Source organism: Peptoniphilus sp., from assembly GCF_022767005.1.
Classification (GTDB): domain Bacteria; phylum Bacillota; class Clostridia; order Tissierellales; family Peptoniphilaceae; genus Peptoniphilus_A.
The window spans coordinates 1-49824 of sequence record NZ_JALEOV010000011.1; the positions used below are offsets into that span (position 1 = coordinate 1).

Annotated in this window: 51 protein-coding genes and 1 other annotated feature; of the genes, 47 read left to right on the forward strand and 4 right to left on the reverse strand. The window is 30.3% G+C overall.

Features of this window, described 5'->3' with window-relative positions; all coding sequences use genetic code 11:
• From MR285_RS00875 to MR285_RS00895, 5 genes are all read left to right on the forward strand, one after another.
• On the forward strand, positions 1-259 hold a 259-nt coding region (locus tag MR285_RS00875), incomplete at its 5' end, for an isochorismatase family protein (protein WP_293557236.1).
• A gap of 94 nt (positions 260-353) precedes the next feature.
• A complete protein-coding gene (locus MR285_RS00880; RefSeq protein WP_293557237.1) occupies positions 354-785 on the forward strand; it encodes a MarR family transcriptional regulator in 432 nt (143 codons plus the stop codon).
• Positions 766-1614 carry a pirin family protein gene (locus MR285_RS00885; protein WP_293557238.1) on the forward strand — a complete coding sequence of 283 codons (849 nt, stop codon included), beginning with the start codon at positions 766-768 and terminating at the stop codon, positions 1612-1614. The genes MR285_RS00880 and MR285_RS00885 overlap by 20 nt, the downstream gene beginning before the upstream one ends.
• Positions 1615-1704: 90 nt before the next feature.
• Positions 1705-1983 (forward strand): GNAT family N-acetyltransferase, encoded by a 279-nt coding sequence (locus tag MR285_RS00890; protein WP_293557239.1) that lies wholly within the window; start codon positions 1705-1707, stop codon positions 1981-1983.
• Between the two features lie 10 nt (positions 1984-1993).
• Positions 1994-3241: a hypothetical protein gene (locus MR285_RS00895; RefSeq protein ID WP_293557240.1), complete on the forward strand. Its 1248-nt coding sequence runs from the start codon at positions 1994-1996 to the stop codon at positions 3239-3241.
• 207 nt (positions 3242-3448) lie between these two features.
• Here MR285_RS00895 and MR285_RS00900 read toward each other — a convergent pair whose 3' ends face one another.
• Both MR285_RS00900 and MR285_RS00905 read right to left on the reverse strand, forming a co-directional pair.
• Complete coding sequence (locus MR285_RS00900; protein WP_293557241.1) at positions 3449-4306, reverse strand: NAD(P)/FAD-dependent oxidoreductase; 858 nt, start codon at positions 4304-4306, stop codon at positions 3449-3451.
• A 173-nt stretch (positions 4307-4479) separates the two neighbouring features.
• Positions 4480-5760, reverse strand: coding sequence for an O-acetylhomoserine aminocarboxypropyltransferase/cysteine synthase family protein (locus MR285_RS00905; RefSeq protein WP_293557242.1), 1281 nt, complete (start codon positions 5758-5760; stop codon positions 4480-4482).
• An 89-nt stretch (positions 5761-5849) separates the two neighbouring features.
• Positions 5850-6091, reverse strand: a binding site (T-box leader).
• 171 nt (positions 6092-6262) lie between these two features.
• Here MR285_RS00905 and MR285_RS00910 point away from each other — a divergent pair.
• From MR285_RS00910 to MR285_RS00950, 9 genes are read left to right on the forward strand one after another with little or no spacing between them, the layout of a single operon-like run.
• Positions 6263-6988, forward strand: coding sequence for a YebC/PmpR family DNA-binding transcriptional regulator (locus MR285_RS00910; protein ID WP_075658978.1), 726 nt, complete (start codon positions 6263-6265; stop codon positions 6986-6988).
• Positions 6988-7647: a deoxyribose-phosphate aldolase gene (gene deoC, locus MR285_RS00915; protein ID WP_293557243.1), complete on the forward strand. Its 660-nt coding sequence runs from the start codon at positions 6988-6990 to the stop codon at positions 7645-7647. Before MR285_RS00910 ends, deoC begins: the two co-directional genes overlap by 1 nt.
• Positions 7644-8402, forward strand: a complete 759-nt coding sequence (gene lgt, locus MR285_RS00920; RefSeq protein ID WP_293557244.1) for a prolipoprotein diacylglyceryl transferase — start codon at positions 7644-7646, stop codon at positions 8400-8402. The genes deoC and lgt overlap by 4 nt, the downstream gene beginning before the upstream one ends.
• A 38-nt stretch (positions 8403-8440) precedes the next feature.
• Positions 8441-9052 (forward strand): epoxyqueuosine reductase QueH, encoded by a 612-nt coding sequence (locus MR285_RS00925; RefSeq protein WP_293557245.1) that lies wholly within the window; start codon positions 8441-8443, stop codon positions 9050-9052.
• Positions 9049-10224 (forward strand): CapA family protein, encoded by a 1176-nt coding sequence (locus MR285_RS00930; RefSeq protein ID WP_293557246.1) that lies wholly within the window; start codon positions 9049-9051, stop codon positions 10222-10224. The genes MR285_RS00925 and MR285_RS00930 overlap by 4 nt, the downstream gene beginning before the upstream one ends.
• The gene (locus MR285_RS00935) at positions 10221-10910 is read left to right on the forward strand and encodes a methyltransferase (protein WP_293557247.1); all 690 of its coding nucleotides are present in this window, start codon (positions 10221-10223) and stop codon (positions 10908-10910) included. The genes MR285_RS00930 and MR285_RS00935 overlap by 4 nt, the downstream gene beginning before the upstream one ends.
• The gene (gene rsmI / locus MR285_RS00940) at positions 10907-11701 is read left to right on the forward strand and encodes a 16S rRNA (cytidine(1402)-2'-O)-methyltransferase (protein ID WP_293557248.1); all 795 of its coding nucleotides are present in this window, start codon (positions 10907-10909) and stop codon (positions 11699-11701) included. Before MR285_RS00935 ends, rsmI begins: the two co-directional genes overlap by 4 nt.
• Positions 11698-12642: a DNA double-strand break repair nuclease NurA gene (locus MR285_RS00945; RefSeq protein ID WP_293557249.1), complete on the forward strand. Its 945-nt coding sequence runs from the start codon at positions 11698-11700 to the stop codon at positions 12640-12642. The genes rsmI and MR285_RS00945 overlap by 4 nt, the downstream gene beginning before the upstream one ends.
• Positions 12643-12650: 8 nt before the next feature.
• A complete protein-coding gene (locus MR285_RS00950; RefSeq protein WP_293557250.1) occupies positions 12651-14483 on the forward strand; it encodes an ATP-binding protein in 1833 nt (610 codons plus the stop codon).
• 40 nt (positions 14484-14523) lie between these two features.
• Here MR285_RS00950 and MR285_RS00955 read toward each other — a convergent pair whose 3' ends face one another.
• The gene (locus tag MR285_RS00955) at positions 14524-14808 is read right to left on the reverse strand and encodes a GIY-YIG nuclease family protein (protein ID WP_293557251.1); all 285 of its coding nucleotides are present in this window, start codon (positions 14806-14808) and stop codon (positions 14524-14526) included.
• The gene (locus tag MR285_RS00960) at positions 14801-15418 is read right to left on the reverse strand and encodes a RecX family transcriptional regulator (RefSeq protein WP_293557252.1); all 618 of its coding nucleotides are present in this window, start codon (positions 15416-15418) and stop codon (positions 14801-14803) included. The genes MR285_RS00955 and MR285_RS00960 overlap by 8 nt, the downstream gene beginning before the upstream one ends.
• 124 nt (positions 15419-15542) lie before the next feature.
• Here MR285_RS00960 and MR285_RS00965 point away from each other — a divergent pair, with 124 nt between their 5' ends.
• From MR285_RS00965 to MR285_RS01125, 33 genes are all read left to right on the forward strand, one after another.
• Positions 15543-15983, forward strand: a complete 441-nt coding sequence (locus tag MR285_RS00965) for an FHA domain-containing protein (RefSeq protein WP_293557253.1) — start codon at positions 15543-15545, stop codon at positions 15981-15983.
• 4 nt (positions 15984-15987) lie between these two features.
• Positions 15988-17253, forward strand: coding sequence for an FtsW/RodA/SpoVE family cell cycle protein (locus MR285_RS00970; RefSeq protein ID WP_293557254.1), 1266 nt, complete (start codon positions 15988-15990; stop codon positions 17251-17253).
• Positions 17246-18688: a penicillin-binding protein 2 gene (locus MR285_RS00975; protein ID WP_293557255.1), complete on the forward strand. Its 1443-nt coding sequence runs from the start codon at positions 17246-17248 to the stop codon at positions 18686-18688. The genes MR285_RS00970 and MR285_RS00975 overlap by 8 nt, the downstream gene beginning before the upstream one ends.
• A 4-nt stretch (positions 18689-18692) precedes the next feature.
• The gene (gene ispD, locus MR285_RS00980) at positions 18693-19394 is read left to right on the forward strand and encodes a 2-C-methyl-D-erythritol 4-phosphate cytidylyltransferase (RefSeq protein WP_293557256.1); all 702 of its coding nucleotides are present in this window, start codon (positions 18693-18695) and stop codon (positions 19392-19394) included.
• Positions 19391-19867: a 2-C-methyl-D-erythritol 2,4-cyclodiphosphate synthase gene (gene ispF / locus MR285_RS00985; RefSeq protein WP_293557257.1), complete on the forward strand. Its 477-nt coding sequence runs from the start codon at positions 19391-19393 to the stop codon at positions 19865-19867. The genes ispD and ispF overlap by 4 nt, the downstream gene beginning before the upstream one ends.
• Positions 19868-19871: 4 nt before the next feature.
• Positions 19872-20525, forward strand: coding sequence for a fructose-6-phosphate aldolase (gene fsa, locus MR285_RS00990; RefSeq protein ID WP_293557258.1), 654 nt, complete (start codon positions 19872-19874; stop codon positions 20523-20525).
• Between the two features lies 1 nt (position 20526).
• Positions 20527-21492: a class II fructose-bisphosphatase gene (glpX, locus tag MR285_RS00995; RefSeq protein WP_293557259.1), complete on the forward strand. Its 966-nt coding sequence runs from the start codon at positions 20527-20529 to the stop codon at positions 21490-21492.
• Positions 21493-21497: 5 nt separating this feature from the next.
• The gene (gene rho, locus MR285_RS01000) at positions 21498-22928 is read left to right on the forward strand and encodes a transcription termination factor Rho (RefSeq protein WP_293557260.1); all 1431 of its coding nucleotides are present in this window, start codon (positions 21498-21500) and stop codon (positions 22926-22928) included.
• A 141-nt stretch (positions 22929-23069) separates the two neighbouring features.
• Positions 23070-23273, forward strand: a complete 204-nt coding sequence (rpmE, locus tag MR285_RS01005; protein WP_005956574.1) for a 50S ribosomal protein L31 — start codon at positions 23070-23072, stop codon at positions 23271-23273.
• 42 nt (positions 23274-23315) lie between these two features.
• Positions 23316-24152, forward strand: coding sequence for a peptide chain release factor N(5)-glutamine methyltransferase (gene prmC / locus MR285_RS01010; protein ID WP_293557261.1), 837 nt, complete (start codon positions 23316-23318; stop codon positions 24150-24152).
• 8 nt (positions 24153-24160) lie between these two features.
• On the forward strand, positions 24161-25228 hold the full coding sequence (gene prfA / locus MR285_RS01015) for a peptide chain release factor 1 (RefSeq protein WP_293557262.1): 1068 nt from the start codon (positions 24161-24163) through the stop codon (positions 25226-25228).
• A 108-nt stretch (positions 25229-25336) separates the two neighbouring features.
• Positions 25337-25879 carry a ferritin family protein gene (locus MR285_RS01020; protein WP_293557263.1) on the forward strand — a complete coding sequence of 181 codons (543 nt, stop codon included), beginning with the start codon at positions 25337-25339 and terminating at the stop codon, positions 25877-25879.
• A gap of 363 nt (positions 25880-26242) precedes the next feature.
• Positions 26243-27037 (forward strand): 30S ribosomal protein S2, encoded by a 795-nt coding sequence (gene rpsB, locus MR285_RS01025; protein ID WP_293557264.1) that lies wholly within the window; start codon positions 26243-26245, stop codon positions 27035-27037.
• Positions 27038-27108: 71 nt separating this feature from the next.
• Complete coding sequence (gene tsf, locus MR285_RS01030) at positions 27109-27753, forward strand: translation elongation factor Ts (RefSeq protein ID WP_293557265.1); 645 nt, start codon at positions 27109-27111, stop codon at positions 27751-27753.
• A gap of 16 nt (positions 27754-27769) precedes the next feature.
• Positions 27770-28474: a UMP kinase gene (gene pyrH, locus MR285_RS01035; protein ID WP_293557266.1), complete on the forward strand. Its 705-nt coding sequence runs from the start codon at positions 27770-27772 to the stop codon at positions 28472-28474.
• 9 nt (positions 28475-28483) lie between these two features.
• Positions 28484-29041 carry a ribosome recycling factor gene (frr, locus tag MR285_RS01040; protein ID WP_293557267.1) on the forward strand — a complete coding sequence of 186 codons (558 nt, stop codon included), beginning with the start codon at positions 28484-28486 and terminating at the stop codon, positions 29039-29041.
• 45 nt (positions 29042-29086) lie between these two features.
• On the forward strand, positions 29087-29812 hold the full coding sequence (locus tag MR285_RS01045) for an isoprenyl transferase (protein WP_293557268.1): 726 nt from the start codon (positions 29087-29089) through the stop codon (positions 29810-29812).
• 2 nt (positions 29813-29814) lie between these two features.
• The gene (locus MR285_RS01050) at positions 29815-30597 is read left to right on the forward strand and encodes a phosphatidate cytidylyltransferase (RefSeq protein WP_293557269.1); all 783 of its coding nucleotides are present in this window, start codon (positions 29815-29817) and stop codon (positions 30595-30597) included.
• 9 nt (positions 30598-30606) lie between these two features.
• Complete coding sequence (gene rseP / locus MR285_RS01055; RefSeq protein WP_293557270.1) at positions 30607-31617, forward strand: RIP metalloprotease RseP; 1011 nt, start codon at positions 30607-30609, stop codon at positions 31615-31617.
• Positions 31614-32669, forward strand: coding sequence for a flavodoxin-dependent (E)-4-hydroxy-3-methylbut-2-enyl-diphosphate synthase (gene ispG / locus MR285_RS01060; RefSeq protein ID WP_293557271.1), 1056 nt, complete (start codon positions 31614-31616; stop codon positions 32667-32669). Before rseP ends, ispG begins: the two co-directional genes overlap by 4 nt.
• A gap of 4 nt (positions 32670-32673) precedes the next feature.
• The gene (locus tag MR285_RS01065) at positions 32674-36915 is read left to right on the forward strand and encodes a PolC-type DNA polymerase III (RefSeq protein WP_293557272.1); all 4242 of its coding nucleotides are present in this window, start codon (positions 32674-32676) and stop codon (positions 36913-36915) included.
• 102 nt (positions 36916-37017) lie between these two features.
• Positions 37018-37479, forward strand: coding sequence for a ribosome maturation factor RimP (rimP, locus tag MR285_RS01070; protein WP_293557273.1), 462 nt, complete (start codon positions 37018-37020; stop codon positions 37477-37479).
• Positions 37480-37490: 11 nt separating this feature from the next.
• Positions 37491-38768 carry a transcription termination factor NusA gene (gene nusA, locus MR285_RS01075; protein WP_293557274.1) on the forward strand — a complete coding sequence of 426 codons (1278 nt, stop codon included), beginning with the start codon at positions 37491-37493 and terminating at the stop codon, positions 38766-38768.
• 26 nt (positions 38769-38794) lie between these two features.
• Positions 38795-39058 carry a YlxR family protein gene (locus tag MR285_RS01080; RefSeq protein ID WP_293557275.1) on the forward strand — a complete coding sequence of 88 codons (264 nt, stop codon included), beginning with the start codon at positions 38795-38797 and terminating at the stop codon, positions 39056-39058.
• Between the two features lie 24 nt (positions 39059-39082).
• Entirely contained in the window at positions 39083-41389 is a 2307-nt protein-coding gene (gene infB, locus MR285_RS01085) for a translation initiation factor IF-2 (protein ID WP_293557276.1), read from the forward strand.
• The gene (gene rbfA, locus MR285_RS01090; RefSeq protein WP_293557277.1) at positions 41389-41742 is read left to right on the forward strand and encodes a 30S ribosome-binding factor RbfA; all 354 of its coding nucleotides are present in this window, start codon (positions 41389-41391) and stop codon (positions 41740-41742) included. The genes infB and rbfA overlap by 1 nt, the downstream gene beginning before the upstream one ends.
• Positions 41735-42709 (forward strand): bifunctional oligoribonuclease/PAP phosphatase NrnA, encoded by a 975-nt coding sequence (locus tag MR285_RS01095; protein ID WP_293557278.1) that lies wholly within the window; start codon positions 41735-41737, stop codon positions 42707-42709. Before rbfA ends, MR285_RS01095 begins: the two co-directional genes overlap by 8 nt.
• Positions 42706-43605, forward strand: coding sequence for a tRNA pseudouridine(55) synthase TruB (gene truB, locus MR285_RS01100; protein WP_293557279.1), 900 nt, complete (start codon positions 42706-42708; stop codon positions 43603-43605). The genes MR285_RS01095 and truB overlap by 4 nt, the downstream gene beginning before the upstream one ends.
• Entirely contained in the window at positions 43592-44500 is a 909-nt protein-coding gene (locus MR285_RS01105; RefSeq protein ID WP_293557280.1) for a bifunctional riboflavin kinase/FAD synthetase, read from the forward strand. The genes truB and MR285_RS01105 overlap by 14 nt, the downstream gene beginning before the upstream one ends.
• 112 nt (positions 44501-44612) lie before the next feature.
• The gene (rpsO, locus tag MR285_RS01110; RefSeq protein ID WP_075658746.1) at positions 44613-44879 is read left to right on the forward strand and encodes a 30S ribosomal protein S15; all 267 of its coding nucleotides are present in this window, start codon (positions 44613-44615) and stop codon (positions 44877-44879) included.
• 43 nt (positions 44880-44922) lie between these two features.
• Positions 44923-47028 (forward strand): polyribonucleotide nucleotidyltransferase, encoded by a 2106-nt coding sequence (locus tag MR285_RS01115; protein WP_293557281.1) that lies wholly within the window; start codon positions 44923-44925, stop codon positions 47026-47028.
• 56 nt (positions 47029-47084) lie between these two features.
• Positions 47085-47516 carry a dUTP diphosphatase gene (gene dut / locus MR285_RS01120; RefSeq protein WP_293557282.1) on the forward strand — a complete coding sequence of 144 codons (432 nt, stop codon included), beginning with the start codon at positions 47085-47087 and terminating at the stop codon, positions 47514-47516.
• 38 nt (positions 47517-47554) lie between these two features.
• Positions 47555-49824 (forward strand): DNA translocase FtsK (locus tag MR285_RS01125; RefSeq protein ID WP_293557283.1); only part of this gene is annotated, 2270 nt, incomplete at its 3' end.

A 49824-nucleotide genomic window follows, 5' to 3' on the forward strand; every position in this document is an offset into this window, starting at 1 on the left:
GCTTATTATAACAGCACTTTGGACAGAGGCATGTCTTAGCTTTCCAGCACTTGATGCTCTAAAAGAAGGATATGAGGTTTATGTTGTTGTAGATGCTGTTGGAGGTACAAGTAAAACTGCACACATAGCTGCGCTTAGACGTATGGAACAAGCTGGAGCAAAACTTATTAGCTTTACACAACTTGCTTGTGAACTTCAAAGAGATTGGAACAGGGAAGACACAAAAGAAGAATTTGCAAAAATTTTGTTTAGTAAATAAAGGCTAATTTAATGAGGCTCATTTTGTAAAAAAGGATATTTGTTTTAAAGTATTTTGGATGGCAATATATCCAGTTAGATTTTTGAGGGAATATATGGATATTTCATTAAAATTAATAATAGCACTCCATAGGAGCATTGATAAAATTGATAAGAAAACAATGAAGCTTGCTCAAGAGGAAGGTTTAACCTTTGGTCAGTTTGAAGTTTTGGAAGTTCTTTATAGTAAGGGAGATATGAGCATTGGAAATGTAATGAATAAGATTTTGAGCAGCGTTGGAACTATTTCTGTTATTGTAAATAATTTGGTAAAACTTGATTATATTGAAAAAATTCCTTGCGAAAGCGACAAGAGAGTTTGCATTTTACATCTAAAGGACAAGGGAAGAGATGTTATTGAAAGGGTTGTTATTAAAAACACAGAAATGTTATACGAATCTTTTTCTATGCTAACAGAAGAAGAAAAAGAAAATTTGCTTATAATTTTAAAGAAAATTGGAGGTATATATGGACAGAAAAGTAGTTAAAAAAGTACAAGGTTTTAGAACAAAAGATGGTGCAGGAGTAAGTTTAGTAAGAGTTTTGGGACATGAAACGGTGGAGGACTTCGATCCAATCTTGATGCTTGACTCATTTGACAGTACAAATCCAGACGAATATACTGCTGGTTTCCCAATGCATCCACACAGAGGAATTGAAACAGTTAGCTATCTTTACAAAGGGAAAATGGTTCATAAAGACACTCTTGGAAATGAAGATGGAATTGGCGATGGAGAGGTTCAATGGATGAATTCAGGGTCTGGAATTGAACATGAGGAAATGGTTCCAGCGGCCGATAGACTTCTTGGTGTTCAACTTTGGTTAAATCTTCCAAAAAAGGAAAAGATGAGTAAGCCAACTTATAATAAGATTCATAAAGACGATATTGAAGAAATTGATATTGATGGTGGCATGCTTCGATTGCTTTCTGGAAGTTACAAAGATCATAGTGGATTTACTGGAGAACACTTACCCCTTGATTATTATGATATTCATTTGGAACCAAATAAAGAATTTACAATTGAAACAGATCACGATAAATCTGTTATGATTTTCACACTTATTGGAAATATTTATGTTGGAGATGAACATATTGAAGAAAAAACAGCTGTAAAACTATCAGAAGGTGACAAATTAACAATTAAAAATGGGGACGATAATGCACAAGTATTATTTATGAGTTCCGAAAAACTTAATGAAGAGGTTGCATGGGCAGGTCCTATTGTTATGAACACTTCAGAAGAAATCAGACAAGCTTATGAAGATCTTAGAAATGGAACATTTATAAAGGACAAAATTGAATTTAATGCTGATTAAATTAAAAAAGTGAGTTTTTAAGCTCACTTTTAAATTGTTAAAATTTTAAAATTAAAGATAATTTTATTTTATTGGAATAAAGGAGAAATAATGAGAGTAGAATTTGAAAAAAATAGGAATAGAGCGGCACTTTACGATGATAAAGATATACTTGTTGGAGAGTCTACGTTTTCAGTTTCCGATACGAAATGGATTATAGATCACACATATGTGGATGAAAGTTTAAGAGGCAAGGGATATGCTTCAAAACTTGTAGAAAAGATAGTTGAAAATGCAAGAAAAGAAAATGTGAAAATTATTCCGCTATGTCCATATGCAAAAAAAGAATTTGAAAAAAAATTTGAGTATAATGACGTGCTTTTTAGATAGGAGGTAGCTTATGAAGGTAAAAAACTATGTAGAACTACAAAAGGCTTTGAATTCAAATGACGACTTAATTGAAATTTATAATTCATTTACAATTCCAAATTCAATCACATTGAAAAAAGGAAAGAAACTTATTGGTAAAAATAAAAATGTGCTTATAAGTTTTATGAATGGTGGAGGAATTGGACTTGAAGGCGATAATGAGATTAAGAATCTTGCAATTCAAACATCACATAAAGAAAGGGCTATCTTTATAAATTCAGAACTAGAAGATTTAAAAGATATATACCTAAAAGATCTTACAGTTACAGGTGTAGTTCAAATTCTTACAAGAGGAAATAATAAATTTTTAAATTTAGACATTGAAAATCTTGATATTGTTTCTGCAGATGCAAGAGGATTTACGGAAAGGCCTATGAAATACGGCGTAATTGTATACCAAGGAGCGTTTACAGTTTATAACTTTAATCCATCTAAGGATAGCGAAATAATAGCAAATATTAAGGGATTAAAAATAGGAAGAGAACTTGCGCCTGTCCTTGGAAGTGGAGTATTTATATCAGGCTTTAATGACGAAGGAGGAAAAGTTACAGTAAATGAACTTGAAACAAAAGACATCTACTCTAACGGAATGATTCCAACAGGTCAACCTAATTTAATTACAGGTGCTATATTTATTGTATATGGTGCTCATGCAAAGAAAATTGTTTCAAATGGAGTTGTTAAAACATATGGAAACAACGATATGGTTCTTGATGTATGGGGAGTTGTCGATGATTGGACAACAAATGAAAAAGTAATTAGCTACGGCTCAAGTGGTATCGGATTTGTAAATTTTGGAACAGTTAAAAAATTCCTTGCAAACAGTCCAATTGAAACTTATGGTAAAGGTGCCAGAGGATTCAACCAATACGACGGTACTATAAATGATGCCACATTTTATTCAATAAAAACTCTTGGTGATGGATCTATTGGTATGCAATTTTCAAAACCAGTAGGGAAGATCACTATCACTAAATCAATTGAAACCTTTGGTGGAGAAGGGGAAACACTTGTAAAAGGTGTTATAAAAACTTTAAAAGCAGACGGCATAAGTGTGCTTGAAGGCGCAGTAATAGAAAATTTAGTTGTTGGAGAAAACATTGAAACAAATGGCGATGGGGTTATAAGTTTTAATATTGATGGCGGCGAAGTTAAAGAATTTGAAATAAAGGGAGAAATTATTGCAAAAGGAAAGGGATCAAAAGAAAGAAATATATAGGTAAATGGAATGTAAATTATTTTATTTATAGGTTCTATGAAAAATTTTTTTCAGCTTTTCCTGATAGGTTACAAGCTTATAATTTTTTAAACATCAAAAAATCGGCAAACTCATCATATGAGTAAGTCGATTTTTTCTTTAAAAATAGAATTAATTTTTATTAAAAAGTTTTTAATCTTTGAATTTAAAGTATAAGTACATTTTTTATTACAAGCTTTGACTTGCCTTAATGCCTGCTATTGTTCCATCACATACAGCTGTAGATACTTGTCTTACAGACTTTACTCTGACATCTCCAGCAAAGAAAAGACCATCAACATCACTTTCTATATCAGTCTTTACGAAACCATTTTCTAAATCAAAGTTTTCTAAAATATCTGAATTTCCGCTTTGACCAATTTGCACAAAGACTAAGATTTCATCTTTATCTTTAATTGTTTTTCCTGAAGATAATTTTATTTCAGAATTTGAAACTTTACCTACAATCTTTTCACCAGTATGAACTATAATATTTGAACTATCTTCAATTTTCTTTTTAAATTCGTCAATACAAAGTAGCTTATCTTTATCTTGGACTATATGAACTTCTCTTGCAAATTTTGAAATATATAGACCCTCCTTAGCTGCTCCATCTGAGCCGCCATTAATAATTACAAGCTTATCTTTTAGCAAATCTTCTTTACCAAAAGGCCAGTGATAAGTTTTAATTTCATCTACCTCAAGTTCTTTAAGTTTAGAGCCTGCTGCATAAATAACTTTTTTAGCTTCATAAGTATCTTTGTCAGTGGCAATAATGAATTTATCACTTTCCTTTTTTATAGATATAGCCTCTTCATAAACCACTTCTATATTAGAATATTTAAGTTGAGCTTCCAATTTTTTTCTAAAGCTTTCGCCTGTTTCATTTTCATCAACAGATGCGTAATGACTTACTTTAGACACATGACCAATTAATCCTCCAACTTGCTCTTTTTCTAAAATTAAGATGTCCTTTCCTCTTGCTTTTGCATAAAGGGCAGCACTTACACCACTAGGGCCAGCTCCTATAATAATTATATCTTTCATATTACCTCCTATATCCTAGCGAATCACTAGGTTTAATAAAATTATAAATCATCAAAAATTTAATTGCAAGTAATTAAAAGTATAAATTTGTCTTATTATATTGACAAAGTAGGCATATTAAAAAAGATAATATGCCTACTTTATCAGAATTAAATATGAAATAATTAATAAAATTAAATTGATTCTAGTGCTTGTTTAACATCATCTATTATATCTTCAACATCTTCGATGCCAACACTCATTCTTATTAAGTCAGAACTAATACCTGCTTGTGTAAGTTCTTCCTCATTCATTTGCCTATGAGTTGTACTTGCAGGGTGTAGGACACAAGTTCTTGAATCGGCAACGTGTGTTACAACTGCTGCAAGTTTTAGGCTATCCATAAATTTTGTTGCGGCTTCTCTGCCACCTTTAACTCCAAAGGAGATTACGCCACAAGATCCATCAGGAAGATATTTTTTTGCAAGTTCGTGTTGTGAGTCCTTTTCTAATGCAGAAAAACTTACCCAAGAGATTTTCTCATTACTTTCTAAAAATTTTGCAACGGCAAGTGCATTTTCATAATGTCTTGGCATTCTAAGATGCAACGTTTCAAGACCAATTCCCAAATAAAAAGAATTTTGAGGAGAAGGAATACTTCCTAGATCTCTCATTAATGTCGTTGTCATTTTTGTTATATAAGCACCTTTGCCAAAGGTTTCAGTATAAATTACTCCGTGATAAGTTTCATCAGGTTCAGTAAGTCCTGGAAATTTGTCCTTGTACTTTGACCAATCAAAGTTTCCAGAATCAACAACTGCACCGCCAACAGAATTTGCGAATCCATTCATATATTTTGTAGTGGAGTGAGTAACAATGTCTGCACCCCATTCAATTGGTCTTAAAAAAATCGGCGTAGGGAAGGTGTTATCAACTATTAGTGGAACACCATGGTCATGTGCAGCCTTTGCGAAAGTTTCTATATCTAAAACTTTTAGGGATGGGTTGGAAAGAGTTTCGCCAAAGATTGCCTTTGTGTTTTTCTTAAATTCTTTGTTTAAATCTTCAAGTGAAATTGCAGGGTCAACAAAAGTTGATTCAATGCCTAAATCTTTCATTGTGTGAGCAATTAAATTGTATGTTCCGCCATAAATTGCTGATGAAGCAATTATGTGGTCACCTGCTTTTAGTATATTTAAAAGTGCATAAAAGTTTGCGGCTTGTCCTGATGAAGTTAAAATTCCAGCAACTCCACCTTCAAGGGCTACAATTTTTTTTGCAACAGCATCATTAGTTGGGTTTGCAAGTCTTGTATAAAAATAGCCTGCTTCCTTTAAGTCGAAAAGATTGCCCATTTGTTCTGATGAATCGTATTTAAAAGTAGTTGATTGAATTATTGGCACAACTCTTGGTTCGCCATTTTTTGGTTCATAACCTGCTTGTACACATAATGTTCCTAAATTTTTCTTTGTCATTTTATCCTCCTAAAATTTTTTGTCGGCAGCTCAAAAGGATTTTAATTTTTATTTTAAAACTTTATAACAATAAAAAAAAGCTCCCGTCCATAAAGGACGAAAGCTATGCTTCGTGTTACCACCTTTTTTTATTATTTTATCGCTAAAATAACCTCATAGAGTACCAACATACTCCGAACGCTATAACAGGCGTACCTGTCGCAGTCTAAACAATTGTCTCGGTGCGATGACTCCAAGGCCATGTTCCAAAGTATCCATTTTGATTTCTTTCACCATATGAAATCTCTCTGTAAAAACTTTTACAATGTACTCTCCTCTTCAAAGTCTATACATTGAATTGTAAATAGAAAAAAATATTTTGTCAAGTGAATTTTTAAAATTTTTACAATAAATTAAGTATTGACTCATACAAAAGAAAAGTCTAACTATTGACGATATTAGAAGCTTTGTAATATAATAATAAAAAAGCTAAAAATAGCGATTTATATAGAAAGGTGATTAAATGTCAGGACATTCTAAATGGAATAATATTAAAAATAAAAAGGGTAAAGAAGATGCAAAAAAGGGTAAAATTTTTACCAAACTTGCAAGACAAATAACTGTTGCTGCTAAGGAAGGTGGACTTGATCCAGATTACAATCCATCTCTTAAGGTAGCAATCGATAAAGCTAAGGCAGAAAATATGCCTAATGATAACATAGATAGAGCAATTGCTAAAGCTGGTGGTGGAGATAACGACGCTAACTTTGAAGAAATTGTATATGAAGGTTATGGTCCAGGTGGAGTTGCTGTAATGGTAAATTGTTTAACAGACAATAGAAATAGAACTGCACCAGATGTTAGACATTTATTTGATAAATATAGTGGAAATCTTGGTCAACCTGGTTGTGTATCTTTTATGTTTGATAAAAAGGGATCTCTTGGAGTCCTTAAAGAAGGACTTGATGAAGATGAATTTACTCTTACTGCAATTGATGCAGGGGCAGAAGATGTAATTGACAGAGGAGAAGCCTTTGAAATTATAACTGCACCTGAAGATTATATTGATGTTAGAAAAGCATTAGAAGATGCAGGACATTCTTTTATTGAATCAGAAATAACTTATATTCCACAAACTACTACTGAGTTAACTGATGAAGAAGATATTAAAAATATGGATAAATTAATTGATGCACTGGAAGATAATGATGATGTAACTGATGTGTATACATCTTGGGAGAGAGATTAATGGAAATTAACAGAATTATTGACCACACATTGTTAAAACCAGAATCAGCAGAAGCGCAAATTGAAGAAATTGTAAGGGAAGCTATAGAATACAATTTCTTTTCAGTATGTGTAAATCCAATTTGGGTAAAAAAATGTGCAGAAATGTTAAAAAATAGCAGTGTAAAAGTTTGTACTGTAATCGGTTTTCCTTTGGGGGCAAATACTTTAGAAACTAAATTGTTTGAAACAAAAAACGCAATTGAAAATGGTGCAGACGAAATCGACATGGTTATTAATATTGGCTATATCAAATCCAAAAAATTTACGGAAGTTGAAGATGAAATAAGAGAAATCGCAAAAATTTGTCATGATAATGGTAAAATTTTAAAGGTAATTTTAGAAAACTGCCTTCTTACAAAAGATGAAATAAAAAAAGCTTGTGAATTATCAGATAGAGCTGGTGCAGATTTTGTAAAAACTTCAACTGGTTTTTCGACTTCTGGTGCAAATTCAGAAGATGTTAAATTAATGAAGGATTCTGTATCAGATAGAGTAAAAGTTAAAGCAAGTGGTGGAATAAGAGATTATAAAAAGGCAATAGAAATGATAAATAATGGAGCTGACAGACTTGGAGTTTCTGCGGGAGTTGCGATTTATAAGGAGAGCAAATTATTATGAGAATAAATCCCGTTGCCTTTACAATTTTTGGGCTTGAAGTAAAATGGTACGGAATTTTAATAGCTATTGGTGTTTTTTTTGCAATTTTTATTACAGAAAAGATGGCTGAGAAGAAAAACTATAAATATGGTCTTTATAAGGATATTTCAACTGATGTTTCTATTTTTGCTGTATTAATTGGAGTCCTTGGTGCAAGACTTTATTATGTGCTTTTTGAGTGGGAATATTACAGCAAACACTTAGACGAAATTTTTGCCATCCGAAATGGAGGACTTGCAATTTACGGTGGAATAATTGCAGGTGGACTTACTATATATTTTTTCTGTAAGCATAAAAAAGTAAAAGTACTAACTTTACTTGACTGTGTTGCTCCTGGTCTAGCACTTGCACATTCCATTGGAAGATGGGGAAATTACATCAATGGCGAAGCTCATGGTGGTGTTACAGATGTACCTTGGGCAATTTTAGTCGATGGTCAATGGGTTCATCCAACATTTTTTTATGAATCAATTGTTAATTTTTCAATATTTTTGTTTTTATATTTTTATCTTTCTAAAAAGCAAAAATTTGAAGGAGAACTCATTTCTTTTTATATGATAGTTTATGGAATTGCGAGATTTTTCATTGAAGGAATAAGAACTGATTCACTTTATATTGGAATTTTTAGAGTTTCTCAACTTGTGAGTATTGCTATAATAATTTTAGGTATATCTATTAGAATTATAGCTAAGAGTAGACAAAAGAATGTAAATTAATTGGACTAGGCAACTAGTCTAATTTTTTAGGTGATATTTTGAATAAAATTAATTACAATTTAGAAATGGAAAAAATAATAAAAAAAATTGAAAGAGAAAAAAAGCCTAGCCTTCTTTTACACTCTTGTTGTGGCCCTTGTTCCTCTGCAGTTTTAGAGAGAATTTGCGATTACTTTGACATTGACGTTTTTTGTTACAATCCTAATATTGACAGTGAAGATGAATTTTACAGAAGGTCTAATGAACAAATTAAACTTGTTGAGGATTTAGGACTCAACGAGGAAATTGATGTTAAAGTCGTAAAGTACAATCACAATGAATTTTTAAATTATATAAAAGGATTTGAAAATTATAAAGAAGGTGGAGCAAGATGTTTTAGATGTTATAGACAAAGACTTGAAAAGACAGCAGAGTACGCAGCAAAAAACAATTACGATTACTTTACAACAACTCTTTCTATTTCTCCTCATAAAGATTCTCAAATTTTAAATCGACTTGGAAAATTTGTTTCTGAGGAATATAAAGTAAAATATTTATATTCAGATTTTAAAAAGAAAAATGGTTTTAAAAGATCAGTAGAGCTAACTGATAAATTTAATATGTACAGACAAGATTACTGTGGTTGCGAATTTAGCAGAGGTGAAGATTGAAAAATTTAAAAAATATTTTCTTTATAGTCATTGTATTTACTTTGGGACTTGTACTCTATATTTCTCATAACAATAATTTTAACTTTGTAAGTAATGGAAATAAAACTTTTAAATTAAAAAATGCAAATGAAGAACAAATAAAAAAAGAGGACAAGTCTGAAGTGAAAATTCTTGCAATGGGCGACATGATTTTTCATCAACCAATTGTAAAGAACTATAAAACTAATGAATCTTACGACTTCACACCAATTTTTACAAATATTTCAACAGACATTAATGAGGCAGATATTGCAATTGCAAATTTTGAAGGCTCAGTAAATTCAAATAGAAAATTATCAGGATTTCCTCTTTTTAATTATCCTAAAGAAACCATTTATTCTTTAAAAAATGCAGGATTTGATGCAATATCAACTGCAAATAACCATGCACTAGATACTGGAACTGAGGGTGTTTTAGAAACAATCTCTCACATAAAAGAAAGTGGAATGAATTCTTTTGGAACACTTTCAGAAGATGAAGACAAGGGAATAATTATTGAAAAAAATGGAATAAAAATAGGACTAATTTCTTTTACAGAAACATTAAATGGCATGGACTCATTAATACGTGGTAGAGAATATTATGTTAATACTTTTGCACAAAATGTGGAGGCAGATATTAAAAATTTAAAAAATAATTCTGATATTGTGATAGTTTATGCTCACTGGGGGAATGAATACCAATTAATTCCAAATGAGAGGCAAGTTAATTTAAAAAATAGACTTCAAGAATATGGTGCAGATATTATTCTAGGGTCCCATCCACATGTTTTGCAAAAATATGAAGTAGAAGAAAAAAATAATAAAAAATATTTTACGATTTATTCAATGGGAAATGCTCTTTCAAATCAAAGAGTGGAAAATTTAAACAAACCCGGTGTTGACACAGGAGCATTAATAAAACTTATAATTGAAAAGGATAATATAAATGGAGAAACAAAACTAAAGTCTTATGGTGTTTATCCGACTTTTGTCAATAGATATAGAGCAAATGGCAAATTAAATTACGATATAGTAAAGTTAGAAGACATTGTAACTGGAGGAAAACTAAGTGATGTTACTAACTCCGAATTAAAAAACAAAGCAGAATTAAAATACAATGAGGCTATGAAAGTTTTAAAGGGTGAAATATGAAAAAAGATGAAGTTTCAGGAACAAATTATATTATTTTTCAAGATGATGAAGAATTTAAGTACACTACTGACGCCTTGATTTTGTCTTCTTTTGTAAAAAGTGGAAAGAGAGCCATAGATCTTGGATGCGGCACTGGAATTTTGTCTTTGAGGGTATGTGATAGATTTCATGAAATTCATGCTATTGACAAAAACAAAAATGCTTTGGAATTATTTAAGAATTCTATTTCTTTTAACAGATTAGAGGAGAAAATAAATTTATTAAAGGAAGATATTTTTAATTTAAAAAAATTTTATAACACAAATTTTTTTGATGCAGTAATTTTCAACCCACCATATTATGATTTCAAAAATATTAAGTTTGAAACTATTGATGCAAAGCATTTTTTTGATATAGAAGGAAGCCTTTACATAGTAAATTATCTTTTAAAAAATTCTGGAACTCTCTATATGATTTACCCAACTTATAGACTTGCAGAAGTGATATATAATATAAATAGTGCGGGACTTAGAGTTAAAAACATAATAAACATCCACGGAAATAAAAATAAAAAAGCAAAATCAACAATAATTATTGCTAAAAAGCAAGCAAATTTTGGAAATGATTTTAGAGATTTTTATATAAGAAGTGGATTGGATTATTCTGAAGAGATGAAAAAAGTTTATAGAAATGAGGTATTGTTGTGATTTATTTTTGTCCAACGCCAATTGGAAACTTAGGGGATATTACAATTAGGACAATTGAAATTTTAAAATCTGTTGATATGATTTTTGCTGAGGACAAGAGAGTTACAGTAAAACTTTTAAATCATTATGACATAAAGGCAGAGTTGCGAACTTATCATAAGTTTAACGAATCTGAAATGTCTGCTAAAATAATTGAAAGCATTGCTGATAGGGACATCGCCCTTGTAACAGATGCAGGTATGCCTGGAATAAGTGATCCTGGGGCAATACTTGTGAAAAAATTAATTGAAGAAAAAATTGATTTTAGAGTTTTGCCAGGTGCCAACGCTGCACTTACTGCCTTAGTTTTATCAGGACTTGATACAGACCATTTTACATTTTATGGATTTACTTCAAATAAGTCTTCTGCAAGAAAAAAAGAATTTGAATCTTTAAAGGATTTAAAATTTACACTTATTTTTTATGAAGCACCCCATAGAATTAAAGATTTTTTACAAGATGTCTACGAAGTTTTTGGCGAGAGAAAAATTTCTATTTCACGTGAAATAACAAAAGTCTTTGAAGAAACTATTAGATCCACAACTTCAAAAGTTATTGATGAAGATATTACTGAAAAGGGAGAATTTGTAATTTGCCTAGAAGGTAATAACGAAGAAAAAAATTATAATATAAGAAAACTCTTAGAGGAAGAATTAAAAAAAGGCGTAAAAAAATCTCAAGCTGTGAAAGAAATTTCAAAAAAATATAATATTCCAAAAAATGACGTTTACAAGGAGAGTTTGGATTTATGATAGATTTAAAGGAACTTGAGGGACAAATAAAGAATGTAAATATTAATTTGAGAGATAAGTACGACTTCGTATTTAAAATAAACAATAGTGAATTTAGAGAAAAAATAAATGAAGACGTTGGAAAAATCATAAAAATGGAAAAGTTTAAAAAAGACGAAATTTCCAAATACAAAAAAACTGTTGGAGTTGACGGTTCAAACAATAGGTCTGGAGGTGCTTTTCCGCATTTTATCGAAATTTTCCAAGGACTTGCAAAGTCAACTGATGGCAACGAAGTTTATAAGACAAAGGTCTATACGCCTACTTTAAATTCAATTTACGACGATAAAAATCTTTCACAAAAATTTTTGGCGACCATTGAAATTGAAACTGCTCTTGAATACATAGACAAATATGATTTTGATTATTTAATGATGGACGGAGGATTTATTAGGTATAAAATCAATTGCTTGGATTTGTTTAAGGAGCTTCGAGAATGTTGCGAAAGAAAAAATATAATTCTCTTTGGTGTGATAAAGGATATAAAGACCAATGTTATTGCAAGAAGTCTTGAACTTGACGAAAGTATTTACGATAGAGAAATTTTATTCAATAGACTTAACACTGGCGAAGCAATTTTAATAAAAAATGAAATAAATAAAAAATTTATTAAAGATGGAATGGGAGAAGGATTTTCATCTGCATTTATGAGAACTTCAAGATTTCCTGGAGCAATTGGCGTTGATATTTTAGATACGCAAGAAGATTATTTAGTGGAAATTTGCAATTTAATTTATACTTTAACTCCAATGTCATCGAGAGGAGTACCGCTTTGGCTTGACATTGTAGATAAGGATGTAAAAATTACTGATGAAATATTAGAAATGCTTTTAGAAGAATATTTGGATAGGGATGTTTACGAACGATTTTTTATTTCTGAAAGAGATAAGAGATCTTTATAGGAGGAAAAATGAAAGTACTTGGTGTTACTACAACAAGGGAAGTATATATTGGTTCAAAGGAAAAAAACTTTCGAAACAACGAGTTTTTAATAGTTGAAGATCCAGTTCAAGGCGATATTATTGGAGAAGTTGTTGACTCAAAAACTTTTAACAGATTTATTCCTCTTGATATTGGAGGAGATTTTGTAGATAACGATGTATTGTCATCTCTTGATTCCATGGGCTACGATGTTGGAGAAGAAACAGTTTATATAGCAAAACTAAGATTTTTTGAAGAGTTACTTTATCCACCCCTTACTGGAAGTGATTTGAGAGCACCAGAATTTTATGAAATCAAAAATTTATTAATTGATACAATGCCAAATAATTCTTTAGTTCTCGGCTCAATAAAAAATACTGACAATATTGCTAAAGGAATGGATGATGTTTATAAAAATCTTTTTAGCACCTTTGAAAACAACGAATATTTAAAACAAAGAGAACTTCCTTATTTATTTGATTATAAATCTATGCATCAATATCCTCACATAGGAGTTTTTGGTGGATCTGGAAGTGGTAAATCCTTTGGACTTAGAGTTATCTTAGAGGAATTAATGGAAATGGGTGTCCCTGCAATTGTAATGGATCCTCATTACGAAATGGATTTTTCAAATAATTCTGAAATTTCAAATAAAAACTACAGCGACAAATTTAGATGTCTTGAAATAGGATTGCAAACGGGAATAAAATTTCAAGAATTGCAAAAGCGAGATTTAAAAAATCTTTTGAACGCAGCATCACCGCTCACAGATTCCATGAAAAATGTAATTGACATAATGCTAGCAAAGGGCTCAAGTTTCGAATCTTTTAAAAACAAATTGGATATGCTTTTGGAAGGTCAAGAGATTGGTTCAAGAGATAAAATATTATCTGAAATTGCAGCCGAGCCAGACATAACTAGAATGAATCGACTTGAAGAAGTATTAGATATATATGAAAGATATGACAAAACTTGTAATTCAATGAGTGTGCGTGGAGTTTTGTGGAGACTTATAAATCTTCAAAACGAGGGGATTTTCTCTCACAATATTGATGAGCTTTTAGATTTATTAAAGAGAAGAAAATTAGTTGTACTTCAAGGATCAACGAGAATGATAAATGTGTTTTCAACTTATCTTTTAGCTAAATTATATTATTTAAGGAAGGAATATAGAGATGAACTTTACAGAAGAAATGTTAAAGTAGATTATTTTCCACCCTTTGTAATTATTACTGACGAGGCACATAATTTTGCTCCAAAGGGTTTTGACACTCCATCAAAGAATATTTTGCGTGAAATTTCTCAAGAGGGGAGAAAGTACGGAGTCTTTTTAATTCTTGCAACTCAAAGACCCACATTATTAGATGAAACAATTACTGCTCAATTAAACACAAAATTGATTTTTAGAACTGTAAGAGCTTCAGATATTGATACAATTAAAGAGGAAACAGATCTTTCCGTTGACGAGACAAAAAGACTTCCTTATTTAAGTTCAGGAGATGTGTTTATTTCTTCTGCAAAAAAAGGACGTACATCTTTTGTTAGAATTAGAGCTGCAAATACAGTTTCACCTCACACGGAAAATCCTTTTGATGAGTTAGTAGACCACGAAAAGGAAAACTTTGAAAAGTTTTTTATTGACATAAAGGATTTACTTCCAATTGATGCGACAAGTTTAAATATAGCTTTAGTTAATTACAATAAAAAGTCTGGAGAGAATTTATCCTATGATGAATTTAAAAATAAGCTAGATGAATTGTGCGAAAGAGATTTTATTGAAAAAGAAGATAATTTCTTAACAGAAATGTATAAGATTAAATAGAAGAACTGACCTTAAATTTAGGGTCGGTTCTTAATTTTTATTATTTATTTAAATAATTATCATATAAGTTTTGAAGTGATAATTTGTTTTGAATTAATTTTAATTTATTTTTACGAGTAAGAGTTTTTATAAAATGTTCTTTTTTTAAAGCGTCGGATTTATCGATACATTCTTCACTAAAAACCATTTCAACTGGAAGATGTGATGCGGTATATTTTGATGCAATTCCATCATTGTGTGCCTTTAATCTTTTTTCTAAGTTATTAGTGTATCCAGTATATAAACTCCCGTCGCCACACTTTAAAATATAAACGTAGCTAGACATAAGATTCTCCACTAAGATATTCGTCAACTATGAAATTTACAATCTCAAATTCAAATCCACGACTTTGCAAATACTTTTTTGCAGAATTTATTTTTTTTAAATCTTTTTCATTAGCATCTAATTTTTTGCTTATAAGTTTTTCGGCATTTAAGTATTCCAATTCATAATCATAGTCTTTCATAATTTTTTCGATAATCCTATTGTCAACTCCCTTAGACCTTAACATGTAAATAATTTTTATCTTGCCATACTTTTTTATATTCATGGCATCATATAAGTATCTCCTTGCATAATCCTCGTCATTTAAATACTTTTTTTCATTTAAGATTGGAATAATTATATCTATTATATTTTTACTTACTTTATTTTTATACAAATGGTCTATTAGCTGTTTTTCAGTCTTATTTCTTTGTAAAAATTTATAGGCTATAAGAAGAGCATTTGATTTTTCATCTTCAAATTTTAATTTTTCGATAATTTCATCTTCTACTTCTTGACCTTTGTAGAGACCAAATTCAATTAAAGTTTCTTCTGAAATATCTATTTCTTCGCCATTATCAAAAAGAATATGAAATTTTTTATTTTTAAAACTTATATTTGATATAATCATTTTATCACCAAGTTAATTTTAACATAAAAAAAGAAAATTCAAAATTCATCTAATTTAACAAACTGTGGAAAAATAAAAGTAAAGAGTATATAATTATAGAGAGTTTAAGACGAAGAGGTGTAATATGTTTGAATTAATCTCACAAGTGCTGAGATATGTTTTTATAATCTTAATTTATCTTTTTATTTTTAGTATTTTAAGACTTATGTATCTCGATGTAAAAAGCATGACAAGTGGAGGAGAGTCCCTTGACGATGCTTATTTAAAAGTGGTAAATAGACTTGATTCATTGAACTTTAAGATGCAGGAGTATTATGTAATAGATGGCGATATAACTCTTGGCAGAAGTTCAAGGAACGATGTGGTTATAAAGGATAAATTTGTAAGTAAAAATCATTTAAAAATTCTTGACAAAAATCAAGCATATTATATTGAAGACCTTGGTTCTGCCAATGGAACTTTTTTAAATGGTGCGAAAATTGAACCCAATGAGTTAATTGAACTTCAAAATAATGACAAAATTGGTGTTGGTTTTATTCAATTTATTTTTGTAGATAAAAGGTGAAATTGTGTTAGATAATATTTTAAAACAGCGAAAGCCTAGAAATCTCCTTTTGATTTTTGAAATTCTAAGTATTTTATTGTTGTTTTCTTTTAACAATAACAATGTTGATAAATATATAGTTATTTTATTTTTAGGTTTGATTTTAATTGTATACATTTCAAATTTAGTTTTGGGAAAAGTATCTTCAGGAGATAATTATATATTTTTAATAGTTTCAATGCTTTTGAGTCTTGGAATTATAACTATATATAGGTTGTCTCCAAAACTTGGGTTAAGACAACTTATTTGGGTATTGGCAGGTATATTAGTTTTTTATTTAACATATTTTGTAATTAGAGCTATGAGAAGACTTGAATATATGACAGGTCTTTACTTAGGGCTTTCAATTTTATTTTTTCTTCTCACAATTATTTTTGCTCCAGATAAATATGGTGCAAAAAACTGGATAGAAATTTCAGAAGGGATAACAATTCAGCTTTCAGAATTTACTAAAATCTTAGTAATATTTTTAATAGCTTCTTTTTATACAACTTTCCAAACAAGACTTAAAAAATTAAATTACAAGCATACTTCGTATTACTTAATGGCGGTAATATACATTTTTGTTGGGTTTTTATTTATTCAAAGAGACCTTGGAACAGCTGCTATATTTATTATCGTGTATACTCTTCTTCAATACATTTATGATGAAGACAGGAAATCAATTATAGTGAATATTGGACTTATGTTGTTTGGCTCAGTAGCTGGATATTTTTTATTTTCTCACGTCAGAAATAGAGTTGATATTTGGCTAAACCCATGGACAGCTGATAAAGTAGTAAATAGCGCTAGACAAATTGTTCAGTCACTTTTTGGAATAAGCGAAGGTGGATTTTTCGGTCAAGGAATTGGGCTTGGTTATCCAAAACAAATTGCCTTTTCTTACTCAGATGTTATATTTTCATCAATTTGTGAAGAAATGGGCATATTAGTAGGCATTGGAATTATTATGCTCTATATGCTTTTAGTTTATCGAGCCATAAAGATTGCACTAAATCAAGAATATTTGTTTTACAGGATTCTTGCTCTCGCTATTGCAATTTTATTTACAGTACAAGCTTTTCTTAATATTGGTGGTGTTATAAAATTAATACCAATGACAGGACTTACACTTCCTTTCATTTCTTATGGTGGAAGTTCTATGATTTCAAGTTTTGTTGCACTTGGAATACTTCAAGTTACTAGTGAAGATTTATCTTACAAATATGATAGGGGAATTGACAATGAATAGTAAAGACAATAAGAGAATTTTGGTTTTACTTGTTTTTTTAATGATGCTATTAGTTGCTCCAATAATTTATCTCACTTATTTCACAGTCTTTAAAGCAGGAGACATTATTAATCATCCTGCAAACAGAAGAAGTGAGTTGAGAGAAAATTCTGTTAAACGTGGAACTTTTTACGACAGAAATCACGAAGTTCTTGCTTATTCAAATGGAGAAAAATATAATTATCACAGAATTTACAATCAACCTGTTATTTATTCTCACATAATAGGTTATTCTGACAAAATAGTAGACAAATACGGTCTTGAAAAAGAACTAAATAGCTATCTCGTTGGTAAAGAGGGCTCAAAGATTTTAAAAACCTTCAAATCAATAATAAATAAAAATTATGATCTATATAGTGGAGATGATGTTACATTAACAACTGATACTAATCTTCAAGAAAAAACTAGATCAGTTTTATCAGGGAAAACTGAAAAAGGTTCAGTAGTAATGATGAATCCCAAAACTGGAGAAGTTCTTTCCATGATTTCACTTCCAGACTTTAATTCGCAAAATATAGCCAAGGATATGCAAAAAATTAATGAGGAAAATAATGGGGCCCTTTTTAATAGTTCCACAAAAGGAAAATTTGCACCTGGTTCAATTTATAAGATAATTACAACTACTGCCATACTAGAATCTGGAATTTCACAAAATTATACAGATGAGGGAGTGGAAAAAATTGATAATGGTCGTGAATTTAGAAATGCAGGCAACAAAACTTATGGAAGAGTTGACCTTAAAAAAGCATTTACAAATTCATTAAATACTTATTTCGTAAGAAAATCTGTTGATATGGGAATAGATGAAATGGCACAAGTTTCTGAGAAATACATGTTAAATAAAAAAGTTGATTTTGAACTACCTCTAGAAACTTCAACATGGGATTACAAGAGGAGTGGATTTGATAGAACTGCACTTGGAGCTGCAGGTATTGGACACGACACAGTTTTAGTTACGCCTCTTGAAATGTGTATGGTGGCGTCTACCATTGCTAATGATGGTGTAATGATGCAACCTCATATTGTAAAAAGAATTGATTCCTCAGATGGAAAGAATATATTGAGAAATTCTCCAACTGTTTTAAGCGAAGTAACCTCTAAAGAAAATGCGAATCAAATTACTAAATACATGGTCAATGTTGTTAACAATGGTACTGGAACAGAAGCTTATGTTCATGGCTTGAAAGTTGCAGGAAAGACTGGTACTGCTCAACTTGATTTAAAAGAAGGAACTAATAATGCCTGGTTTATAGGATTTGCTCCTGCAGATGATCCAAAAGTTGCAATTGCAGTTGTAATTCCAAACGTAAAAGATTATGGGTCAGAGGCAGCTGCCCCTATTGCAGGTGAACTTTTAAAATATGCTGTAAACAATTTACAACTTGAAGAAGAGTGATGTCATGTTTAATAATAATTTTGTAACGGCCTTTGTTGCTGCAGCGGGAATGGGAAAGAGAATGAATATGGGAATAAATAAACAATTTCTTTCCATTAATGACAAGCCAATACTTGCTCATACTATTAAGAAGATTGAAAAATCAAAGTACATTGACTTTTTAATTTTGATAGTAAAAAAAAGTGATATGCGATATGTATATGATATCATTGAAAAACATAAAATTAACATAAATTACAAAATAGTCTACGGTGGCAAAGAGAGACAGGATTCAATTTATAATGGACTTTTAAAAATGCCAGAAAAAACTGATATTATCCTTACACATGATGGAGCAAGGCCCTTTGTATCAGTAGATAAAATTGACGAAGCAATTGAGAATGTATTGGATACTGGAGCAGCTGTCTTGGCAAATCCAGTTAAAGACACTATAAAAGTTTCTACGGATGGAAAACTTGTAGATTACACTCCAAATAGAGATAGACTGTGGCAAGTTCAAACGCCTCAAGTTTTTAAAAAAGATATTCTTATGAAGGCTTACGATCAAGCTTATTCTGAAGGATATTATGGTACAGACGATTGCTCCTTAGTTGAGAAGACGGGAATTAAAGTGAAATTAATTTATAACTCATATGACAATATAAAAATTACTACAAGGGAAGACTTGTCCATTGCAAACATCCTAGTAAAGAAGGTGAATACATGAGAATAGGAATTGGTTATGATGTTCATAAATTAGTAGAAGATAGAAAATTATTTATTGGCGGAATTGAAATTCCTTATGAAAAGGGACTTTTAGGCCATTCTGATGCAGATGTACTTATTCATGCGATTATGGATTCAATTTTAGGTGCCCTTGCTCTTCGAGATATTGGCTACCATTTTCCTGATAATGACAATAATTACAAAGACGTTGATTCAAAAATTCTTTTAAAAAAAGTTTTTGAAATTATGAAATCTAAAAACTATAAAATTGGAAACATTGATGTTGTCGTCGCTTGCGAAAAGCCAAAATTAGCACCCTATATTGACAAAATGAGAAAGGTAATTGCTGATATTTTAAATACGGATATAGAAAATATTTCTATAAAGGCAACGACAACTGAAAAACTTGGCTTTATTGGAAGGGAAGAGGGAATTTCCTCAGAATCAGTATGTTTACTTGAAAGGGATGATTAATTAGATGAAGTTTTTTATTGATACGGCAAATATTGAAGAAATTAAGGAAATTAATTCTTGGGGTGTTCTATCAGGAGTAACAACTAACCCAACACTTATCTCAAAAAGTGGCGGAGTTTTTGAAGATGTGATCAAAGAAATATCTGAAATTGTTGATGGAGATATTTCTGCGGAAGTTATTTCTACAGATTTGAATGGAATGCTTAAAGAAGCAAGAGCTCTTGCAAAAATTTCTAAGAATATTGTAATAAAAATTCCAATGATTGAAGAGGGATTAAAGGCTGTAAATATACTTAATAAAGAGGGTATAAGGACCAATGTAACTTTGGTATTTTCAGTTTCTCAAGCTTTATTAGCAGCAAATGCTGGTGCTACCTATGTGAGTCCTTTCATGGGAAGACTTGATGATATTGGTGAATCAGGAATTAATCTTGTTGAGGATATAGCATATATATTTAAACAATATGGATATAATACTCAAATTATTGCAGCGAGCATAAGACATATAAATCATGTAGAAGATGTTGCGAAAACTGGTGCAGATATAGCAACTATTCCTTATAAAATATTTAAAGAAATGATTAAGCATGAATTAACAGATAGTGGTTTAAAAAAATTTTTAGAAGATTTTAAAAATGTAAAGACAAAGGAGAAATAAGATGGACAGAAATTTAGCACTAAACTTAGCAAGAGTAACAGAAGCGGCAGCACTTTCAGCAGGTAAATGGCTTGGAAGGGGAGACAAAAATGCAGCAGATGGTGCCGCAGTTGATGCGATGAGAAGAATGTTTGACACAGTTGATATTGATGGAACTGTAGTTATTGGCGAAGGAGAAATTGATGAAGCTCCTATGCTTTATATTGGAGAAAAAATTGGTACAAAAAAAGGCGAAGAAGAAGTAGATATTGCAGTTGACCCTATTGATGGAACAAATTCTATTGCAAATGGTACTGATAATTCTATCGCTGTACTTGCAGTAGCTCCTAAAGGATGTCTTTTAAATGCACCTGATATATACATGGATAAAATTGCCTGTGGACCAAAAGCTAAGGGACTTATTAAACTTGACGATACACCAACTGAAAATATTAAAAGAGTAGCAAAAGCTCTTAACAAAAATATTAATGATATAGTCGTAGCTGTTTTAGATAGACCTAGACATGAAAATCTAATTAATGAGATAATTTCTATTGGAGCGAGAGTTAAAAAAGTTTCTGACGGCGATGTTGTTACAGCTATTGAAACTTGTTATGAAGATTCTGGAATTGATCTTGTAATTGGTCGTGGAGGTGCACCTGAAGGGGTAATTGCAGCTGCAGCCTTAAAATGTTTAGGTGGAGATTTCCAAGGAAGACTTCATCCAACAGATGAAAAGCAAGAGCAAAGATGTAGGGATTTAGATTCAGATTTAAAAAAGGTTTATACAATTGAAGATTTAGTAAAGGGAAATGAAGTTATTTTCTCAGTAACTGGTATTACTTCTGGAGAAATTCTTGAAGGAGTAAAATACTACGGAGACAATAAAGCAAAGACTGAAACTTTAGTCCTAAGACTTCCTAGTGGAACGCAAAGATTTATAAAATCAATTCACTCTCTTGATTTAAAACCTGATTACGCAAAATAATTATTATGAACAATGACAATGAATTAAAAAATAAATCCATAGATGATTTGAGAAAAATTTCTAAATCATTAGGATTAAAAGATGTTGAAAAATATGATATTGAAGATTTAAAACATTATATTATTAAGGGTGAGATCCAAAATAAAAATTTGAAAGATGAACCTTTGGAGAGGTTAAAAGTTTCTGAACTTAGAGATATTGCTAAAGATTATGGAATTGAAAAATCCTATAGTTTAAAAAAAGAAGCACTAATTAAAGAAATAAATTTAATAAGAGAAAATGAAAAAATTGAAAATTCAGATCTTTCAGAAAATGCACAAAAAACTTTAAAAAATTTAGAAGAAAAAGACTATGTTAAAGGGATTTTAGAACTTCATCAAGATGGTTATGGATTTTTAAGAAGAGTTAATTATCTTCCAAGTGAAGAGGATATCTATGTGTCCCCATCACAAATAAGAAAGTTTAGACTTAGAAATGGCGATGAAATTCTTGGAATTAAATCTCCTCCAAAGGATGGAGAAAGTTTTAATGCTCTGTTATATATTAAATTAGTAAATGGAATGCATCCTTCAAAAGTATTGAATAGACCTTATTTTGACAATCTAACTCCAATCTATCCTAAAAAGAAAATTAATTTAGAGACAAAAGAGGAAGATATAGCAATGAGGGTAATAGATTTGCTTTCACCAGTAGGACTTGGTCAAAGGGGACTAATAGTATCTCAACCAAAATCTGGAAAGACAACTCTTTTGAAAAAAATATCTAAATCAATTAATATAAATTATCCAAATTTGCATTTGATAGTATTGTTAGTTGATGAAAGGCCCGAAGAGGTTACGGACATGAAAAGATTTGTTAAAGGTGAAGTAGTGTATTCAACCTTTGATGAAAACCCTAAAAATCACGCTCGTGTTGCTGAAATGGTAATCGATAGGGCTAAGAGATTAGTTGAAAATAAAGAAGATGTTGTAATACTTTTAGATTCTTTAACTAGATTATCTCGTGCCTATAATTTAATCACGCCCACAAGTGGCAAAACTCTTTCTGGAGGACTTGATCCTCTATCACTTCACAAACCAAAGAGATTTTTTGGTGCTGCAAGAAATATTGAAGAGGGCGGTAGTTTAACCATACTTGCCACTGCTCTTGTAGATACAGGTTCAAGAATGGATGATGTAATCTTTGAAGAGTTTAAGGGAACGGGCAACATGGAACTTCACTTAAACAGAACTCTTTCAGAAAAGAGAATTTTTCCTGCTATTGATATTTTAAAATCTGGCACAAGAAAAGAAGAACTATTATTGAATAAAGACGAGCTAGCATTTAATTACGAGTTTAGAAAAAATTTAAACGAAGAGAATATTGAGGATGTGACTGAAAAATTTTTAGATAAACTTTCAAATACAAAGAATAATTCAGAGTTTTTAAATAAATAGTTTATCTTTGTTTCTTAAAATGTTGATTTATAGCCTAGTTTATTGTATAATAATTGAGGTAATAAATATAATTTGTATAATAATGAAAATTATGTTATAATATAAAAATTGAGTTATAAAATACTTTAAGGGGGCTAAACAATGAAAAAAGGAATTCATCCAGATTATAAAGAAGCTACAGTAACTTGTGCTTGTGGCAATACTTTTAAAACAGGATCTGTTAAAGAAGATTTAAAAGTTGAAATTTGTTCAGCTTGTCATCCTTTCTTTACAGGAAAGCAAAAACTCTCTGATCATGGCGGCAGAATTGAAAAATTCAATAGCAGATACAAGAGAAATAAATGACAATAAGGTTAGCCTAGCTAACCTTTTTTATTACTTAAATTTATGAAAATAAAAGATGCACTTATTGAGGGAAGAAAATTTTTAAAAAATTTAGAATATACAGATCCTGCTTTTGAAACGCGAAAAATTTTAACAGAACTTTTAAATAAAGACTTATATTATTTAATTGCACATGACGATGAAGAACTTGAAAAATCAATAGAAGAAAAATATTTCAATGTTTTAACAAAAAGACAAGAAGGAATACCACTACAATATATTTTTGGAAAAGAAGATTTTTATGGTAGGACTTTTACAGTTTTAGAAAATGTATTAATACCTAGACAGGATACAGAAATTTCTGTTGAAATAATATTAAAATTAGTTAAAGAAAATAATATTAAAAATATGCTTGAAATTGGATGTGGAACAGGCATTGTGAGTATTACTGTTGATTTAGAAAGTGAAGGGAAAATTAATATTACTTCAGTTGATATAAGTCCCTACGCAATTAAAAATTCAAATATAAATAAAAAAATTTTAAAATCAAATATTAAAATTTTAAAGAGCAATTTATTTGAGAAAGTTGACGAAAAATTTGATTTAATTTACTCAAATCCTCCTTATATTAAAACTAGTGAAATAGAAAACTTGCAAGTTGAGGTGAGAAATCACGAACCAAGACTTGCCCTAGATGGTGGAAGTGATGGACTTTGTTTTTATAGAAAAATAATAAAAAAGTCACAAGATTACTTAAATAAAAATGGATTTTTAGTATTTGAGATAGGTTATGATGAAGCAGAAGATGTTTCATTGCTCATGAGAAAAAATTTTAATGTTGAAATTTTTAAGGATCTAAACAATTTAGATAGAGTAGTAGTTGGACAATTAAAAGTATAGGAGCAAATATGTACGAAAAACTTTCTGTTTTTGAAGATAAATTAATTGAACTTGAAAAAGATTTAAGCAATATAGAAGTTATTAATGATTCTAAGTTATATCAACAAAAGGCAATTGAGCATGCTGAAATTGAACCTATTGTTGAAAAATATAGAGAATATAAAAATACTTTAAACTCTTTAAATGAAAATAAAGAATTGATTAAAGAAAAATTAGATGATGAATTTAAAAATTTAGTAAGAGAAGAAATAAATGAAGAAACAAAAAAAATTGAATCGTTAGAAAATGATTTAAAGATTTTGTTAATTCCAAAAGATAAAAATGACAGTAAAAATGTAATGGTAGAAATTCGTGCTGGAGCTGGTGGAGATGAAGCAGCTCTTTTTGCAGGAGTTTTATATAGACAATATGTTAGATATGCAGAAAGATCTGGATTTAAAGTTGAAACAATCTCTTCAAATGAAATTGGAATTGGGGGATTCAAAGAAATTGTATTCATGATTATAGGAAATGGGGCTTACTCAAGATTAAAATATGAATCAGGAGTGCACAGAGTTCAAAGAGTTCCCGAAACAGAAAGTGGTGGAAGGATTCATACTTCCACAGCTACTGTCGCAGTTTTGCCAGAAGCCGAAGATGTAGATGTTGAAATTGATCCTACAGAAATTAAATTCGACGTATTTCGAGCATCTGGAAATGGTGGACAATGTGTAAATACAACTGACTCTGCAGTAAGACTTACTCACATTCCAACTGGAATAGTTATTTCTTGTCAAGACGAAAAATCACAACTTAGAAATAAGGAAAAAGCAATTAAATTACTTAGGTCTAAATTATATGATTTAAAACTTCAAGAGCAAAATGAGAAAGAATCAATGGAAAGATCTTCACAAATTGGAACTGGGGATAGATCTGAAAGAATCAGAACTTATAATTATCCTCAAGGAAGAGTGACTGATCACAGAATTAATTTTACATCTCACAAAATTGATGCTATAAATGACGGAGATTTAGATGAAATAATAGACGCCTTGATAACATATGATCAAACAAAGAAAATTGAAAATTTAGATTAATGATTTAGACGAATATTAGATTTATTTAGTAGATTTATTTGATTTTTCATAAATATTAGTCTATAATAATAAGAGTAATTTATTATTAAATTTTATGGGGGTAATATTATGAATCAAATGACAAGTGACAATTTAAGATCAGCATTCGGAGGAGAATCTCAAGCTCGTACTAGATATAATATCTGGGGTGATGTAGCTGAAAAAGATGGATTTAAAAATGTAAAAAGACTTTTTGATGCAACTTCTGATGCAGAAAAAATTCATGCAACACTTCATTTCAAAGCTCTTAAAGATGTATCAGGTGATTTTGCTGTAACATCAATGGCTGGTTTTGGAATTAATAGCACTTCTGAAAACCTTGAAGCTGCAAGAAATGGAGAAATATTTGAGTCAACTCAAATGTATCCTGCCTTTATCGCAGTTGCAGAAATGCAAGGAGAAGAAGAAGCTGTTAAAGCTATGAAATTTGCAACAGCTGCTGAAAAAGTTCACGCTGAAAGATATTTAACTGCAAAAGAAGCTGTAGATTCAGGTAAAGACCTTGATGTTGAAAATATTTATCTATGTCCTGTATGCGGATATATAGCTTTTGAAGAAGAAGAAAAATGCCCTATTTGCGGATGCCCAGGAAGCAAGTTTATCGCTTACTAATTAAAAAGTCTCTCTTTATAGAGAGGCTAATACATAAAAGAGTCGGTAGTATGATATCGACTCTTTTTTATATATTTTTACTATTTCTTGAAAAAATTAAAATTTTTTGGCAGGCTAACTTAGTCTTTTTATGTATTAATATAATATTAAAGTTTTTTCTAAATCTTTAGAGAATTTTATTTTTTTAATTTTAAATACTGGCAAAGGTCAATATAAAATAAACAAAATATTGCTAATTTTAACACATTATGTTATACTTTTATCCGGTAACTAATACACACATTTTTTGATATCTAAGGAGTTGCCAATTTGGTCCCTTTGATAAGTGATAAAAATGGAGGAAAAAACACGGAGGTGGCTTAAATGTCAGTAATTTCAATGAAAAATTTATTAGAAGCCGGTGTTCACTTCGGACACCAAACTAGAAGATGGAATCCTAAGATGAAGAGATTTATATTTACTGAAAGAAACGGTATTTATATAATTGACCTTCAAAAGACTGTTAAAAAAGTTGAAGAAGCTTATGATTTCGTAAGAGAGATTGCAGCAAATGGTGGAGAAGTTCTTTTTGTTGGTACAAAAAAACAAGCTCAAGACGCAATCGAAAAAGAAGCAACTAAATGTGGTATGCCTTACATTAATGAAAGATGGTTAGGTGGTCTTTTAACTAACTATAAGACTATTAACAAGAGAATTGAAAGGCTATACAAATTATTTGAAATGGAAGAAAATGGAACTTTTGACGTTCTTCCAAAGAAAGAAGTTGCTCAATTACTACATGAAAGAGAAAAACTTGAAAAATTCCTTGGCGGAATTAAAGAAATGAAGGGAATGCCTCAAGCACTATTTGTAGTTGACCCTAAAAAAGAAAGAATTGCAGTTAAAGAAGCACATATTTTAGGAATTCCTGTTATCGGTATCGTTGATACAAATTGCGACCCTGAAGAATTAGATATTCCAATTCCAGGAAATGACGATGCAATTAGAGCAGTAAAACTTATTACTGAAACTATTGCTAATGCAGTTATCGAAGGAAAACAAGGAAGCCAAATTGAAGATAACGATGATGATTATGATGAATCCACTCAAGATGTTTCTGTAAAATCTATTGAAAGCGAAGAAACTGTTGAGGATGAAAAGTCAACTATAGAAGAGTAAAGATATTTCGAGAGTTCTAAAGTAATCCTTTAAAACTCTCTTTTTTTAAAATAAATAAGGAGTGAATTAAAATGGCTATTACAGCAGCGTTAGTTAAAGAATTAAGAGAAAAAACTGGAGCAGGCATGATGGACTGCAAGAAAGCTTTGTCAGAAACAAATGGAGATATGGACAAGGCAGTTGATTTTCTAAGAGAAAAAGGTTTGGCATCTGTTGCTAAAAAATCTTCAAGAATTGCATCTGAAGGTCTTGTTGACTCTTACATTCATGGTGGAAGAATTGGGGTTTTAGTTGAAGTAAACTCTGAAACAGACTTCGTTGCTAAAAACGAAGAATTTAAAAATTTTGTTAGAGATATTGCTATGCAAGTTGCTGCAGTTGCTCCAAAATATGTTAGTCGTGAAGAAGTTCCTGCTGAAGAAGTTGAGCATGAAAAAAATATTCTTACTGAACAAGCAAGAGGAGAAAATAAACCAGAACATATTATTGAAAAAATGGTAGAAGGTAGACTTGAAAAATTCTATGAAGAAATTTGTCTTCTTGACCAAGATTTCATTAAAGATCCAGACAAAAAAATCAAGGATATTTTAAATGATTTAATAGCAAAAATTGGTGAAAATATAAAGATCAGAAGATTTGTTAGATTTGAAGTTGGCGAAGGTCTTGAAAAAAGAGAAGAAAACTTTGCTGAAGAAGTAGCTAAACAAATAGGTTAACAAATTGGAGGAGTAAATGCCAAAATATAAGAGAATTGTTTTAAAACTCAGCGGCGAAGCACTAGCAGGTTCAAATTCCGTTGGAATTGATATTGATTATGTCAATTTAATTGCAAGGCAAGTAAAGAAAATTTATGAATTAGGTGTTGAGACGGGAATTGTTGTAGGTGGCGGAAACTTTTGGAGAGGACGCGACGAAAATAATATTGATCGTGCCACATCTGATTATATTGGTATGTTAGGTACTGTTATGAACGCTTTAGCATTACAGGACTCTTTAGAAAAATTAGGCGTTATTACTCGTGTGCAAACTGCTATAGAGATGAAGCAAGTTGCAGAACCATATATAAGAAGACGTGCTATAAGACATTTAGAAAAGGGTCGTGTTGTTATATTTTCAGCTGGAGTTGGAAATCCATATTTCTCAACTGATACTGCCGCTGCTCTTAGGGCAGCAGAAATTGATGCCGATGTTATACTTTTGGCTAAAAAAGGTACAGATGCAATTTACGACTCTGATCCAAATATAAATGCTAATGCAAAAAAATATGACAATTTAAGTTATAGAGAAATTTTAAATAAAAATTTAAAAATAATGGATGGCACTGCAACCACACTTTGCATGGATAACAATATACCTCTAAGGGTTTTTGGAATTGATGAGGAAGATGCAATGTATAAAGTTGTGTGTGGCGAAGAAATTGGTACAAGTGTTAAATAGGAGGATATTATGATATCTGATCTAAAAAATAATTCTGAATCCAGAATGAAAAAAACTGTAGGATCATTAGTTGAATCACTTCAATCTATAAGAGCAGGTCGTGCTAATACTACTTTACTAGACAAAATTCATGTTGAATATTATGGACAACAAACTCCAATTAATCAAGTTTCTAGTCTTTCTGCTCCAGAACCAAGACTACTTACAATTCAACCTTGGGATTCTACTTTAATTCCTGAAATTGAAAAAGCGATATTAAAATCAGATTTAGGAATAACACCTTCAAATGATGGAAAAATTATTAGACTTGTTATTCCTCAACTTACAGAAGAAAGAAGAAAAGATCTTACAAAATTAGTTGGCAAATATGCTGAAGAAGCAAAAATTTCTATTAGAAATATTAGAAGAGATGCTATGGAAGATATTAAAAAAGCTGAAAAAGCTAAGGAAATTTCTGAGGATGATAAGGTTTCATATGAAGAAGATATTCAAAAGTTGACAGATAAATATATTAAAGAAGTTGACAAAGTAGCAGAAAATAAAGAAAAAGAACTTATGGAAATTTAATTTTTAGCCTTAGATTATTCTAAGGCTCTTTTTTTAAGGAGTTTTATGAATTATTACGAAGAATTAGACTTAAATAACATTCCGAAACATGTCGGGATAATTATGGACGGGAATGGAAGATGGGCAAAAAATAGGAATATGCCAAGAACTTTTGGGCACAAAGAGGGAACTAAAAGAGTAATAGAAATAGTTGAGGCAGCTTATAAAATAAATATAAAATCCTTAACTTTATATGCCTTTTCTACAGAAAATTGGAAGAGGCCCGATAATGAAATCTCAAAACTTATGGACTTATTAGCTTTTTACATAAAAACTCAATTAGAAAAAATAAAAAAAAATAATGTTAAAATTAATGTATTAGGCGACTATAATGTTTTTCCGCCCACAATAGTGAAACTAATTGAATATGCATTGCAGGAAACAAAATCAAATGATAGAATGATATTAAATATTGGGCTAAATTATGGTGGTCAAAGTGAAATTGTTAGAGCGACAAAAATGATTTGCAAAGAAGTTATTGCTAATAAAATTAACATTGATGATATCAACACAGAAAACTTTAAAAACTATTTATACACAAAAGAACAAGATGATCTTGATTTTTTAATTAGACCTAGTGGAGAATACAGAGTTTCTAACTTTTTACTTTATCAATTAGCTTATAGCGAATTTTATTTTTCAAATGTATTGTGGCCTGATTTTCATGAAAATGAATTTTACAAGGCAATTTATGATTTTCAAAAGCGAAACAGAAGGTACGGAGGACTATAATTTTGAAAGATTTACAAAAAAGAGTTATCACGGGAATATTGGGTATTTTATTAATAATTTTAATTTTTTATTTGGGAATAAACGCTATTAAGATCTCAATTTTTCTTTTGACTCTTGAAAGTGTTAGAGAAATTTACAATGCTCTTCACATTAAAGGCATTAAGTTATGTTTGCCAGTTTTATTTTTTGGTGCAATTATAACTTTTTTGTGTTCTTTTTTTGATAAAAACTTAATTTATTCTCTTGTTCTTTTTTTTGTTGTTAACTCATGCCTTTTAGTATTTTTAGAAAATTATGATATAAGCAATTACACTTACACTTTTTTTACTTATTTTTATGCTATATTTTTATTGAATTTACTTGGCAGTATTGACGATATCTATTTAATTATTTCTGCCTTTATAATATCTTTTTCAACAGATACTTTCGCATATTTTGTTGGATCAACTTTTGGAAAGCATAAATTAATAGAAAGAGTAAGTCCTAACAAGTCTGTAGAAGGTGCAATAGGCGGTACATTTTTTGCGCTTGTTATTACAACGACATATTTTATTATGTTAAATAAATACAATTCCATTTATAATATAAATGCTCTTGTAGTTTTAATTGTTTTTTTAGCTTCCGTAGCTGGTCAATTTGGGGACTTATTTGCTTCTAAGATAAAAAGATATACAGGAATAAAAGATTACGCTCAAGTTCTTCCTGGACATGGCGGTATACTTGATAGATTTGACAGTTTAATTTTTATTAGTCCCTTTGTATTCATTTTGTATAATTTTATTTAAGGAGGATAAATGATTACTTTAATAAGCTCTGTTGCAGTTTTTCTATTAGTTGTAATGCTTCATGAGTTTGGACACTTCACTGTTGCAAAACTTTCAGGAATAAAGGTTAATGAATTTTCCATTGGTATGGGTCCAAAACTTATCCAAAAACAAAAGGGAGATACTTTTTATAGCCTTAGAGCACTTCCGATTGGTGGTTATGTTGCTATGGAAGGTGAAGAAGAAAACTCACATGATCCAAGGGCCTTTAATAATGTTTTTATTTTAAAGAGAATGGCAGTTGTTTTGGCTGGAGCTTTCATGAATTTTGTGTTAGGATTTCTTGCATTTACAATTATTTTTTCCATAGTTGGCTATGGATCAAATGAAATAGAAAATGTAATAAAAAATTCTCCCGCTGAAATTTCTGGTTTAAAATCTGGAGATAAAATTGTAGAAATTAACCAAATAAAAACTAAAGATATATACAAAATTAATTCATTGATTAGAGACAAAAAAGATGAAAATTTAAATTTAAAAGTAGATAGAGAAGGCGAAATATTAAGCTTTAATTTAAAGCCAAAATATTCTGAAGAAAATAAAATGTATTTAATAGGTATTACATCTAAGTTGAAGCATTCCTTTTTTAAATCAATAGAAATTGGCGCAAAAAGAACTCTGGATATGTCCATTATAATTTTAAAAAGTTTAAAAATGATATTAGACGGCTCTTTTAAAATGGAATACCTTTCTGGACCAGTTGGAGTTGTACAAATGATAGGATCTGAATCCTCTAAGGGATTTTTAAATTTCTTACAAATTTTAGCTTTAATTTCAGTGAATTTAGGTGTATTTAACTTATTACCAATTCCTGCACTTGATGGTGGGAAGTTTTTCTTTTTATTAATTGAAGCAATAAGAGGAAAGCCAATTGATGAAAAAATTGAACAAAAACTTTCTTTAATTGGAATGAGTCTTTTATTTAGCTTAATGATATATGTAACTATATTTAATGATATTGGAAGGTTGTTTAATAAATGATAAACAGAAAAGAAACAAAAAAGATTTATGTTGGCGATGTTCCAATTGGGGGAGATGCTTTTATCTCTATCCAATCAATGACAAACACCAATACAAAAGATGTAAAATCAACTGTTTCACAAATAAAAATATTAGAAGATGCAGGTTGCGACATTATTAGAATGGCGGTAAATGATTTAGAAGATGCAGCCGCTCTTAAAAAAATAAAAAAAGAAATTAAAATTCCAATAATATCTGATATTCAATTTGATTATAAACTTGCAATTGCTGCAGCGGAAAATGAAAGTGATGCAATAAGACTAAATCCTGGAAATATTGGATCCTCATGGAAGATAAAAGAAGTAACAGAAGCTTGTAAATTTCATAATATTCCAATAAGAGTGGGGGTGAACTCCGGTTCTATTAAGCAAGAATTTTTAGACAAATTTAAGGGAGTTAATGCATCTTCAATATGTTTAAGTGCAATGGAAGAAGTTGAAATTCTCGAAAAAAATAATTTTTTTGATATTGCAGTATCTTTAAAGGCTTCAAATGTAAATTTAACAATTGATAGTTATAGAAAATTTTCTCAAATGTCAAAATATCCACTTCATCTTGGAGTTACTGAAGCAGGAACGCCAAAAAAAGGAATAGTTAAATCTGCTATTGGAATAGGAACTCTTTTAGCCGAAGGAATTGGTGATACAATAAGAGTTTCATTGACATCTGATCCATTAGATGAAGTTATAGCTGCAAAGGATATTTTAAAAGCATTAGATCTTCGCAGAGAAGGAATAGATTTAATTTCATGTCCAACTTGTGCAAGAACTAAAGTTAATTTAATTGAAATTGTTAATACTGTGGAAGATAAGCTTTATTCAATGAATAAGAATTTAAAAATTGCAATTATGGGCTGTGCAGTAAATGGACCTGGTGAAGCAAGAGAAGCTGACATTGGAATTGCCTGTGGAAATGGAGAAGGACTTATTTTTAGTAAAGGTGAAATAATTAGAAAAGTTCCAGAAGACAAACTTTTAAGTGAATTATTACAAGAGATCGAAAAAATTAGGTGATGATTTGATTTTATTAAAGGATATTTTTAAAAAGTTAGAAGTTACTTCTATTGATATTTCTGAAGATATTTATATTGAATCCATTAAAAGAAATAAAAATACTGGAGAAGTTTTTTTTATAGTGTCAGCTAAAGATGAACTAGAAAATAGTTTAAAGAAAAATATAAAAGAAATATTTTCAAGAAATTTAAAAGAATATAAAATTTATATTGAGTTTAAATCATCTTCTCTCTATGAAAGTGAAGATGATTTAATTTGTGCAGAAATTTTAAAATACAATCCTTCATCAAAAATTTGGATTGATGAAATTGATATTAAAAAAGAGAATTCTAAAATCGAAATAAAAGTACCAACAGAAGAAGCCTATTACACATTAACAAAAAATGGTTTTGGAGCTTATTTGGAAAAAGAACTTAAAGTTTTTGGATCTTACATAATAAATTTTGATTTTGTAAAAGAAATAGTTGAAGAAGAACATCTTGAATCTTTTATCTCACAAATTGATGAAGCGGAAGAAGTCATTTCTGCAAAACAAGAATTGGAAACAAAGACAAAAACAGTTAATAATGAAGGGGAAAGCAAAACAAAAATAATTAATAGTTACGGTAAAAAAGAAGTTGAAAACATTCAAAGACTTATAGACGTAAACTTAAATTCCCAAAAAGTAACCGTAGAAGTTGATATATTTAATGTTGAAAGCAGAGAACTAAAAAATGGAAACTTTTTAATTTCTCTATCTATAACTGACTATACAACGTCAACTCTTGCAAAAATATTTTTAAAGCCAGAAAAGGCTCGAGATTTTTTAGAAAGCTTTAAAAATGGCGAACATGTTTTAATAACTGGAAATGTAAGCTATGATAATTTTTCAAAATGTGAAACTATTATGATTAGATACATTGAAAAAAAAGATAAAGTTATTCGCATGGATTATTCTAAGGAAAAAAGGACTGAATTTAGAATTCATTCAAAAATGTCTCAAATGTCAGGAGTAACTTCCTTTACTGATTTTGCAAAAAGGGCAAAGCTATGGGGTCATGATGCCTTAGCAATATCTGATACCAACGATGTTCAAGGCTTTCCTGAAGCAATGGAAGCAGGAGAAGCAACTGGACTTAAAATTTTATATGGAGCAGATATAAATTTTGTAGATGATGAAGAAAAAATCGTAACAAATTATGATTCAAATAAAAATTATAATTCTTATGTTGTATTTGACATAGAAACTACTGGATTATCATCAAGAAAGGATAAAATTACAGAAATTGGTGCCGTAAAAATTGTTGACGGAGTAATAGTAGATAGATTTTCACAATTAATTAATCCAGAAATGGAAATTCCACAAGTTGTTGTTGAACTAACAGGAATTAGCAATTCAAAAGTAGAAAATGAACCTACCATCGAAGAAATAATTCCTAAATTTTTCGATTTTGCCAAAGGCTCAGTTCTCGTAGCGCACAATGCTAAATTCGATATTTCTTTTATTAGGAGAGAATATGCCAACAATAATTTAGAATTTAATCACCCTATTCTCGACACATTAATCCTTGCAAGGGCAATTATGACTGATATGAAGAGATTTAATTTAGGAACTCTTTGTAAAAATTTAGGCGTATCTCTTATTGGTGCACATAGAGCTGTTAATGACGCCGAAGCTACTTCAGCTATGTTTATAAAATTAATTGAAAAATTTAAAAAAGATAAAGAATTTAATTTTGATAATTTAAACAAAGAAATTGTAAACATAGATTCTAAACGTTTATTCGAAAGTTCCTTGCTTTTATTAGTTAAGAATGAAGTCGGGCTTAAAAATTTATATAAACTAATTTCAGCTTCTCATATGCAGTTTTATAATTTCTCTCCAAAAGTTCCTAGAACTTTATTAGACAAATATAGGGAAGGCATACTAGTTGGCTCTGGTCTTGCAAGCTCAGAACTTTTTGATGCAGTTTATAGGAGGTGCCCTGATCATCAACTATTAGAAATTGCAAAATATTATGATTTTTTAGAAATTCAACCAGCAAGTGACAATATAATTGAAATTCAAGATGGAAAATTTAGCGTAGATGACATAAGAGAAATTAATGAAAAAATTGTTTGGCTTGGAGAAAAATTAGGAATTCCTGTAATTGCAGACTCAAATACTTATTATCTTGAAGAATCAGAAGATATTTTAAGAAGAATTGTTTTAAACGGAAAGCCAGGAAGACCTGACCCGAGAGCAAATCGCGAGCAAAAATTTTATTTTAAAACTACAGAAGAGATGCTTGATGAGTTTTCTTATTTGGGAAATCAAAAAGCTTATGAAGTTGTAATAACTAATACTAATAAAATTAAAAATGAAATAGAATCAATAAAACCAATACCCGATGGAAAATATCCTCCAGTTATTGAAGGTTCAGATGAAAGTTTAAGAGAAATGACCTATAAAAGAGCTCACGAAATTTATGGAGATATTCTTCCACAAATTGTAGAAGAAAGGCTTGAAAAAGAGTTAAAATCTATTATTTCAAATGGATATTCTGTGCTTTATATTATTGCGCAAAAACTTGTAAAAAAATCTAATGATGATGGATTTTTAGTAGGTTCTAGAGGTTCTGTTGGATCATCTTTTGTAGCTACAATGTCAGGTATAACAGAAGTAAATCCACTTCCGCCACATTATATTTGTCCTAATTGTAAACATTCTGAATTTACAAAAAATTTGGAATTTGGCAGCGGAGTTGATATGCCAGATAAACTTTGCCCAGAATGTGGAACTCCAATGAAAAAAGACGGACATAATATTCCTTTCGAAGTATTTTTAGGATTTTATGGTGACAAGGAACCTGATATTGATTTGAATTTTGCGGGAGAATACCAACCCCAAGCTCATAAATATACTGAAGAGTTATTTGGCAAAGGATATGTATTTAGAGCTGGTACAATTGGAAAGATTGCAGAAAAAACCGCCTATGGTTATGTTAAAAAATATTTTGAAAATAAAAATATTTCCCCAATAGAAGTAGATAGATTGGCAAAGGAAATAACTGATGGCAAAAGAACAAGTGGACAACATCCTGGCGGAGTTATGATTGTTCCAAAGAATAAAAGTATTTTTGATTTCACGCCAATACAATATCCTGCAGATGACCCAGCGTCAGGAGTAATAACAACACATTTTGATTATAACTTTATTCATGGAAAGATTTTAAAACTTGATATACTTGGTCACGACGGTCCAACTATTATAAAGATGCTTGAAGATTTTACAGGAATTGATTCAAGTAAAATTAGACTTGACGATGAAAAGGTACTATCAATATTTAATAGTGCAGAAATTTTTAATATGGATGAAGAAATTTTCTCGTGTGATACGGGAACACTTGGTATTCCAGAATTTGGTACATCCTTTGTAATAGCTATGCTTGTGGAAACAAAACCAAAGAGTTTTGCAGACCTTGTAAGAATTTCTGGGTTATCTCATGGTACTGATGTTTGGATTTCAAATGCTCAGGAACTTGTGAACTCAGGAAGAGCAGAGTTAAAAGATGTAATAGCAACTAGAGAAGATATTATGGTTTATTTAATAAATGCTGGTGCAGAAAATAAAATGGCATTTGACACTATGGAAAAGGTAAGAAAAGGAAAGGGACTTACTGAAGAGCAAGAAAAAATAATGAAGGGGTTAGATTTACCTGAATGGTATATTGATTCTTGTAAAAAAATTAAGTATATGTTTCCAAAGGCTCATGCAGTAGCATATGTAATGTTATCATTTAGAATTGCATACTATAAATTAAATTATCCTTTAGCTTTTTACGCAACATTTTTTACTATTAAGCTAAATGATTTTAATGGAGAAAATATTATTGAGGGACCAAATTTTTTAAAAAACAGAATTAAGACTTTAAAAGAAATTCAAAATCCAACAGCCAAGGATAAGGGAGAGATAAGAGTTTCTGAAGTTGCACTTGAAATGTACGCCAGAGGCTTCGAATTTTTGCCAGCAGATTTATATAAATCAAAGGCTTCAAAGTTCACAATCGAAAATGATAAGATAAGAATGCCACTTAGAGCCATACCTGGAATAGGAGAAAACTGTGCAAATAGTATTGAAGAAGAAGCTCAGAAGTCTATTTTTCTGTCAGTGGAAGATTTTTCTAAGAGAACAAAGGCAGGAAATTCTGTAATAACAATTTTACAAAAAAACGGAATGCTAAATGATCTAGATGAGACCAATCAAATTTCATTATTTAATTTTTGAAAGTTGTAATTTTAGCAATATGTGTTATAATTTAATAAGAAAGATATTTTAGTGTAAAGAGTGGGTTAACCCACTCTTTGTTTTTTAGTAGTGAGGTGTTAAGTGAATAAAAAAGAATTAAAAAAAGAGATTTACCCACTAGCTGAAGAGGTAGCAGAAGAACTAGGTTACGAAATTGTGGACATAGAATTTCAAAATGGATCAAAACACGACCTTCTATCAATTTTTATTTACAAAAAAGAAGGAATTGATCTTGATGACTGCACAGAAATGAGTAGAAATTTAGAGAAAAAATTGGATAATCTTGAAATTTTAAAAAATCCTTATTATCTTGAAATTTCTTCACCGGGACTTGATAGACCTTTAAAAACAAAAGATGACTATAGAAGAAATATTGGAAATGAAGTTGATGTAAAACTTTATGCACCAATTGACGGAAAAAAAGAATTTAGTTTTGTTTTAGACAAATACGACGATGAAAATTTTTATTGTAAAATTGATGATGAAGATATTGTTATACCTATTAAATCAATTTCATCTATGAAACAAACTATTAAATTTTAATGGAGGATTAAATGAACCAAGAGTTTATAGACGCTTTGAATGAAATTGAAAAGGAAAAAGGGATTTCTAAAGAAATTGTCTTCGAAGCATTGGAATCAGCTTTAGTTTCTAGTTATAGAAAAAATTATGGCACATCTCAAAATGTAATTGTTAATATGAATAGAGAAACTGGAGAAATTAAGTTATTTGCATCAAAAGATGTTGTCGAAAATGTTGAAGATGATCAACTTCAAATATCTTTAGAAGATGCAAAAAAAATAGACCCAAAATACGAAGTTGGAGATGTCTATAATTTAGAAATACATCCAAAAAACTTTGGCAGAATTGCAGCTCAAACGGCTAAACAAGTTGTTATTCAAAGAATAAAAGATGCAGAAAGAGATATTGTTTTCGAAGAATTTGTTGAAAGAGAAAAAGAAATTATCACTGGAGTGGTTCAAAGAAAAGCGTACAACAATGTATATGTAGATTTAGGAACAACTGAAGCTGTTCTACCATATAGCGAACAAATTAGCAATGAAAAATATGATCACGGCGATAGATATAAAATGTTAATTTTATCAGTTGAAAAATCTACTAAAGGTCCGCAAATTATTCTTTCAAGGTCACATCCAGATTTAATTAAAAGACTTTTCGAATTAGAAGTTCCTGAGGTTAGTGAAGGAATAGTAGAAATTTATTCTATATCAAGGGAAGCTGGTTCAAGAACAAAAATAGCAGTATTTTCAAGAGATCCTGAGGTAGACCCTCTAGGAGCTTGTGTTGGATACAAGGGTCAAAGAGTTAATGCGATTGTAGATGAAATTCATAATGAAAAAATTGATATAGTTATTTATGAAAAAGAAATTGACAAATTTATTGCAAATTCTTTAAGTCCATCAAAAGTAGAAAAAGTTTTTGTAAATGAAGCTGAAAAATCTGCACTTGCAATAGTTCCAGATTACCAATTATCTCTTGCCATAGGTAAGGAAGGACAAAATGTTAGACTTGCTGCCAAGCTTACTGGATGGAAAATTGACATTAAATCTAATGAACAATTTGAAGCTTATCTAGAAGATAGAGGAATTACTGAAGAAGAGTTAGCTGACGAATTTGCAAATGCAAAGAAAGAAATGCATGAAGAAATGGAAAGTTCTGATGAAATTCATAGTTCTGAAGACTTCTCTAAAAATACTGAAATAAAAGAAATTCAAGAAGATGACAATTTGGAATTAGATTTTTCCAAAAAAGAAAATGAAGACGCTGATAAGTTTGAAGAAATAAAAGAAAATGAAGAAAATGATGATTAAAAATTCTTAATTTAACGGAGTAAAAAATGACTAAAATTAGGAAAATACCCATGCGTACTTGCATAGGTTGTCGTGAACAAAAACCAAAAAAAGATTTAATTAGAGTGGTTAAAAACAAAGATGATGAAATCTTTATAGATAAAACTGGAAAGGCAAATGGAAGAGGAGCTTATTTATGTAATGACAAAAATTGTTTGGAAAAAGCGATAAAGTCAAAATCCCTAAATAGGGCATTTAAAACAGAAATTAGTGAGGAAATATATGAAAAACTAATTAATTCTGTGGATTAAGCTTCTTTTGAGGAGGTGTTCAATTTGTCAAAAATTAGAGTGCACGCATTGGCAAAGGAAATTGGTATTACTAGCAAAGAATTAATTTTAAAATTAAATGAAATGCAAATACCTGTAAAAAACCATATGTCAACTTTAGAAAGTGCTGATGAAGAAAAAATAAGAAAATTATATACAAAAAATTCTTCTAAGAATGAATCTCCTGTAAAGAATAATAATTCTAAAAATAATAGAGATACAAAAGATAAAAGAAAAGTTACAGATTCTAATAAGAAAAAACAAGAAAATCATATTAGACATAATGAAGTTAAAAATCAAAAGAAACATGATCAATTAAATAAAGATTCCTTTGATGAAAACAAAAAGGAAATTCATAAAAATAAAATTCACAAGATAAAAAAAGAAGATTCTTTTGATGATGAAAATTTTAGTAAAAATCAAAAGAAAAAATTTAAAAATAATAAAGAAAATAAAAAGGAAATTAACAACTCCTATAATAGAGATTTAACTAAGAAAAAGCCAAAGAAAAAAGTTAAATCAAGACACAAAACGGAAGAAGATAGCAAAGGAGATGATCCTATAATAGTGATTGCACCAATTACAGTAAAAGATTTTGCAGATCAACTTGGAGTATCTGTATCTACAGTAATTACTAAATTAATAAGCCTCGGAGTTATGGCTAATCAAAATCAAAGTATTGATGAAGATACTTGTGTTCTTTTAGCAGATGAACTTGGCATTGAAATTGAAATAGAAGAACAAAAACTCGATGATTCAATTGAAGAAGAATATGGACTGTTAAAAAAAGATAAAGAAACAGATTTAAAAACTAGACCGCCTGTTGTTACAGTAATGGGACACGTTGACCACGGTAAGACATCTCTACTTGATTCCATTAAAAAAACTCATGTAACTCAATCAGAAGCTGGTGGAATTACTCAACATATTGGAGCTTACACAGTTAATTTAGCTGGAAAGAAAATTACTTTTTTAGACACACCTGGACACGAAGCTTTCACTTCTATGAGACTTAGAGGAGCGCAAACGACAGACATTGCTGTACTTGTTGTCGCTGCAGACGATGGTGTAATGCCACAAACTATTGAAGCTATTTCACATGCTAGATCTGCTGAAGTTCCTATTATTGTTGCAATTACAAAAATTGACAAGCCTGAAGCCAATCCCGAAAAGGTAAAACAAGAACTTATGAATGAAAATTTAGTTGCTGAAGAATGGGGAGGAGATACAATAGTTGTTGGTGTTTCTTCAAAAACTGGTGAAGGTATTGACGAACTTCTTGAAATGATTCTTCTAGTTGCTGAAATGAGGGAATTAAAGGCTAACCCTAACAGACGAGCTATTGGTACAATTATTGAAGCAAACTTAGATAAGGCTAAAGGTCCTATGGCTACTGTTCTTATAAAAAACGGTACCTTAAGATTTGGAGATTCAATTGTATCTGGGGTATGTTCAGGAAGAATTAGAGCAATGGAAGATGATAAGGGCAAGAAAGTTAAAAAAGCTGGTCCGTCTATGCCAGTGGTAGTTCTTGGACTTAACGACGTTCCTAACGCAGGTGATACAATTTATGCAGTAAAAGACGATAAGACAGCAAAGGCTATTGCAGATAAAAACGCCGAAATTACTAGAGAAAAAAGACTTAGCCAAACTACAAAAATTAGCTTAGATAATTTATTCGAAAAAATTTCTGAAGAAGATGTAAAAGAATTAAATATAGTTGTAAAAGCTGACGTAAAGGGTTCCGTAGAAGCATTGAATCAATCACTTCTAAAACTATCAACAGAAGAAGTAAAAATCTCAATTATTCACTCTGGAGTTGGTGGAATTAACGAATCTGATGTAACACTCGCTTCTGCATCAAATGCAATTGTAATTGGATTTAATGTAAGGCCAAACATCAATGCCATTGAACTTGCTAAGAGTGAAGACGTTGAAATTAGAACTTATAGAGTAATATATGAAATCATAAACGATATCGAACAAGCAGCAAAGGGTATGCTTGACCCCGATATTGTAGAAGAAATTCTTGGAAGATGTGAAATTAGACAAACATTTAAACTTCCTAACAATCAGATGGTTGCAGGGGTATATGTTTTAAATGGTAAAATTTTAAGAAATTCTAAAGTGAAAGTTCTTAGAGATGACGTAGTTATTCATGAAGGCGATATTTCTTCTCTAAAGAGATTTAAAGACGATACAAAGGAACTTGCAACTGGATTTGAAGGTGGTCTTGTAATCGATGGTTTTAACGACATTAAAGAGGGAGACCTTCTTGAATCCTATATAATAAAGGAAGTTAAGAGATCATAATGAACAATAAGAGAATTAATAGAATATCTGAAGAAGTAAAAAGAATAATTTCAAATATTGTCCAAAATGAACTAAAAGATCCTAGAATTCCTTCTATTACAAGTATTTCTCATGTAGATGTAACTAATGATTTATCTTTTGCAAAAGTTTATGTTTCCGTACTAGGAAATGATTCTGATAGAGATGAAGCAGTAGAAGGGTTAAATTCTGCAAAGGGATTTATAAAAAAAGAATTGGCAAAAAAAATCAAATTGAGAGCAATGCCTGAACTTATTTTTATTAAGGATGATTCAATAGAAAAGGCTCTTGAGCTTGACAAATTAATTGACGAGGTAAATCGTGGAAATGATTAATTTAAAAGAACTTTCTTCTGAATTAAAAAATTTAATTAATGAAAGTGAAAATATTGCAGTTGCTTCTCATCTAAATCCAGATGGAGATAATTTAGGATCTGTTACAGCCATGGTTGGGATGTTAAAAAAACTTGGTAAAAATGCTGTTTATGTGTTAGATGACACTATTCCAAATTCCTTTAAATTCTTGCCAAATTTATCATACGCAAAAAGTCCTGACAAAATAAATAATGCTTTTGATTTATTTATTGCATTAGACTCATCTGACGAAAATAGAATGGGCGACAATATTAAAAAAATTTTTGAAACATCAAAAAAAACTGTAAATATTGACCATCATTTTAGTAATACAAAATTTGCCGATTTAAATATTGTTGACGACAAATCTCCTGCAACTTGTGAAGTCCTTGCAAGAATTTTTGAAACTCTTGATTTAGAACTAAATAAAGATATTGCAACTTCACTTTTTACTGGACTTTCAACAGATACCGGTTCATTTAAATATAGCTCTGTAAATTCAAATACATTTTTAATTGCATCGAACTTATTTAAATACGATATTGATATAAATGAAGTGACAGTAAATGTTTATCAAAGTAGATCTAGACAAAAAACGGATTTATTGATACGAGCAATGAACTCTATTGAATATTTTGACAATGACAAAATTGCAGTTGTCTTTGTTACAAAGGATGACATGATAAAATCAAAGGCTGAAAAGGCTGATGCAGACGGAATAGTTGAATTTGTAAGAGATATTGATAGTGTTGAACTTGCAGTTTTATTAAAAGAAAAAGACGACTGTATTAGACTATCGCTAAGATCAAAGTCCTATCTTGATTGCACAAAAGTTGCTTCAAAATTTAATGGTGGCGGTCATGTCAGAGCTTCTGGAGGTACAATTAATCATACAGATTTAAACAAAGCAAAAGAAGATGTAGTAAAAGTAGCTGAAGAACAATTATGATAGATGGGCTTTTAATTTTTGACAAAGAAAAGGGAATAACTTCTCACGATTTAGTTTATAAAGTTAGAAAAAAATTAGGCATAAAAAAAGTAGGCCACACTGGAACTCTTGATCCAATGGCGACAGGAGTTCTCGTTATTTCCATTGGCAAGGCAACAAAGATTAGTGATTATATTCTATCTAGTGATAAGGTATATAAAGCAAAAATTAAACTTGGAATTTTAACTGATACCTACGACATAACTGGAAATATTTTAGATGAAAAAGAAGTTAATTTTACTGAAGAAGAAATTAAGGAAACTTTAGTTAAATTCACTGGCAAAATTTCTCAAAAACCTCCAATTTATTCTGCCTTAAAAGTTAATGGAAAAAAACTTTATGAATATGCAAGAGAAGGTAAAGATGTTGAGATCAAAAAAAGAGATATAGAAATTTATAAAAATGAACTTATAGATTTTAATGGTAGTGATGAATTTACTGTTTTAGTTGACGTTTCTAAGGGCACATATATAAGGTCCCTTGCAAATGATATTGGAAAATATCTTGGAACTTTTGGAACTTTAACTGAACTTAGACGTATAAGAACAGGAAATTTTAAAATTGAAGACTCCATAACAGTTTCTGACTTTGAAAAATTAAGCATCAATGAAATAAAAGAAAAAATTCTACCTATGGATTTAGCTCTTAGCAATTTAAAAAGACTTGATATTCCAAGTTTTTTTTGCAAAAAATTTTTGATGGGACAATTTTATAAACTAGACAAAAATCTTATTAATGAAGATTATAGAATTTATTCAAATGATAGATTTTTAGGCATTGGAGAAATTAGAAAAAAAGATGGAGAAATTTTTCTCAAGATGAAAAAGAATTTAATGGTGACTTATGAAAATAATTGAAATAGACTTAAATTATATTGCAAATGAAGAATCAGTTATAGCACTTGGAAATTTTGATGGAGTTCACAGAGGACATATTGCACTGATAAATAAGGCAATAGAAAATGCTAAAAAATTAAATATTAAGTCAAGTCTTTTACTTTTTAACGAGCACACAGATAACCTTGTAAAGGTAGGAAAGAAAGAGATTATTACAACTAACAAGACAAAGTTTGAAATTCTAGAAAATTTAGGCATAGATTTGATTTATCTCATTAATTTTACAAAGGAGTTTATGTCTTATAGCCCAATTAAATTTTTAGATTGCTTTTTAGCAAAAAATTTAAAAATTAAAGGCGTCGTCGTTGGTTATGATTATACTTATGGATATAAAAAATCTGGAAATGTAGAATTTTTAAAAAAGAATAAGTATTTATTTGAATCTGTTGAAGTAATAGATCAAATTTCTTACAATGGAGAAAAAATTTCATCATCTTTAATTCGAAAACTTATTGAAAGTGGAAAAATAAAAGAAGCGAATTTTTTATTATCAAGACCTTATAAGCTAATTGGAAAGATTATTCATGCTAAGGGATTAGGTAAAAAAATGGGTTATCCTACTGCAAATCTTGAACTAATAGATAATTTTGTAATACCAAAGTTTGGAGTATATGATACTGATATTATCATTAAAGGAAAAAGATACAAAGCATCTACAAATATTGGAACAAATCCAACTGTTGAACATGATGGTGTAAAAATTGAAGCACACATACTTGATTTCACCAAAGATATTTATGGTGATAGTGTAGAACTTGAACTTTTAAATTTTGTTAGACCTGAACTAAAGTTTAATAATATAGAAGATTTATTTAGTCAAATAGCGAAAGATGTTTTGATTACAAGGAATAGATAACTTTACATTTTAAGCATTATATGATAAGATATATAAGGTTAAATAGCTATTCACAGTTCGACGCTCCTCGACGTGTACTTTGATTAGCTTTATTAAAAATTAGGAGGAAAATATGCTAGAACCAAATATTAAAAAGATTATTATTGATGAATTTAAGACTCATGAAGGTGATACTGGTTCACCAGAGGTACAAATTGCAATTCTTACTAGAAGAATTAATGATTTAAATGAACATCTAAGAATTCATAAGAAAGACCATCACTCAAGAAGAGGACTTCTTAAAATGGTTGGTAAAAGAAGAAATTTATTAAGATATTTAAAAAACAGTGATATAGAAAGATATCGTACACTTATTAAAAAACTACAAATAAGAGGATAGTAGGAGCGGTAATTCCGCTCTTTCTTATTAGAAGGAGGAAATAATGGAAAAAACTTATACTATGGATCTTGCAGGTTCCCAATTAAAAGTTACAATTGGAAAAGTTGCAGAACAAGCTAATGGTGCTTGTTTAGTACAATATGGAGATACTGTTGTCCTAGTTACAGCTACAGCTTCATCTAAGCCAAGAGAGGGAATCGACTTTTTTCCTCTAAGTGTAGATTATGAAGAAAAGATGTATGCTGTTGGGAAAATTCCTGGTGGATTCATTAAACGTGAAGGAAGACCAAGCGAAAAAGCTACTCTATCTGCCAGATTAATCGACAGGCCTCTTAGACCTCTTTTCCCTGAGGGATATAGAAATGATGTACAAATTGTTGCAACAGTATTATGTGTTGATCAAGATCACTCACCTGAAATTGTTGCTATGATAGGTTCTTCTATTGCTCTTTCTATCTCTGATATTCCTTTTGACGGACCTACTGGATCTGTTGAAGTTGGTTTTATTAATGGAAAATACATTATAAATCCTAATGAAGAAGAGAGAAACAATTCCAGAATTAATTTATCTCTTTCTGGCACTGAAACCGCTATTATGATGGTTGAAGCCGGTGCACAAGAAGTAAGTGAAGCTGAAATATTGGAGGCTATTTTAGAAGGTCATGAAGTTATTAAAGACATTTGTACCTTTGTAAATAAAATTACTTCAGAAGTTGGAAAAGAAAAAGCTGAATACGAGGTATTTAAAGCTGACGAAGAAATTGTTGCTAAAGTTAAAGAATATGGCAAAGATTTATTAATTGACGCAATAAGACAAAAAGATAAAATCACAAGAGTTGAAAAAACTGAAGCTGCAAAAAATGACATAAGAGAACATTTTAAAGATCTTATGGAAGAAAATGCAAAAGACGTTGAATTTGCTTTAGAAGAAATTGAAGTAAATGAAGTTAGGAGAGGAATACTTGAAGAGGAAAGAAGACCTGACGATAGAAAACTTACAGAAATAAGACCACTTTCTTCTGAAGTTGGAATTTTACCAAGAACTCACGGATCAGGACTATTTACTAGAGGACAAACTCAAGTGTTATCAATTGCAACTCTCGGTGCAATTTCTGAAGAACAAGTTATTGATGGTCTTGGAGATGACAAGCCAAAAAGATATATTCATCACTACAATTTCCCAGGATTCTGCGTTGGTGATACTAAACCATCAAGATCCCCTGGTAGACGTGAAATTGGTCACGGCGCTCTTGCCGAAAGAGCTCTCAAACCTGTAATTCCTGATAGTGAAACTTTCCCATATACAATTAGAGTTGTTTCTGAAGTTTTATCATCTAATGGCTCTTCTTCTCAAGCATCAATTTGTGGATCTACTCTAGCTCTTATGGACGCAGGTGTTCCTATTAAAGCACCCGTAGCTGGTATTGCAATGGGACTTATTGAAGAAAATGGTGTCATAAAAATTTTAACAGATATTCAAGGACTTGAAGATCATTTTGGAGATATGGACTTTAAAGTAGCTGGAACTCGCGAGGGAATTACGGCTATTCAAATGGATATTAAAGTCGAAGGAATTAAAAAAGAAATCCTTGAAGTTGCACTTGAAAGAGCTAAAATTGCAAGAATTGAGATTCTTGATCACTTAGCTAAAACTATTGACAAACCAAGGTCTAAACTTTCTAAATACGCCCCAATTATTCACATGATTTCTATTGATCCTGAAAGAATTGGTGAAGTAATAGGTGCCGGTGGAAAAATAATTAATAAAATTATTGAACAAACTGGCGTTAAAATCGATATCGACGATGATGGAAGAATTTCTATACTTTCTGAAAGCGATGAAAAAGCTAAAGAGGCTATTGCCATCATAGAAGACATTGTAAAAGACATTGAAGTTGGTGATGTTTATACAGGTAAGGTTAAAAAGATAGTTAAATTCGGTGCCTTTGTTGAAATTAAAAAGGGAACTGAAGGGCTTCTTCATATTTCTGAAATTGCTCATGAAAGAACAAATAATGTTGAAGACGTTTTAAAAGTTGGCGACACTGTTGAAGTTAAAGTTATCGAAATATCTGAAGATACTGGAAAAATTTCACTTTCAAGAAAAGCTCTTATAAAAAGAGAAGATGAAAAGACAGAAGATAAATAAATAATTTTTTAGTCGCATTAAGATTTATTTTAATGCGATTTTTTAAAGGGGAATTTATGAAATTAAGAATTATAAATAAAAGTAAGCATCCACTTCCTAAATACGAAACTGAAGGTTCTTCAGGAATGGATTTGAGGGCAAATCTTGACGAAGATATAGTATTAAAACCACTTGATAGAGTATTAGTTCCTACGGGATTATTTCTTGAATTTGATAAAGGATACGAAGCACAAGTTAGGGCAAGATCTGGTCTTGCCTTAAAAAAAGGTCTAGGTCTTCCAAATGGAATAGGAACAATTGATTCAGACTACCGTGGAGAATTAAAAGTAATTTTGATTAACATGAGTAATGAAAAAGTTATTATTAAAGACGGTGAGAGAATTGCACAAATTGTCTTTATGAAAATTGAAACCCCAGAAATTGTTGAAGTTGAAGAGATAAGTGATACGGAAAGAAGCACTGGAGGATTTGGTCATACTGGCGTTTAAGATGACAAATTGTTATAATATTAATGAGGTGCTTTCTCTTGATAAAAAACAAAAAAAACAATAAAAAAATTTCAAATAAAAAAAATATTCAAAAAAGAAGAAAAACTTCTTCAAGTATTTCTTCTGGAAAAGAAATTATTGGTCTATTTTTAATTGTAATAGGCATAGTATTTTTCATTTGCCTATACAGTCAAAAAATGGGGCTAATTGGTACTTTAATATATAAATTATTTTCTGTTATTACTGGTTCTGGAAATTTTATTATTCCTCTACTATTCATTTTTTGGGGAATATTGTTTAATATTCAAGCTACTAAATTTCATATGAGAAGATATATCCTTTGTTCCCTTATAATATTCTTGTGCATTTTAATTTTCCTTGATGGATCCAAGGAAATGGACATGACTTTAATAGAAAGAATTATAAAATCAACTGAGTATATGGACATAACTAGAAGTGGTGGTATAATTGGAGCAATCTTTGGATTTTTTTCATATAAACTTTTAGGTTCACTTGGTACTTATTTAATTCTTGGAATAATAATTGTTGCTTCACTTTACTTTATGATAAAAATAAACATCGATCAAATGATTATGTTTATTGAAGATATGGGCGAATACATTGAAGATAAAAAGAAAATATTAGAAGAAAAAAAAGCTGATAGAAAAATTAAATTAGAAGAAAAAGAAAAGAAGAAATTAGAAAAAGAAATTCTTAAGAAAGAAAAAATTGAACTCAAAAAAGCTAAAGAAAATTCTAAGGACGCAGAAGAATTTGTACAAAATTTAGTTATTAAAGATTATTCTGAAGAAAATATTGAAGAAGAATCTGAAAAAATTAAAGAAAATAGTAATGAAATTATAGAAGATAATAATTCTAAAATAATTACTCAATTACAAGATGAGGAAATTGAAGAAGATGTTGTTGATACTATAAAAAATGACATTGAAAATAAGAATAAAGAAGAATATACCTACACTTATCCCGATATAGCTTTATTAAATAGAACTAACCCAAAGGGTAGATTTTCTAAGGACGAAATTATTGAAAGAGGAAAAATTATCGAAAACACTATGAGAAACTTTGGTATTGAATCTAAAGTTGTTGCAATAAATCGTGGTCCTGTAATAACATCCTACGAATTAAAACCTGCTCCTGGCATTAAATTATCTAGAATAGTTGGACTAAACGATAATATTGCCATGGCTCTTTCTAGTTCTGACCTTCGTATAGAAGCACCAATTCCTGGAAAAAATGTAGTTGGTATTGAAGTACCAAATAAGGAAAAGGATGCTGTTAGTCTTAAAGAATTAATTGATTCTAATGAATTTAAAACTATTAATTCAGATATACCATTAACTCTTGGTAAGGATGTTGAAGGAAATATATTAATTTCAGGCATGGAAGATATGCCCCATCTATTAATTGCTGGTGCTACTGGTTCTGGTAAATCAGTATGTATCAATTCAATAATCACTAGTGTAATATATAAATCCTCTCCAAGGGATGTAAAACTTATGCTTATAGATCCAAAAGTTGTTGAACTTAGTGTCTATAATGGCATACCACATCTTTTAATCGACGTTGTTACTAATCCCAAAAAAGCAGCCTTTGCACTTAACTGGGCTGTAGATGAAATGGAAAAAAGATATATTTCCTTTGCCGAGAAACACGTGAGAGACTTGAAGGGCTACAACAAAAAAATGGTTGAAGAGGGAAGAGAGAAAGAAAAACTTCCTAAAATCCTAATTATTGTCGATGAACTTGCGGATCTCATGATGGTTGCCTCTAAAGAAATTGAAGAATATATTGCAAGACTTGCACAAAAGGCAAGAGCTGCTGGAATGCATCTCATTCTTGCTACTCAAAGACCTTCAGTAGATGTAATTACAGGGACAATCAAGGCAAACATACCTTCACGTATTGCATTTGCAGTTGCATCATCTATTGATTCAAGGACAATTCTCGATATGAGTGGAGCTGAAAAACTCCTTGGAAAGGGAGATATGCTATTTTATCCAAGTAAGTATCCAAAACCTAAGAGAATACAAGGTGCTTTTATAAGTGATAACGAAGTTGAAAGAGTGGTTGATTTTGTAAAAAGCAACAATGAAGTAAGGGTAAATGTTGAATCAAAAATTGAGAAAGCTATTGAAAGCAAAAAAACAAAAGGCGAAGAAGAGAGAGATCCACTTTTCAAAGAAGCAGTTGAACTTGTAGTTAACGATGAGCAAGCATCCATTTCTTACATTCAAAGAAAATTAAAAGTGGGTTATTCAAGAGCTGGTAGAATCATAGATCAAATGGA

Bases quoted from the DNA above. Each gene is read 5' to 3' on its own strand.
- MR285_RS00880 (WP_293557237.1), top strand. From the start codon at position 354: ATGGATATTTCATTAAAATTAATAATAGCACTCCATAGGAGCATTGAT.
- MR285_RS00885 (WP_293557238.1), top strand. From the start codon at position 766: ATGGACAGAAAAGTAGTTAAAAAAGTACAAGGTTTTAGAACAAAAGAT.
- MR285_RS00890 (WP_293557239.1), top strand. From the start codon at position 1,705: ATGAGAGTAGAATTTGAAAAAAATAGGAATAGAGCGGCACTTTACGAT.
- MR285_RS00895 (WP_293557240.1), top strand. From the start codon at position 1,994: ATGAAGGTAAAAAACTATGTAGAACTACAAAAGGCTTTGAATTCAAAT.
- MR285_RS00900 (WP_293557241.1), bottom strand. From the start codon at position 4,306: ATGAAAGATATAATTATTATAGGAGCTGGCCCTAGTGGTGTAAGTGCT.
- MR285_RS00905 (WP_293557242.1), bottom strand. From the start codon at position 5,760: ATGACAAAGAAAAATTTAGGAACATTATGTGTACAAGCAGGTTATGAA.
- MR285_RS00910 (WP_075658978.1), top strand. From the start codon at position 6,263: ATGTCAGGACATTCTAAATGGAATAATATTAAAAATAAAAAGGGTAAA.
- deoC (WP_293557243.1), top strand. From the start codon at position 6,988: ATGGAAATTAACAGAATTATTGACCACACATTGTTAAAACCAGAATCA.
- lgt (WP_293557244.1), top strand. From the start codon at position 7,644: ATGAGAATAAATCCCGTTGCCTTTACAATTTTTGGGCTTGAAGTAAAA.
- MR285_RS00935 (WP_293557247.1), top strand. From the start codon at position 10,221: ATGAAAAAAGATGAAGTTTCAGGAACAAATTATATTATTTTTCAAGAT.
- MR285_RS00945 (WP_293557249.1), top strand. From the start codon at position 11,698: ATGATAGATTTAAAGGAACTTGAGGGACAAATAAAGAATGTAAATATT.
- MR285_RS00950 (WP_293557250.1), top strand. From the start codon at position 12,651: ATGAAAGTACTTGGTGTTACTACAACAAGGGAAGTATATATTGGTTCA.
- MR285_RS00955 (WP_293557251.1), bottom strand. From the start codon at position 14,808: ATGTCTAGCTACGTTTATATTTTAAAGTGTGGCGACGGGAGTTTATAT.
- MR285_RS00960 (WP_293557252.1), bottom strand. From the start codon at position 15,418: ATGATTATATCAAATATAAGTTTTAAAAATAAAAAATTTCATATTCTT.
- MR285_RS00965 (WP_293557253.1), top strand. From the start codon at position 15,543: ATGTTTGAATTAATCTCACAAGTGCTGAGATATGTTTTTATAATCTTA.
- MR285_RS00975 (WP_293557255.1), top strand. From the start codon at position 17,246: ATGAATAGTAAAGACAATAAGAGAATTTTGGTTTTACTTGTTTTTTTA.
- ispD (WP_293557256.1), top strand. From the start codon at position 18,693: ATGTTTAATAATAATTTTGTAACGGCCTTTGTTGCTGCAGCGGGAATG.
- ispF (WP_293557257.1), top strand. From the start codon at position 19,391: ATGAGAATAGGAATTGGTTATGATGTTCATAAATTAGTAGAAGATAGA.
- fsa (WP_293557258.1), top strand. From the start codon at position 19,872: ATGAAGTTTTTTATTGATACGGCAAATATTGAAGAAATTAAGGAAATT.
- glpX (WP_293557259.1), top strand. From the start codon at position 20,527: ATGGACAGAAATTTAGCACTAAACTTAGCAAGAGTAACAGAAGCGGCA.
- rho (WP_293557260.1), top strand. From the start codon at position 21,498: ATGAACAATGACAATGAATTAAAAAATAAATCCATAGATGATTTGAGA.
- rpmE (WP_005956574.1), top strand. From the start codon at position 23,070: ATGAAAAAAGGAATTCATCCAGATTATAAAGAAGCTACAGTAACTTGT.
- prmC (WP_293557261.1), top strand. From the start codon at position 23,316: ATGAAAATAAAAGATGCACTTATTGAGGGAAGAAAATTTTTAAAAAAT.
- prfA (WP_293557262.1), top strand. From the start codon at position 24,161: ATGTACGAAAAACTTTCTGTTTTTGAAGATAAATTAATTGAACTTGAA.
- MR285_RS01020 (WP_293557263.1), top strand. From the start codon at position 25,337: ATGAATCAAATGACAAGTGACAATTTAAGATCAGCATTCGGAGGAGAA.
- rpsB (WP_293557264.1), top strand. From the start codon at position 26,243: ATGTCAGTAATTTCAATGAAAAATTTATTAGAAGCCGGTGTTCACTTC.
- tsf (WP_293557265.1), top strand. From the start codon at position 27,109: ATGGCTATTACAGCAGCGTTAGTTAAAGAATTAAGAGAAAAAACTGGA.
- pyrH (WP_293557266.1), top strand. From the start codon at position 27,770: ATGCCAAAATATAAGAGAATTGTTTTAAAACTCAGCGGCGAAGCACTA.
- frr (WP_293557267.1), top strand. From the start codon at position 28,484: ATGATATCTGATCTAAAAAATAATTCTGAATCCAGAATGAAAAAAACT.
- MR285_RS01045 (WP_293557268.1), top strand. From the start codon at position 29,087: ATGAATTATTACGAAGAATTAGACTTAAATAACATTCCGAAACATGTC.
- rseP (WP_293557270.1), top strand. From the start codon at position 30,607: ATGATTACTTTAATAAGCTCTGTTGCAGTTTTTCTATTAGTTGTAATG.
- ispG (WP_293557271.1), top strand. From the start codon at position 31,614: ATGATAAACAGAAAAGAAACAAAAAAGATTTATGTTGGCGATGTTCCA.
- nusA (WP_293557274.1), top strand. From the start codon at position 37,491: ATGAACCAAGAGTTTATAGACGCTTTGAATGAAATTGAAAAGGAAAAA.
- MR285_RS01080 (WP_293557275.1), top strand. From the start codon at position 38,795: ATGACTAAAATTAGGAAAATACCCATGCGTACTTGCATAGGTTGTCGT.
- rbfA (WP_293557277.1), top strand. From the start codon at position 41,389: ATGAACAATAAGAGAATTAATAGAATATCTGAAGAAGTAAAAAGAATA.
- MR285_RS01095 (WP_293557278.1), top strand. From the start codon at position 41,735: ATGATTAATTTAAAAGAACTTTCTTCTGAATTAAAAAATTTAATTAAT.
- truB (WP_293557279.1), top strand. From the start codon at position 42,706: ATGATAGATGGGCTTTTAATTTTTGACAAAGAAAAGGGAATAACTTCT.
- MR285_RS01105 (WP_293557280.1), top strand. From the start codon at position 43,592: ATGAAAATAATTGAAATAGACTTAAATTATATTGCAAATGAAGAATCA.
- rpsO (WP_075658746.1), top strand. From the start codon at position 44,613: ATGCTAGAACCAAATATTAAAAAGATTATTATTGATGAATTTAAGACT.
- MR285_RS01115 (WP_293557281.1), top strand. From the start codon at position 44,923: ATGGAAAAAACTTATACTATGGATCTTGCAGGTTCCCAATTAAAAGTT.
- dut (WP_293557282.1), top strand. From the start codon at position 47,085: ATGAAATTAAGAATTATAAATAAAAGTAAGCATCCACTTCCTAAATAC.